Consider the following 53,244-nt stretch of genomic DNA (forward strand, 5'->3'; position numbering starts at 1 on the left):
TCGCGCCCGCCACGACCGTTACCGCCACGACCGCGCCCTCCACGACCGTGCTCATCCCCGCCTCGGCCGTGGCCGCCAGGACCGCCAGAAACGCGGCTTCCGGCGGTCTCGGCGGTCACGCCGGTCTCGGCGGCGAGCCGGGCGCGGACGCGGGCCCTGAGCCCGTCGTCGGGGGCGATCCGGCCGTAGGCCTCGCGCACCATCTTCAGATCGTCCATGGTCATGCCTCTCGGGGAAGGTCGAGGTGGGTGCGGTACATCGGATTGGTGTCGCCGAGCACGGCGCGCACCTTCTTCCTGGCGCGGTTCAGCCGGGATCCGACCGTCCCGTAGGGGATGTCCAGCGCGGCGGCGATCTCCTGGTGGGTCAGCCCGGCCAGCGCCACCAGCAGCAGCACGTCCCGGTCCCGCTCACTCAGCGAGGCGATCGCCCTGGCCAGCTCCGGGCGCAGCCGCTGCGCGGTCACGGCGGACAGCACCTGGTTCTCCGGGCTCTCGGCGGGGGGCTGCGGCGCCTGCCGGCCCATCGCCCGCAGCGCCCGCACCTCCACCCGCCGCTGCCTGCTGACGCGGTGGGTGGCGATCCCGTACAGCCACGCCCGCACCCCGCCCTGTTCGGCGTCGTACCGCGACCGGTTCCGGAACGCGGACAGGAACACGTCCGCCACCACGTCCTCGGCCGCGCCCGCCCCCAGCCGGGCGGCAACATATCGGTGGATCTCCGCGAAGTACGCCTCGAACACCACCGCGAACCGTTCCGGCTCGGCGAGCGAGAGCCGCACCTCGGCGGCCTCGTCCACCCCCGGCCCGGCGGTCATACAGGAGTCCTGGTCATCGGTCACCTCTCGGCAGGACGAAAGCGGTCACCGGGTATAGCCCGCACCCCGCGACCGCTTTCACGCCCGCCACCGCACGACCGTCCCCGCCACCTGCACGCGACCAGCATGCCACCACGTCCGCCCAGGTCAGAGCGGCGGAAGGAGGACGGTCAGTCGTTCTTGAGCCGGCCACGACGGTGTGATCATCCCCGGAGGTCACGGCCCGATGCAGGACCTGGCCGTCGACGCCGACGTCGCCCGAATTCTCACGGCCCTGCTGCGGACCCCACGAAGGTGGTGGCCTCGCTGTGCCACGGCCCGGCCGCCTTCTTGTCCGCGTTCGCCGCCCGCGCCTGACCGGCCGTCCCCGCGTTCCGCGGACCGGAAGGGCGCCGGTAACGTGCGGTCCATGACAGCGTGTGGTCCTCCCCGCATCCCCGCAGGCCTCGCGGCCGTCCGCCCGGCGACGTGACCGGCGCCCGCCCCCGGGGGTTCTTCGCCGGCCGCACGATCACCGGCCTCGCGCGTGACCTGGACGCGGGCGTCCTGTCCGCCGCCGAACTGGTCGAGCACGCCCTGGACGCGATCGTCGCGCTCGACCAGGCGCTCAACGCCTTCGTGACCGTCGACGCGGGCGGAGCGCGCCTGGCCGCCCGCCGGGCGGACGCCGAACGCGCGGCCGGCACCCACCGGGGGCCGCTGCACGGGATCCCCGTCGCGGTGAAGGACATCATCGACACCGCGGGCCTGGCGACCCGGATGGGCTCCGCGCACTTCGCCGACCACGTCCCCGCCCAGGACGCCACCTGCGTGCGGCGGCTGCGCGAAGCCGGCGCGATCATCGTGGGCAAGACCACCACCCACGAGTTCGCGTACGGCCCCACCGGCGACCGGTCGCACAACGGGCCCTCACGCAACCCGCACGACCCCGCGCGGATGACCGGCGGGTCCAGCGGCGGCAGCGCGGCGGCCGTGGCGGCGGGCATGGTCCCCCTCGCGGTCGGCACCGACACCGGCGGTTCGGTGCGCATCCCGGCGGCGCTCTGCGGCGTCGTCGGCTTCAAGCCCGCGTTCGGCGCGGTGCCGGTGGACGGGGTCTTCCCGCTCGCGTCCTCACTCGACCACGTGGGGGTGCTCGCCGGCACGGCCGAGGACTGCGCCCTGGCCTTCCACGTCCTGTCCGGCCGCCCGCAGGGCCCCGCCGCCGCCGAGGCGGACGACGAGGGGGACGCGGGCGCGCCCCGGGTCGGCTGGCTGGCCTCCGACGCGGCCACCCTCGCCGACCCGATGGTCAGCGGCCTGGTCAGGGCCGCGTTCCCCGGCAGCGACGAGATCCCGTTCTCCGGTGTCTCCGAGCTGTTCGGGACCTACGCCGCGATCCAGGGCAGCGAGGCGTACGCCGTGCACGCCGACCGGGTCGCGCGGGCCCCCGAGCTGTTCGACCCCGAGGTGCTGCGACGGCTGCGCCACGCCAGCGCGGTGCCCGGCTGGCGGTACGTCCGCGCGCTGGAGGCCCGCGCGTCCTTCCGGCGGCACGCCGCCGGGCTCCTCGGCCGGTACGACCTGCTGGCGCTGCCGTCCGTCGCCGTCGCGGCCCCGCCGATCGACGCGCGCGACCTCGACCTCGGCGGCGTCCAGGTCAAGGTCCGCGACGTCCTGCTCGCCCTCACCAGCCCCTGGAACCTCGCCGGCCTGCCCGCGCTGAGCGTCCCCGCCGGGACGGTCGGCGGCCTGCCGGTGGGCGCCCAGCTCGTCTGCGCCCCCGGGCGTGAGAGGACGCTCTTCGCCTACGCCGACCGCCTGCGGGCCCGCCTCGGCTGAGGGTCAGACGCTCTCGGTCGTACCGGGCCCTCCGAGTTGTGCGAGCTTGTCCGGGTTCGCGATGAGGTAGACGGTCTGCACGAGACCGCCGGACAGCAGCAGCGAGATCACCGTGATGGGCTTCCCGTCGAGGGTCACGATGGCCGCGGGGCCGCCGTTCACCTCGGCCGTCCGCACCTCGTAGACCATCGTGCCGGGGAGGCCGAGCGAGGCCAGGAAACGGAGCACCCCGCTCTCGGAGGCGGCGGCGTCGAGGAACCGCGCGACCTTGCCCGCCCCCTCGATGACGCGGACCGGCGCCCTGGCCTTGCCGCCGCCGTCGGCGACCAGCCGGACGTTCTGGGCGAGCAGCTCCAGCAGCCCGTCCACGTCCCCGCCGGAGCACGCGCCGATGAAGCGCTCGGTCACCTTCCGGCGTTCGGCCCGGTCCACGTCGAAGCGGGGCCTGCGCTCGTGCACGTGGTCGCGCGCCCGCCGGGCGAGCTGCCGCGTCGCGGGCTCCGCGCGGCCGATCACCTCGCCGATCTCGACGTACGACATGCCGAACGCCTCGCGCAGGACGAAGACCGCCCGCTCCAGCGGGGACAGGGTCTCAAGGACGACCAGCAGGGCGAGGTCGACGGAGTCGGCCAGCTCGACGTGCTCGGCGAGGCCGGGTTCGGTGCTGATCGGCTCGGGCAGCCACGGCCCGACGTACGCCTCGCGGCGGGCCTTCACCTTCCTCAGGCGGTCGATGGCCAGCCGGCTGGTCACCCTGATCAGGTAGGCCCTCGGGTCCTCGACGCGGGAGGCGTCGACCTCCGACCAGCGCAGCCACGCCTCCTGCACCACGTCCTCGGCGTCGGCGGCGCTCCCGAGGATCCGGTAGGCGACGCCGGCCAGGACCCGGCGGCTCTCCTCGAAGATTTCTACGGACATGTTCCACCAGACGGTTCGGCACCCCTCCGACGTGACATGGCGGTCCCCCTGACTTCCGGAGGGGCGCCCGTGCGGTGATCGCCGCCACCGGCGCCCGGGGTCATATCTGGTTTCCACGCGGTGGCCAGATTCCTATAGACTGTCGGCGCATCGCAAGGGGCTATGGCGCAGCTGGTAGCGCGCCTCCATGGCATGGAGGAGGTCTGGGGTTCGAATCCCCATAGCTCCACAGAACGGCCCAGACCGGGAATCCGACCGGGGGAGGCCGGGCACGATCGTGGAACGTAGAACGCCGAAGGTGCTGGTCCGGCGGGCGCTGCCGACCGAGCCGGGCGTGCGGGCCTCGGCGTCGCTGTTCGTGACCGAGGCCGAGAGCCAGGGGATTCGTGCCGGTCGCCGCATGCTCGGCGTCGGTCCAGAACCCGCAAGCGAGCACATCGCCTCGGCCCTGCGCGTGGAACCCGGCACGGACGTGCTGGCGCGGCGCAAGCTCCTGACGGCCGATGACGTGCCCGTCCGCGTCGCCACCAGCTTCTTCCGCCTCGACCTGTTCGGCGGGACCCCATTGTGCGCCCCCGACTTCGTCCGGCCCAGCCTGCAGGCCGGCATCGCGGCCCTCGGCTTCCGCTTCGGCCACGCCGAGGAGGTCCTGCTCGCGCGCCGGCCGACGGCGTTCGAGGCCGAGACGCTGTGGCTCGACCCGGGGGAGTGGGTCGTCCAGATCGTGCGGGCGGGGTACGCCGCCGACGACACCCCGGTCCACGTCCTGGAGACCGTCTGCGCCGCGTCGCGGCACGTGTTCCCGATCAGCCAGGTGACCGGCGCCGACGAGTTCTGACCGCCGCAGGGACGGCCGCGACCAAGGCCCGGCACGGCCGGGCGGGTGGGGGTACCGGGATCAGGCAGGCGCGTGACGAGGCCGCCGGGGTCGGCGGTCCGCTCGGCGTATCCGGCTCCCACCAGCTCGGCGACGATCTTCGAGGCGCCCTGCTGGGTCATGCCCAGCCGCGCGGCCAGCTCGCTGATCGGGGGCTCGGCGCCGATGAGGTGCTGGAAGACGTACCCGTGCGAGAACCGCAGGCCGGTGAAGCCGGCGGTCTCCAGGTCGCGCTGGACGGGCGAGGCGGCGCCGAACCCGACGAACAGCGCGAGGGTGCCGAGGTCGAGATCGGCCGGCTCCACGTCGGTGCGGGCGGCCCGCCGCTACCACGACGCCGTCTCGCGGGGTGTCACCGGAGACGCGCTCGCGGAGTTCTTCACCCCCGATCTCGTGCACCACGAGCTGCCGAACGCGCTGATCCCCGGCGGCCTGGTCCGCGACCTGGAAGGGATACTGAAGGCGGCCGACCGGGGCCGCCGCGTGATCGAACGCCAGAGCTTCGAGGTGCTCAGGGTGGTGGCCGAGGGCGACCGTGTCGCGCTGGAGGTGTCGTGGTCGGGCGTGCTCGCCGTGCCGCTCGGCGACCTGCCGGCCGGGCACACGCTCCGCGCCCATGTGGCGACCTTCCTCGACGTCCGGGACGGCCGGATCGCCGGGCAGCGCAACTACGACTGCTACGACCCGATGAAAGCGGTGTGAGACGGCGGTCGCCGGACCTCGGGGAAGCTTGGAAACGGGTCGACCGGAGGCCCGCCGCTTGGGACACTGTCCCGCATGCTGTGGACGTTCACCTCGGTCCTCGACGAGTTCCCCGGCGCCGCCGACGCGTGGCTGCGCCGCGACCCCGTGCGCAACACGGTCGCGCTGACCGTGCTCGGCCGCCTGCGGCACGGGCTGTGGAACGAGGGCCTGATGCTCGGCTGGCTCACCGAAGGCGACGAGGTGCGGGGAGCGGTCCTGCACACCCCGCCGTACTCGCTGGTCCTGGCCGACATCCCGCTCAGATCGGTGCCCTCGCTCGCCGAGGGGCTGCGCGGCCGTGAGATCACCGGCGTGAGCGGGCCGGTGGCGCAGGCCGGCGCCTACGTCGCGACGTCCGGCCGCCGGGAGCTGAGCCGCATCTCGCAACGCCTGTACCGGCTGGGCGAGCTCCGGCCGCCGTCCCTCAGCGGCACCGTCCGCGTCGCCGGGGACGACGACATCGAGCCGGCGGCCGAGTGGATCCGCGCCTTCATGGCCGAGGCCGAGCCCGGTCACGCCGAGGACGACCCGCTGCCCCAGGTCAAGCACCGCGTCGGGCAGGGCGAGTTCGTGCTGCTGGAGGACGAGGGACGGCCGGTCGCGCTGGCCGGGTTCTCACTCCCGATCATCGGGATGTCGCGCATCGGCCCGGTCTACACCCCGCCGGAGTCCCGAGGGCGCGGGTACGGCTCCTCGGTGACCTACGGGGCGACCCGCGCGGCCCAGGACGCGGGCGCCGACCTGGTCCTGCTGTTCACCGACCTCGCCAACCCGACGTCGAACTCCATCTACCAGACCCTCGGCTACCGCCCGGTGGCCGACTACGCCTCCATCGCCCTGGCTTGACACCGGGGTGGTGGCCGGCTGGAGAACCGCTGGGAAACACGTCGTTCAGCCGATGGCTCATTCCCGGTCAAGACCATCCGTAAAGGGCCGGATCCGGTAGGCGATACCTCACGCATCGGGTTCGCCGGGTCGCCGTCGCGTGACCGTGCGCGTGCGCGGGCGGTCCCCGGCAGCGGCGCCTCCGGCCGGGCCGCAGCAGGCCTCCTTCCCCTCTGCCAGCGGGGATCCGGCCGGCGGTGAGGTGTGATCACCGGGGGTGACGGCCGCCGCCGGTGAGACGTGGCAATTGCCGGTCCGCCCCCGGCCGTGATCCGCAATTGCGTTTAAAAGCGACAAGATCCATATTTGGCCCCCTATATTGCTAACTCCGGCCCTGACTGGCCTTGACTTAGTGTGTAATATCCCTCTATCTATGAGAGTCGGATAACAGGTTCCAGTGGTGGGTGGACGGGATGACAGCGAGAGGCTCGCGCCAGGCACACCGCGCCGCGCAGGCCGGCGCGTTCGACCGCATCGGTGAGCGTTATGACGAGGCGTTCCCCTACAAGGGCGGGCAGATAGCGTCCGCAGAGTGGCTGCTCCGCAAGCTCCGCCCGGGCGCCCGGGTGCTCGACGTCGGCTGTGGCACCGGCCTGCCGACCGCCAGGCAGTTCGTCGACGCCGGGTGCGAGGTGACGGGCATCGACATCTCGCCGGTCATGCTCGACATCGCGAAACGCAACGTCCCCGAGGCCGATCTACGCCGGATCGACGCCGTGGAGCTGGACGTCGGCCTCGGCCGGTTCGACGCGATCGTGGCCTACTTCTCGCTGTCGATGCTCCGGCGGGACGAGATCATGACGACGCTGCTCACCCTGCACGAGCTGCTCGTCCCCGGTGGCTGGCTGGCCCTCGGCATGGTCGAGATCGACGTGGACAACGCCCCGGTCCGCGTCCTGGACACCCCGGTGCGGATGACCGGGTACGCCCGGTACACCCTGCGGGCGGTGGTCCAGGAGGCCGGGTTCAGCGTGCGTGAGCAGATGGACCTGGCCTACGTGCCCGCGACCGAGGACGAGCCCCTGGAGATGCAGCTGTTCCTCAACTGCCGCAGGAACACCTTCTGACCCGTGCCCGCGCCCGGCCGTGCGCCGGTGGGCGGGTCGGCGGAGCCCGCGACATGTGCGGCGGGCATGATGGAGATGATTGACGGGCAGGGAGCGAGACGCTTAAGTTCCGGATACCGACTGGTCGGTTTGAACGGAGTGGGGCGTATGCGGGTACAAGACCGGATCGTCGTCGTGACCGGGGCGGCCAGCGGCATCGGGCGGGCCATGGCGCGGCGGTTCGCGGCCGAGGGTGCGGCCGGGGTCGTCGTCGCCGACCTGGACGAGGCGGGCGCCACCCAGGTCGCCAAGGACATCGGCGACCAGGCCATCGCCGTGCGGGCGGACGTCTCCTCGCAGGACGAGGTGCGCGCCCTGATCGACACCGCCGAGGAGGCGTTCGGGCCCGTCGGCCTGTTCTGCTCCAACGCCGGGGTGATCACCGGCCAGGGCCTGGACGCCGGCGACCTCGAATGGACCAGGACGATCGCGGTGAACGTCCTGGCCCACGTGTACGCCGCGCGCGTGCTGGTGCCGAGGATGGTCGAGCGGGGCGGCGGCTACCTGCTGCACACGTGCTCGGCCGCCGGGCTGATCAGCTGCCCGGGGGACGCGCCCTACTCGGTCACCAAGGCGGCGGCCATCTCCTTCGCCGAGTGGCTGTCGATCCACTACCGGACCAAGGGCATCGGCGTGAGCGTGCTGTGCCCGCAGGGCGTGCGGACCGGGATGCTCAGCGGGGACGTCGACGCCCAGCACCTCACCGCCCGCGCCGTCGTCGCCTCCGGCCCGATCCTCACCCCGGAGGCGGTGGCCGAGTCCGTGGTCGAGGGCCTCGACGCCGAGCGGTTCTACATCCTGCCGCACCCCGAGGTCGCCGAGTACGTCCGGCGCAAGTTCGACGACCCCGACCGGTGGCTGTCCGGCATGGCCAGGTTCGTCGATTCGCTGGAGGCATGAGATCCGTGGTCAGCACGCACACCGCCAGGAGGGCCTGGCGCCGGCTCGAGCCCGTCCACGGCATGATCTACTTCGTGCCCGAGGCGGTCAAGCAGTTCACGGCGCTCGGCGTGTCCGACCGGCAGATGGGCTACTTCGCCTCGCGCGCCGCCGCCCTGGGCCGGGCGAGCGCCGAGGTGGTCATCGCGACGTTCTACAACTTCAACCCCGAGCTGGTACGGCGGGCGCTCCCGGCCGTCTGGGAGATCACGACCCCCGAGCAGCTCCTGGACGCGCGCCTGCGGGCGGCGGGCGACGCGCTCCAGCGCGCGGGCCTGGACCGGCACCCCGACCTCGCCGAGACCGTCACCCTGGCCAGAAGGGCGGCCGAGGCGGCCTGCGAGCACCTGGAGGGGCGCCCGCTGTTCGCGGCGCACACCACGCTGCCCTGGCCCACCGAACCCCACCTCGTGCTGTGGCACGCCCAGACGCTGCTGCGGGAGTTCCGCGGTGACGGCCACGTCGCGGCGCTCACCTTCGAGGGGGTCAACGGCCGCGAGGCCCTGGTCCTGCACGCGGCCAGCGGGGAGGTGCCCGCCGTGTTCCTCAAGGCCAGCCGGGGCTGGAGCCCGGCACAGTGGCGGGAGACCGAGGACGACCTGCGCGGGCGCGGCCTGCTCGGCGAGGGCCTGACCCTCACCGAGCGCGGCCAGGCCCTGCGCCGGGGCATCGAGGAGCGCACCGACACCCTCGCGCTGCCCGCCTACGACGTCCTGGGAGAGGACGACTGCGCCCGCCTCGCCGAGATCGCCCGCTCCTTCGGCAGGGGCGTCGTCGACAGCGGCCTGCTGAACGTGGGCTGACCTCCGCTCACCGGGCCCGCCGGGGCGCTCACGGCCACCCGGCGGGCGCGGGGGCGGGTCACGTGGCGGAAACGGTTAGCAGTCGCTTGGGTGACGGGTCAGGCCACCGGCGCCCGCTCTCCGTCGTAGGGGGTGATGCCGAGGGAGGCCTCCTATGAAGACCCGAGTCCTGGCCTGTGTCCTGATCGCGCTCGCCCTGATCCTCGCCGCCTGCGGCGGGTCGTCGAACGACACCTCCGGAGCCCGGGAGCCGGCCTACCCGCCCGCTCCCGCCAACGGGAACGAGAACGAGAACGGGCGCGCCGCGAACCCGACCGCGGTCGCCCCCCGGTCGGAACCCGAGCCGAGCGCGCGGGCGAGCTCCACCTCCCAGGGCGTGCCCGCCGAGACGGTGAGCACCTTCGCCCTCGACGTGGACACCGCCTCCTACGGGTACGCGCGCGGCCAGCTCAAGGAGGGGCGGCTGCCCGAAGCGGACCGGGTGCGGCCCGAGGAGTTCGTCAACGCCTTCCAGCAGGGGTACGCCGAACCCTCGGGCGACGGCTTCGCGGTGCAGATCGACGGGGCCAGGGGGGCGGCCGACGAGACCGCGCTGCTGCGCGTCGGCCTGCAGACCAGGACGGCCGAGGCCGCCGCGCGCCGTCCCGCCAACCTCACCTTCGTCGTGGACGTGTCCGGCTCGATGGCCGACCCCGGCCGGATCGACCTCGTGCGCGACGCCCTGAACACGCTGGTGGACCAGCTCGGCCCCGGCGACCAGGTGTCGATCGTCTCCTTCAGCGACGAGGCGCGGGTGCGCCTGCCGATGACGCCCGCGAGCCGGCGCGGCGACCTGCATCGCGCGATCGACGCGCTCGGGGTCGAGGGCTCGACGAACCTGGAGTCCGGCCTGGTCACCGGGTACGACCAGGCGGCGCGGGCCTTCCGGCCCGTCGCGACCAACCGCGTCATCCTGCTCTCCGACGGTCTGGCCAACACCGGCGACACCTCCTGGCAGGGCATCCTCGACCGGGTCGAGGAGCAGGCGGGCCGCCAGATCACGCTGCTGTGCGTCGGCGTCGGGCGGGATTACGGGGACGCGCTGATGGAGCAGCTCGCCGACAACGGCGACGGCGCCGCGGTCTACGTCAGCTCCACCGAGGAGGCGCGCAAGATCTTCGTCGAGCGGCTGCCCGCCAACCTCGACCTGCGGGCCCGCGACGCCAAGGCGCAGGTCGTGTTCAACCCGGCCACCGTCGCCTCCTACCGGCTCCTCGGATACGAGAACCGGGCGCTCGCCGAGAAGGACTTCCGCGACGACTCCAAGGACGGCGGCGAGGTCGGGCCGGGCCACGCGGTCACCGCGCTCTACGCCGTGCGGCTGCGCCCGGGGACCTCGGGGCAGCTCGCCATGGCGAGCGTCCGCTGGCAGGACCCCGACAGCCGCGAACCCGCCGAGGTGAGCCGCGCCGTGGAGGTGTCGGAACTGTCCGGCGCGCTGTGGGAGGCGTCCTCGCCGAGGCTGCAGGTGGACGCCGTGGTCGCCGCCTTCGCCGAGCGGCTCCGGCATTCGGACAACGAGCTGTTCGCCGAGGACCTCGACGGCCTGGCCGGGCACGCCGAGCGCCTGGCGAAGGCGACCGAGGACCCCATGGTCACCGAACTGGCCGACCTGATCCACAAGGCCGGCTCCCTGCGGTGACCACCCGCCGGGGGCGGGCCGGGCGGTCCGCCGAAAAGTTCGTCCCCGGCGCGATCTCCGATAGACTGGAGGGGTACCGAGGCGGCCCGGCCGGCCGTCCCCGGTGCCACCAGGGGCTATGGCGCAGCTGGTAGCGCGCCTCCATGGCATGGAGGAGGTCTGGGGTTCGAATCCCCATAGCTCCACGCGATTCCGAACGGCCCCGCACTCTGTGGTGCGGGGCCGTTCGCCGTCCAGCGCCGCTCCGCCCCTCAAGGTCTCTCTGACCCCAGGGCCTCGTCCTCTTGACCCGGAGTCCTGTCTTCCACCGGCCGAGGGCCGGTCAGGGGTGAGGGCGCAGGACCGGGCGCAGGGCGTCCAGGACGGAGGCGTCCTCGATGGTGGAGGGGACCGGGCCCTCGGTGCCGTCGGCGATGCCGCGCATGGTCTTGCGGAGGATCTTCCCCGAGCGCGTCTTGGGCAGGCCCGGCACGATGTCCACCCGCCGCAGGCTCGCCACCGCGCCCACCTGGTCGCGGACCAGGCGCACCAGCTCGTCGCGCAGCACGGCGTGGTCGGTGCCGACGCCGCTCTTGAGCACCACCAGCCCGCGCGGCACCTGCCCCTTCAGCTCGTCGGCCACGCCGATCACCGCGCACTCGGCGACGGCGGGATGGCCGGCCAGCACGGCCTCCATGGACCCGGTGGACAGGCGGTGCCCGGCGACGTTGATGACGTCGTCGGTGCGGCCCATGACGAACAGGTAGCCGTCCTCGTCGACGTGGCCGCCGTCGCCGGTCAGGTAGTGGCCGGGGTAGGCCGACAGGTAGGAGGCCACGTAGCGCTCGTCGTCCTGCCAGAGGGTGGGCAGCGTGCCCGGGGGCAGCGGCAGCCGCAGGCAGATCGCGCCCTCCTCGCCCGGCGCGCACTCCCGGCCGTCGGGGTCGAGCACCCGCACGTCGTACCCGGGCACCGGGACCGTGGGGGAGCCGGGCTTGATGGGCATGGGCGCCAGGCCGCGCAGGTTGGCGGCGACCGGCCAGCCGGTCTCGGTCTGCCACCAGTTGTCCACCACGGGGACGCCCAGCTTGTCGGTGGCCCAGTGGTAGGTGTCGGGGTCGAGCCGCTCGCCCGCCAGGAACAGCGTCCTGAGCGAGGAGATGTCGTACTTCGCCAGGAGCGACGCCGAGGGGTCCTCCTTCTTGATCGCCCGGAACGCGGTCGGCGCGGTGAACAGCGTGTTCACGCCGTGGTCGGCGATCACCCGCCAGAAGGCCCCGGCGTCCGGCGTGCCGACCGGTTTGCCCTCGTAGAGGACGGAGGTGGCGCCGAGGAGCAGGGGGCCGTACACGATGTAGGAGTGGCCGACCACCCAGCCGACGTCGGAGGCCGCCCAGAACACCTCCCCGGGCGCGACGTCGAACACGTTGCGCATGCTCCACAGCAGGGCGACGGCGTGGCCCCCGTTGTCACGCACGACGCCCTTCGGCTTGCCGGTGGTGCCGCTGGTGTACAGGATGTACAGCGGGTCGGTGGCGGCGACCGGCACGCAGCCGGCCGGTTCCGCGGCGGCCATCGCCTCGGCCCAGTCGAGGTCGCGACCGGGCACCATCGTGGCCGGGGCCTGCTCCCGCTGCAGGATCACGCACCGCGCCGGCTTGTGCCCGGCGAGGTCGAGCGCGCCGTCCAGCATCGGCTTGTACTCGACGACGCGGCCCGGCTCGATGCCGCAGGAGGCGGACACGACGACCACCGGGCGGGCGTCGTCGATGCGCATGGCCAGTTCGCGGGGGGCGAACCCGCCGAACACCACCGAGTGGACCGCGCCCAGGCGGGCGCAGGCGAGCATGGCGACGACCGCCTCGGGCACCATCGGCATGTACACGACCACCCGGTCGCCCCTGCCGACGCCGAGCCCCTTGAGCACGCCGGCGAAGCGTGCCACCTCGGCGAGCAGCCCGGCGTAGGTGTAGGTGCGCGTCGTGCCGGTGACGGGACTGTCGTGGATCAGGGCGGCCTGGTCACCGCGCCCGGCGGCGACGTGCCGGTCGAGGGCGTTGTGGCAGGTGTTGAGCTCACCGCCGGCGTACCACCGGTAGAACGGCGCGTTCCCCGCGTCCAGCACGGTCGCGGGGTCGCGGTCCCAGGTGACGGCGCCGGCGGCCTCGCCCCAGAAGCCGCCGGGATCGGTGACGCCGCGCGCGTAGACGTCCTCGTATGACATGGTCGCCCCACCTGCCGATCGTTCGACGAACCGCCATCATGACGCAGCGGAGCGGGGGAACGACAGGGCTCGCGGGCGGGGGATCGGGTCGCGCGAGGCACCGGCCGGGTCGCGCGAGGTCCCCGGCCGGAGCGGGCGCGGTCCTCAGCCGGTTCGCTGGGGCCGGGCGACGACCAGGCCGCTGCTCGCGGTCGTCCCGTACTGCTCGATGGTGACCCGCACCGGCACGTCGCCGCAGGCCAGCACCTCCTCGGGGTGCGCGCGGACGATCGCGGGGTCTCTGAGCTCCACGTACCGGTTGAAGGACGCGTACAGCTTCGCGGGGGTGACGGGGGCGGGCTGCACGAGCAGCATGGCCGCCTGCCGCATGGCCTCCATCAGGGCCATCCCGGGAACGTGGTCGACCGTGTGGTCGAACAGCACCGGGTGGGCGGGGTCCACCCGGAGCAGCCACGCGTCGTCCAGGCCGGCCGGGCCGAGCACGACGTCCTCGGGACGGTCGCGGCCGACGAGCGCGGGGGCCACCGGTTCGGGGAGGGGGGCGGGCGGGCCGCCGGGCCGGGCGGCGGCGCGCAACCGGTCGTAGGCGGCCCGGGACACGCAGTCGAAGGCCCCCTCGCCCATGCCCACGAGTCGCCCGTCCCGGTAGAGGTCGACGTGGGCGCGCAGCCCCGCGAGGTTCCTGCCCCGGTGGCGCACCTGGCTGCGGGTGAACCGGAGCACCAGGTTGGTGGGGCCGGTTCCGATGGTCAGGTCGCCGAGGTCGGCCTCGTAGGAGAGCTCCCACAACAGGAACTGGTGGTCGAGCGGGCAGCCCAGCTCGGCGTGGCTCACGACCAGCCCGGCCTGGCGGATGGTCTCGGCGATGAGCAGCGGATCGTGGCGCCCGCCGACCGGCCGGTGGAAACTGTGCGTCCTCGGCCACTGGGCCGCGAGGATGGTGGTCTTCTCGTCGAAGGGCCGCCAGCCGGTGATCATCACCTCGGAGACCGCCGCGCGGTGGACAAGGTGGCGGGAGACCGGCTGCTCGAACAGCGCGGGTCCGGCGGTCACATCGAGTTCTTGGTGCATGGTCATGGTCGTTACCTCTTTGCAGTACCTGCCTGCTAGGCGGCCCAAGGGGATAGAATACCGACCGAGCGGTTTCTTTTAGGAGGAGCTTCGTACGTCATGGCGAAACAGGCGCGTGCGGTCGCGACCCGGCAGCGGGTCCTGGAGGGTGCGGCGGAGGTCTTCGAGGAGTACGGCTACGCCGCGACGACCATGGCCCAGATCCTGGAGCGCTGCGGGGTGACGAAGGGGGCGCTGTACTTCCACTTCGGTTCGAAGGAGAAGCTGGCGAGGGCGATCCTGGACGCCGACGAGAAGCTCCTGGCGACCCTGGTGTCCGGAGACCGCTCACCTCTCCAGGTCGTCATCGACGCCAGCCACGGCTTCGCCAGGGAGCTTCAGACGAACGTCATCGCCAGGGCGAGCGTGCGGTTGGCGATCGAGCACGGCACCTTTTCAAGGGTTGAGTTCACCACCCACGTGATGTGGCAGGAAGGGACCAGGGAACTCCTGGCCCGGGCGCGGCGGCAGGGCGACCTGCTGCCGGATATCGACATCGACGCGGTGGCCGAGACCGTGGTCGCGGCGTTCACGGGGGCTCAGATCGTGTCGCAGGCGGTGTCCGGCCGGCGTGATCTGCGGCAAAGGCTCACGAACTTCTGGAAACTGGTGTTGCCGGGGATCGTGCCGGGTGATCAGATCAGGCGGTTCGATCCCGCGGGCGGCTAGACCAGGGTGTAGCCGCCGTCCACCGGCAGGGTCACGCCGGTCACGAAGGACGCGCGGTCGCTCAGCAGCCACGCGGCGGCTTCGGCGATCTCCTCGGGTTCGGCGGTCCGGCCCTGCGGGGTGGCCGCGTGCAGGAGGTCCTCGATTCCCGGCCGCAGGGCGAACCAGGCCTCGATCATCTCCGACCTGGTCGTTCCCGGGGCGATGGCGTTGACCCGGATGCCGTGCGCGGCGTACTCGGCGGCGGCGGCCCGGGTCAGGCCGACGACCGCGTGCTTCGATATGACGTAGGGCGCCGCCACGGGGGTCGCGACCAGGCCGCCGACGCTGCTGGTGTTCACGATCGCGCCGCCGCCGCCGGACAGCATCTGGGCGATCTCGCGGCGCGTGCAGTTCCAGACGCCGCGCAGGTTGACGTCGACGATCGCGTCGAAGACCGTGTCGTCCATCAGGTGCATGGGCGACTGCTCGGCCCCGAGGCCCGCGTTGTTGAAGGCCACGTCGAGCCGCCCGAAGTTCTGGACGGCGGTGGAGACGGCCCGGTCGACGTCGGCGGGCCGGGTCACGTCGGTGACCGCGTAGGCGGCCTCGAACCCCTTTCCCGTCAATTCATCGACCAAGTCGCTCAATTCCCGTTCCCGTCGTGACGCGAGTACCACTGCGGCGCCTTCGCGGGTGAATACCCGCGCCGCCGCGGCTCCGATGCCGCTGCTTGCCCCGGTGATAAGGGCAACCTTTCCTGCTAATGTACCCCACATGTCCTTATTGTCGCCGCGTCCGCTGCTGTCTGCAATGGCATGGAATGTGTAAATCATGTGAATTCTGGAATGGCATCGAATATATTGGGATATAGCTTTTTATGGGGTTATGTACTGGCGCGATAACGGTGCACGAGGGCCACCGCCATGGCGCCCTCGCCCACCCCGGACGCCACCCGCTTGACCGAGCGGGCGCGCACGTCGCCCGCCGCGAAGACCCCGGGCACGCTGGTCTCCAGCAGGTAGGGCTCGCGTTCCAGGTCCCAGCTCGCCGGCGGCACGTCGGTCCCGGTCAGGACGAACCCGTGGTCGTCACGTTCCACGGCGCCGTCCAGCCAGGCGGTCCTCGGCCGGGCGCCGATGAAGGTGAACACGAAGCCGGCCGGCTCCTCGGTGGTCTCCCCGGTCGCCACGTCGGCCAGGGTGATGGTCTCCAGGCGGTCGACGCCGGACAGCGCCACGACCCGGGTGCCGGTGCGCACCTCGATCGAGGGCGTCCTGCGGATCTCGTCCACGAGGTACTGCGACATCCCCGCCTCCAGGGAACCGGCCCTGATCAGCATGGTGACCCTGCTGGCGAACCGGGCGAAGTGCATGGCCGCCTGCCCCGCCGAGTTGGCGCCCCCGATGACGTAAACGTGCTGGGCGACGCACGACTGGCTCTCGGTCGTGGCGGCGCCGTAGTAGAGCCCCGCGCCGGCGAAACGGTCGGCGCCGGGGACGTCGAGGCGGTTGTAGGAGACGCCCATGGACAACAGGACGATCTCCGCGCTGATCTCGCCGCCGTCGGCCAGCGTGATGATCCGCGCCGGGTCGGCCCGGCGCAGGCCCGTCACCTCCACGGGGTACAGCAGCTCCGCCCCGAAGCGGCGGACCTGCGAGACCGCCCGCCGGGCCAGATCGCGCCCGGAGAGCCCCGCGGGGAAGCCCAGGTAGTTCTCGATCAGGCTGGAGGTGCCCGCCTGCCCGCCGGGGACGTCGGAGTCGACCAGCAGGGTGGACAGCCCCTCCGAGGCGGAGTACACACCGGCCGCCAGCCCCGCGGGGCCCGCGCCGATGATGACGGTCTCGTAGTGCGGGCGGGAGGCCGTCGCGGACAGGCCGAGGCGCTCGGCGAGCCGCGCGCTGGTCGGCGCCGACAGGTGGTCCCCCTCGGGGAACAGCACCAGCGGCAGGGAGTCCCCGAGGCCCTCGGCCAAAAGCCGCGCCTCGGGGTCGGTGCCGACGTCCAGGAACCGGAACGGCTGCTCGTTGCGGGTGAGGAAGTCGCGCACCGCGTGGGTCGCCGGGGAGACCGGGAACCCGACGACCTTGATGCCCTGGTAGGCGGGCCGGTAGGCGGCCAGCCAGTCGGACAGCAGGTCGTCGAGCACCGGGAACAGGCGCTCCTCGGGCGGGTCCCACGGCTTCATCAGGTAGTGGTGCAGGCGGACGCGGTTGATGGCGGTGATCGCCGCGTCGGTGTCGGCGTAGGCGGTGAGGAGCACGCGCCGGGCGTCGGGGAACCGTGCCCCGGCCTCCAGCAGGAACTCCACCCCGGTCATCTCCGGCATCCGCTGGTCGGCCATGAACAGCGCCGGCTCGTCACCTCGGTCGTCGAGCGCGTCCAGGATGTCCAGCGCCTCCTTGCCCGACGAGGCGCCGAGCACGCGGTAGCGGCCGGAGTAGGCGGTGCGCAGGTCACGCCGCACCGCCCTCAGGACCTGCGGGTCGTCGTCGACGGTGAGGATCACCGGGCGGCCGGTCTCGTCGGTCACTGGTCGATGACCTCCTCGTCCAGGTAGCACCACGCCCAGCTCTCGCCGGGCTCCGCGGAACCGGCGACCGGATGGCCGGTGGCGCGGTGGTGCTTGGTGGCGTGCCGGCCTCGGGAGGAGTCACAGCATCCGACGTGCCCGCAGCTCAGGCACTCTCGGAGGTGGACCCATCGCTGGCCCAGCGCGAGGCACTCCTGGCACCCCTCGGATGTGGCCACCACCTGGCGGATCTGGGCGACGTGCGAGCATTGGGCCACGGCGGCCTCCATGTTCGGGAACTACACAGGCCAAGTGATCCACACGATAGGCACGACGCGCCGGATGCGGATGCGGACCTGATTTAGTCCGGCGAATCCAGGCCGCCCCGAACCCCTGGCACGGCACACCCGACAAAGTGTCGCCGGGTCCTTTGACCGCCCGCGCGGCCGGTGCCACGCTCCCTTTCACCCGGCGTGAGAGGAGCCGATCCATGGGCGACACGAGCGTGCTCGCGGGGGAGTTGCGGGCGCATCCGCTCTTCCACGGGCTCAAGGACGACGAGTACGGCTGGCTGTCGGCGGCGGCGCGATCCCGCGAGCTCGACGACGGCGAGGTGCTGTTCACCGAGGGGACCCCGGCGAGGTTCTTCGTCGTGCTCCTGGAAGGGGAGCTGCTCATATCCAAGGTCGTGGACGACAGGGAGGAGGTGCTCGCCCGGCACTCCACCCGGCCCGGCGCCGAGACCCGCGCCTCTCTGGCCCACACCTTCACCGGCGAGCTGTGCGTGCTGGCCGGCGACGCCTACCTCGCGACCGCCACCTCGGTCGGCCACAGCCGCGTCGCGCTGTACGAGCGCGACTCCTTCCTGCAGATGCTGGTGCGCACGCCGAGGGTGTCGGAGCTGGTCATCCCCGTGCTCGCCCTGCGCGCGCAGGACATGATCGTGAGCGCGGGCCGCCGGTCCACGCTGGCCTCGCTCGGGACGCTCGCGGCGGGCATCGCCCACGAGCTCAACAACCCCGTCGCGGCCGTCACCCGCGCCATCGGCGAGCTCGACGACGCCGTGGCCGAGCTGGAGGAGGCGGCCGGCGCCTGGGGCCGAACGGGGACAGAATCGGAGCGCGCGGCCGTCCACGCCGCCCAGCGCGACTGGCTGGCCCGCCCGCGCGGCTCGGGCCCCGGCGACGCGCTCGGCATGAGCCGGCTGGAGGAGAGCCTGCAGGACTGGGCCGAGGACCACGGGCTCGACGACGGGGCCTGCCTGGCCGAGCTGCTGGCCGAGCGGGGCGCGGACGTGGCCTGGCTCACCGACCTCGCGGGGCGGCTGCGCGAGGACCACCTGCCCGCCGCCCTGCGCTACCTGTCGGAGAGCCTGCGGGTCCGCTCGTCGGCCGTCGACGTGCGCGAGGCGGGGACGCGGGTCTCGGCGATCGTGCGCAACACCAAGGAGTACACCAACCTCGACCGGGCGCCGGAGTCCGACGTCGACGTCCGCGAGGGCCTGGAGGCCACCCTGGCGATGCTCCGCCCTCAGCTCGCCGGCATCACCGTCGTGCGCGACTACGCCACGCCGCTGCCCCGCATCCCCGGCTACCCGACCGAGCTCAACCAGGTGTGGACCAATTTGATCGACAACGCGGCGGGCGCGATGGCGGGCGGCGGGCGGCTGCGGATCAGCGCGCGCGGCGAGGGCACCTGCGTCGTGGTCGAGATCGCCGACACCGGCCCAGGGATCGACCCCGCGGTGCTGCCGCGCGTGTTCGAGCCGTTCTTCACGACCAAGGACATCGGCTCGGGCACCGGGCTCGGCCTGCACCTCACCCACCGCATCGTGACCAGGCGCCACCGCGGGTCGATCACGGTGCGCTCGTGCCCGGGGGACACCCGCTTCCTGGTGCGGCTGCCCGGGCGGGCGGCGGATGAGCCGGCGCCGGACGCGGATCCGCGAGCGGTTCCCGTCGCGGCCGGTAGCGGATCTCCGCCCAGGTGAGCAGGGTGAGGACGGCGGCGAGGGCGGCGGTCACGGTGAGCGCGGACAGGCCGCCCGACTCCGCGCCGAGCGCCAGCGCGCTGAACGCGGCCGTGACGCGGGCGGTCAGCAGCCGCCCGCTGAGCGGGCGCCGGATCACCAGGTGCGCGGCCGTGGTCGCGAGCAGGAAGGCGGCGGCCCCGCCGGACAGGGCGAGGCCCGCGCCGGCGGGCAGATGCGCGTCGGAGGCGTGCTCGATGAGGACCTCAGAGCCGACGGCGGTGGAGGCCAGCCCGGCGAAGATGAGCAGGTGGCCGTAGCCGTAGGCGAACCCGCGCACGAGCGTCGAGCGCCCGCTGGTCAGCGCGTCGATGATGACACGGTGGTCGACGTGCTCGAAGTAGACCCACCACAGGCACGCGGCGATCACGAACGCGAAGAACGCGACGGGGAACGCGGCCGGGGTCCAGCCGGTGCCCCGCGCCCCCCAGGCGACCGCGAGCACCGACTCGCCGAGCACGATGAGGGTGAAAAGGCCGAGCCGTTCGGGCAGGTGGGAGGCGTGCGCGGGCGGCGCGGACACCGTCAGGTAGGCGAGGAACGGCGTGGCGATCTCGACCGCCAGCGCCAGCCCCCACAGGCCGAGGTGCCAGGGCGCGGGGACGGCCACCGAGACCAGCCACAGCACCCCGCCGCCGCCGAACCCCGCCACGTAGATGCCGCAGAGCTGGCGGAGCGCCGCGTTCTCCGGCGCGGAGCGGCGGGCGTACGCGTACAGGCCGACCAGGATGGCCTGGAGCCCGGCGTTGGCCAGCGCGAAGCCCCGCGGACCGCCGAGACCGGCCCCGGTCGAGGGGCCGGTCGCGACGCCGATCGTCCCGGCGAGCGTCAGGGAGCCGAACATGCCGGCCAGCAGGGCGATCCTGAAGACCGTCGCGTCGCTCTCGAACAGGTCGGCGTAGTAGGCGAAGCTCATCCACACCCACCACACCGGGACGAAGAGCGCGAGGAACACCAGGAACCCGTGCGCGGTCAGGTCGCCGCGCAGCATGCGGGCCAGTTCGGAGACCGCGACGACGAAGACCAGGTCGAAGAACAACTCCAGCCACGACGCGTGCGTCTCCATGGTGGCGCCCGAGAGATGCCTGAGCCTGGGTGTGCGGGCGGTGCTCACAGACCTCCTACGGGAGAACGAGCCCGCCGGGCCGGCGGGCTCGGCGGGCTTCCTACAGGACCAGTTCGGCGGGTACGTGCCCGGCGGGCATGTCGATCACACGCAGGACCGCTCCGGCCACGTCCTCGGGACGGAGCATCGAGGACGACGGGGCCCAGGAACGCGCCCAGTCGGCCATCGGCGTGTCGACGAGCCCCGGGCAGATCGCGCACGCGGCCACGCCCTCCCCGCGCAGCTCCTGGTGCAGGGCCGCGGTGAAGCCGACGACGCCGAACTTCGCCGCGCAGTACAGGGAGAACCCCGGGTCGGCCCGCTTGCCCGAGACCGAGGCGATGTTGGCGATCACCGGCCGCCCTCCGCGCGAGGCCTTGCGCAGGTACGGCAGGGCCGCCTGGCAGAACAGGATCGTGGCGCGCAGGTCGACGTCCAGCACCTCGGCCACGGTGGCCTCGCTGTAGGAGTCCAGCGGCCCGGCCGCCAGCACGCCCGCGCTGTTGACCAGCACGTCGAGCCGGCCCCAGCGCTGGATGTGCGAGGCGACCGCGGTCTGGGCGGCGCCTGGGTCGGCGACGTCGGCGACGACGGTGTGGGTGCCCGACCCGAGCCGGCCCCCGGCCCTGGCGAGCCTCGCGGGGTCGCGGCCGAGCACCGTCACCGCGTACCCGCGCGCGGCCAGCGCCGCGGCGACGGCCAGGCCGATGCCGCTGGAGCCTCCGGTGACCAGGGCCGCCTGCGTTGGTGAGCTCATCGGTGCCTATCCCTCCACGATGTCGGGGACGATCGAGGCCATGGCCCGCTCGGCGAGCGCGCCGATGGTGAGCGCCGGGTTGGTGCACGCGGCGCTGCCGCCGGGCACCAGGGCGCCGTCGACGACGTACAGCCCGGGGTAGCCGTTGACCCTGCCGTACTCGTCGGTCGCCATGCCGAGGGGGACGCCGCCGCAGGGGTGGCCGGTGGTGCCGGGGTCGATGGCCTCGACCTTGCCGGTGCCGAGGCGTTCGAACGTCGAGCGGGCGCCGTCGGCGATGACGGTGACCTCGGGGTCGCCGGAGGGCCAGGTGAGGCTCACCGAGTCGGTGCGGCCGTCGTAGCCGAACGTGCCCTTGGGCGGGCCGAGGCCCATGCCGATGAGGCCCATGAAGCCCTCGGGCATGCCGGCCTGCGGCACGGGCATGGCGGCCATCGCGATGGGCGCCACCGGGTTGTCCAGGTCCTCCAGTACGGCGCCGGCCGGGCCGCCCTCGCTCGGCCCGGTCGGCGGCAGGCCGCTCCGGATGATCACCAGATCGCCGTTGGCGCCCCATCGGGTGCCGACGGACTCGGCCAGCTTGGGAAGCGCGCCGGTCTCGCGGGCGCGCACCAGCAGCTTGCTGGTGCCCACCGAGCCGGCGGCGAGGAAGAGGTGGCGGGTGTGGAACTCGCGCCGCGCCAGCACCCTGCCGTTGTCGTCGATCTCGTTGAAGGCCACCACGTAGCCGGTGCCGTTCTCGCGCACGTCGGTGACGACGTGCAGCGGCAGCACCTCGACGTGGCCGGTGGCCTCCGCCCGCGCCAGGTAGGTGCGGTCGAGGCTGCGCTTGGCGCCGCTGTTGGAGCCGTACCAGATCTCGCCGGCGATCAGCGAGGGGGGAATGGTGCCGGCGAGCTCGGCGCGGATGACGTCCCAGTCGAGGCCGAGCTCGAACAGCCGGGCCGGGATGCCGGCGGCGCCGGCCTCCTCCAGCAGGACCCGCTGGCCCCGGTAGTGCTCGTGGGCCAGCACGTCGGCGGGCATCTCGGCCACGCCCACGGCCTCGCGGACCTTGGGCCACCACACGTCGTCCAGCTCGTCGTAGTCGAGCCAGGCGGGGAACGCGCGGGCGAACAGGTCGCGCCTCGGCTGGTACAGGACGGTGTTGTACACCAGCGAGCCGCCGCCCACGCCGACGCCGGTGAGCACGTCGACGCCGTTGCCCTTGACGCGTTCGAGCACCCCCGCGTACACGTCGATCGGCAGGCCCTCCTGGGCGGGGGCCACGGTGACCGGGCTGAGCCACGCGGCCCGCCCGTCGGGGGCGCCGTAGGTGGCGAAGGTGTCGTGGGCGTCGGTGACCGGCCAGCGGCGCCCGCGCTCCAGGACGACGGTCTGGACGCCGGCCTCTCCGAGCCGCAGGGCGGCGACGGCGCCGCCGAACCCGCTGCCGACGACGAGTGCCTCAGTTTCGATCATTGTCGCCTCCCGCGATGAGCAGGGTCACTTCGTGGTCTGCGCCCAGGACCTCTTCGGCGAGGTCACGGGGGGTCTTGCCGTCGTGCCCGACCAGGTCGAGCGGCGCGCCCGCCTGGACGAGGAGCCGCGCGCATTCGGCGTAGCCGTGCCACAGCGAGTCGTGCAGCGGGCTGTAGCCGTTGGTCGCGCCCTGGAACCCGAGGTCGATGCCGGGGCGGGTGACGAGCAGCCGGGTGATCTCGACGTGCCCGTTGTAGACCGCCTTGTGCAGCGGGACGGCGCCGAAGGTGGGCTCGACGGCGTTGACGTCGGCCCCGGCGGACAGGAGCGCCTCGACGATCTCGGTGTGCCCGTCGCGGCACGCCACCAGCAGGGCGGTGTGCGCGTCGTTGAACCCGTTGACTAGCGGCCAGCGCAGGTCGACGGGGAACCCGGAGCCGAGCAGCGCGCGCACGGCGGCCACGTCGCCCGAGGTGACGGCGTTCATCAGCGCGTGTCCGTGCGCCGCCGCCTCGTCGGCCTCCTCGCGGGCGCGGAGCAGCTTGTCGGACTCGACGAGCCGTTCCTTGCCGAAGGTGTTGACGTTGAGCTCGTAGTCGAAGTGCTCCTTCAGCGAGAAGCCGTAGTGCGTGGACAGGTTCAGGCCCGCGCCGTGGCCGAGCAGCACGTCGACGATCTCGGGCCACTTGAACCACAGGGCGTCCATGAGCGGGGTGTGGCCGGTGGTCGCGGCCACCGCGTCCACGAAGGCGCCGGCGTCGAGCAGGGCGCGGACCACCTCGGCGCTGCCGCCCTGGCAGGCCTTGTGCACGGCGGTCGCGCCGGCGCCGGTGTCGGTGGTGAGGACGTCGGCGCCCGCGGCGAGCAGTGCTCGCACCGCGGGCGCGTCGGCCAGGCCTGCGGCGATCATCAGAACGGTGAGTCCGGTGTCGGGGTCGCGTTCGGAGGGATCGGCGCCGGCCTGGAGGAGGGCGTGGATCTCGTCCATGGCACCGCGGCGTACCGCGGCGGTCAGCTCGCCTTTCATGTGCCACCTTTCGGTAAGGCATCCGTTGAGGTGGACAGTAGGGCCGGCCGCTCCCGGTCGCCATAAGGGCGCCTTTTTCGCCGGGCACTTTGTCAGTTGGGCGATCGCCCGGAGCGCCCCGAGGATAAACCGATATTTCGGGAATACCACGCGACTTGACTTAAATGACGGTTTTTAGGGGCGAAGTCGAGAAGTCGCGACATGTCCTTTGACGCTCCCCGATTTACGCTGCGATGCTCAATTCCAAGATCCTCTCCGGCAAAGGAGATTCCATGATCCATCAGTACATCCTGGCGGCCCCCAAGCCGGGCATGACCCCCGAGGAGTTCCAGGACTACTGGGTGCACGTCCACGCGGTGAAGTTCGCCGCCAAGATCCCGCAGATCCGGCGCTACCTCATCGACTCGCGGGTGCCCTTCGACGGCGACCTCGGCCGGCCGTCGCTCCCGCACCAGGGGATCGCGGAGATCTGGCTCGCCAACGAGGAGGAGCAGCTCGCCTCCCTGCAGACCGAGGAGTTCCTCCAGGGGGCCAGGCTCGACGAGCCCAACTGGGCCGCCTTCTGGATGACCATCGTCCTGGACACCGACGCGCACGAGATCGTCCCGGGACCGCCGCTCACCGACACCTCCCCGTCCTGGGTCAAGATGACGACGCTGATCAAGCGCAGGCCCGGCCTGTCGCTCGGCGACCACCGCCGTCAGACCCTGGGGAACTACGCCCCCGAGGTCAGCGGGCTGCCCGGGCTGCGCCGCCACGTGCACGCCCACACCAGGGACGGCTACTACACCTTCGGCGAGGCGGCCTTCGACAGCGTCGAGCAGATCTGGTTCGACGACCTCGACGCCCTCCGCGAGGCGCTGGCCTCGCCCTACTACGCAGAAAGGGTGCGGCCGGCGCTCGACGCCGTCGCCGACCCCGCGCACGTGTTCTCGCTGACGGCCAGGGAGGACTGGATCATCGGCCCGCAGGAGAAGCCATGAGCAAGAAGATCCTTGTCGTTCTCTCCGAGCACGGTTACTGGGGCGAGGAACTGCTCGGCCCGCTGACGCAGTTCGACCAGCGGGGCTACGAGGTCGTCTTCGCCACCCCCACCGGCAAGCGCCCCTACGCGCTGCCGCCCAGCATGGACTCCGACTACGTCGACCCGCCGCTCGGCCGGGGCGTCACCTCGCCCGAGGTCGCCAAACTGACCCGCGAGCTGGACGAGTCGGGCCGGCTCGCCCAGCCCCTCGACATCTCCGGGTGGCTGCCCGAGCGCCCCTACACCGCCGACCCCGGCTACCTGCGCGGGCTGGAGGCCTACCACCGCGCGGTGGCCTCGGTCGAGACGCAGATCGAGGCCTACGACGCGATCCTGATCGTCGGCGGCAGCGGGCCGATCGTCGACCTGGCCAACAATGAGCGCGTGCACGCGCTGATCCTGTCCTTCCTGCGGGCCGGCAAGCCGGTCGCCGCCGAGTGCTACGGCGTGGCCTGTCTGGCCTTCGCCCGCGACTGGGAGGACCGCAAGAGCATCATCTGGGGCAAACACGTCACCGGCCACTGCAAGGAGTACGACTACAAGGACGGTACCGGCTTCCTCGGCACCGACTTCAACATGGGCCCGCCGCCGTACCCGCTGGAGTACATCCTGCGCGACGCCACCGGACCCGAGGGCCGCTACCACGGCAACTTCGGCAAGGAGACCTCGGTCATCGTCGACTACCCGTTCATCACGGGCCGCTCGACGCCCGACTCCTTCCTCACCGGACAGAAGATCGTCGAGGCACTCGAAGACGGCCTGCGCCGTTTCGGCTGGTGAGCAGGACGTGACCAGACGCGGCAACGAGGCGATCATCGAGCAGTTCCTCGCCGACGGCATCACGCACATGTTCGGGAACCCGGGCACGGTCGAGCAGGGTTTCCTCGACGCGCTGGAGAAGTACGACGACTTCCGCTACATCCTGACCCTGCAGGAGACGGTGGCGGTGGGCGTCGCCGACGGGTACGCCCGCGCCACCGGCGGCCCGGCGCTGGTCCAGCTGCACAGCGGGGTCGGCCTCGGCAACGGCATCGGCATGCTCTACCAGGCCAAGCGCGGCCACACGCCGCTGGTGGTCATCGCCGGCGAGTCCGGCGTCCGCTACGAGGCCATGGACGCCCAGATGGCGGCCGACCTGGTGGCCATGGCGCGGCCGGTCACCAAGCACGCCACCCGGGTCACCGACCCCTCGTCGGTGCTGCGCGTGCTGCGCCGCGCCGTCAAGATCGCCATGACGCCGCCGCGCGGCCCCGTGTTCGTGGCGCTCCCGCTGGACGTGCTCGACCGGCCCAACGACGAGCCGGCCCAGCCGTCCGTGATCCCGCACACCGCCTGCGCGCCGGTCCCCGAACTGGTCAGGTCGGCGGCGGCGCTGCTCGCGGGCGCCGAGAGCCCGCTGATCCTGATGGGCGACGGCATCGCCGCCTCCGGCGCCCAGGAGGAACTGACCCGCGTCGCCGAACTGCTCGGCGCCGACGTGTGGGGGGTGGAGCTGTCGGAGATGTGCATGGACGGCCGCCACCCCCTGTTCCGCGGCCAGCTCGGCCACATGTTCGGCGAGGTCAGCCGGGCCGTGGTGGAGAAGGCCGACGCGGTCCTGGTCGTCGGCACCTACCTGTTCCCCGAGGTCTTCCCCGACCTGGTCACGCCCTTCAGGCCGGACGCCCGCATCGTGCACATCGACCTGAACGCGTACGAGATCGCCAAGAACCACCCGGTGACGCTCGGCCTGATGGCCGACCCCAAGGCCACGCTGGCCGCGCTCGAAGGCGAGCTGGCCCGGTCGATGAGCCCCGGGGACCGGGACGCCGCCGCCCTGCGGCTACGGCGCGGCGCCGAACGGACCGGCGGCGGCACCGGCGACGACTCGCTGCTCGCCGCCTTCGCCCAGCGGCTCGCCGAGCGCGCGCCCGAGGACCTGATGGTCTTCGACGAGGGCCTGACCGCCGCCGGGGTCCTCGGCACCTACCTGCCGCCCCGGCTGCCCGGGCACTGGTTCCAGACCCGCGGCGGCTCGCTCGGCGTCGGGATCCCCGGCGCCATCGGCATCAAGCTCGCGCACCCGGGCAAGACCGTCGTCGCGTTCACCGGCGACGGCGGGAGCATGTACACCATCCAGGCGCTGGCCACCGCGGTGCGCGAGGGCGTCGGCGCCAAGTTCGTCGTCTGCAACAACCGCAGCTACCGGCTGCTCGACCTCAACATCGAGCAGTACTGGCGCGAACGGGACATCCCCCTGCACGCCTTCCCCCGCTCGTTCAACCTGGCCCACCCCGACCTCGGCTTCGTCGACATCGCCAAAGGCATGGGCGTCGAGGCGATGCGCGTCGAGAAGCACGGCCAGGTCGACGAGGCGGTCGAGCGGATGCTGCTGGACGACAGGCCCTTCCTCATCGACCTCGACACGGAGTAGCCCGTGGTCAACGCGCGCGTCGCGATCCTCATGGAGAGCGACTTCTACGAGCCCGAGATCTTCTACTACCAGCGCAGGTTCGCCGAGGAGGGCGTGACCCTCGACTTCCTGACCCGGCTCTGGGGCCAGGAGTCCATCACCTTCACCGGCCACGAGTACCGGGCGCCCTTCGCCGTCTCCAAGAGCCTGGAGCACGTCGACCCGGCCGGCTACGACGCGGTCATCGTGCCCTCGGGCATGGTGTCGGACCGGCTGCGCTACACCGAGGACGTCAACCGGCTCGCCCCCGCCACCGACTTCCTGCGCCGCGCCTTCGAACACCCCGCTGTCATCAAGGGGATCATCTGCCACGGCATGTGGCTGGCCTCCTCCATCCCGTACACCGTGCGGGGCCGCAAGATCGTCTGCCACAACAACCTGGTCGGCGACGTGCGGAACATGGGCGCCGAATACGTCGACGAGGACGTGGTCGTCGACGGCGACCTGGTGACCGGCCGGTCCGGCCAGCACTGCCACCTGTTCGCCAGGACCCTCGTCGAACTGCTCGCCCGCAAGGACCTCGCCCCGAACGGCCTGCTCTCCCAGATGGACCCGTCCTCGCAGAAGGACCTGGTCGCACAGAAGGGTGGAACCCCGTGAACTTCACCTTCTCCGACACGATCGCCGGTCAGGTCACCGCCTACGACAGGCAGGCCAAGACCGCCACCGTGTCCACCGCTGACGGCCGCCAGTTCGCCGTGTCGGTGGACGGCGAGCCGAGCGCCGAGCTGATGCGCAACCTCGGCGAGCCGTACACCGACGCCTCCGGGCAAATCGACGCGATGCTCACGCCCGGCCGGTTCCTGTTCGCCTACGGGGTCTTCTACCCCAAGGGCGAGGGCCAGATCTTCGACGCCAAGCGGATCATCTTCCTCGGCAGGCGCCCGGGCGACTTCCGCTTCGAGGAGTCCGGCTGGTGGATCCACCAGCTCGAGGAGATCGCCGCCTTCTACCGCAAGGCGCAGTTCGGCGACGGGCCGGTCGACTTCTCCGAGTACCGCACGCTGCTGCGGCTGGGCGGCGAGAAGACCGGCAGCCACGTGCAGGAGACCGACACGATCTCCCGGCTGGTGTACGGCATGGCGTCGGCGTACATGCTGACCGGTGACGACACCTACCTGGAGGTCGCCGAGCGGGGCACCGAGTACCTGCGGTCGCACCTGCGCTTCGTCGACACCGACGAGGACATCGTGTACTGGTACCACGGCCTGCGCAAGGACGGCGACATCGAGCGCAAGCTGTTCACCTCGGAGTTCTCCGACGACTACGACGCCATCCCGATGTACGAGCAGATCTACGCGCTCGCCGGCCCGATCCAGACCTACCGGGTCACCGGCGACCCGAGGATCAAGAGCGACGCGGACGCCACCCTGCGGCTGTTCGACCGGTTCTTCCTGGACCGCGAGGGCGGCGGCTACTTCTCGCACATCGACCCGATCCTGTTCAGCGCCGACCACGAGTCCCTGGGCGAGAACCGGGCCAGGAAGAACTGGAACTCGGTCGGCGACCACGCCCCCGCGTACCTCATCAACCTGTACCTGGCCACCGGCGACCCCGCCTACGCCAAGTTCCTGGAGTACACCTTCGACACCATCGTGGAGCACTTCCCCGACGACAAGAACAGCCCGTTCGTCCAGGAGCGCTTCCACCGGGACTGGTCGCACGACACCACGCACGGCTGGCAGCAGAACCGCGCCGTGGTCGGGCACAACCTCAAGATCGCGTGGAACCTCATGCGGATGAACTCGCTCAAGCCCAAAGCCGAGTACTCCGAACTGGCCGCGCACATCGGCGACATCATGCCCCCGATCGGCAGCGACCGGCAGCGCGGCGGCTGGTACGACGTCGTGGAGCGGGCCCGCCGCGAGGGCGAGGACCGCTACCGGTTCGTCTGGCACGACCGCAAGGCCTGGTGGCAGCAGGAGCAGGCGATCCTGGCCTACCTGATCCTCTTCGGCACCACCGGTCAGGAGCGCTTCCGCGACGAGGCGCGCGGCGCTGAGTCGTTCTACAACGCCTTCTTCCTCGACCACGACGAGGGGGCGGTGTACTTCAACGTGCTGGCCAGCGGCCTGCCGTACCTGCTCGGCACCGAGCGGTTCAAGGGCAGCCACTCGATGAGCATGTACCACTCGTCCGAGCTGTGCTACCTGTCCGCCGTCTACAACAACCTGCTCATCAACGGCAAGTCGCTGGACCTGTACTTCAAGCCCGACCCGGACGGCTTCGCCGGCCGCACCCTGCACGTCTCGCCCGACCTGCTGCCCCCCGGCTCCATCAGGATCGCCTCGGTGGAGATCGACGGCGAGCCGTACCAGGACTACGACGCCGAGGCCCTCACCGTCCACCTCCCCGAGGCGACCGGCCGGGTCAAGGTCAAGGTCAAAGTGGAGGCCACGCGATGAGCGTCAACGTCACCACGCGGAGCGCCGACGGGATCACCCTGGTGCGCCTCGACGGGGAGATCACCAGCAACAGCGCGCCCGGGGTGCAGGACCGCATCCTCCCGCTGGCCGGCGACACCGGGAGGCTGCTCATCGACTTCACCGGCGTGCCGTACGTGTCCAGCGCCGGGCTGCGGATGCTGCTGCTCCTCTACCGGCGGGCCCAGGCCGCCGACGCCAAGATCGTCCTGGTCGGCCTGTCGGAGGAGGTCAGATTCGTGATGTCGGCCACCGGGTTCCTCGACTTCTTCGAGATCGGCGACGACGCCGAGACCGCGATGGGCGGCGTACGGCCATGACCGCCGAACGCATCGACTCCTTCCCGACGCGGCAGATCGACGGGTACCGCGTCAGCCACGGCAGGCCCTTCCCCTACGGCGCGCACGTGGTGCCCGGCGGGGTCACCTTCTCGGTGTTCTCCGACCGCGCCACCTCCATGACGCTGGTGCTGTTCGAGCGCGGCGCGGACAAGCCGATGGAGGAGCTGCGGTTCCCCCCCGAGTACCGGATCGGGAGCGTCTTCGCGATGACCGTCTTCGGGCTCGACCCGGAGAACCTGGAGTACGGCTTCCGCGCCGACGGCCCGTACGACCCGGCCAAGGGCGACAGGTTCGACGCCGCCGGCATCCTCACCGACCCGCACGCCCGGCTGCTGTCCGGGCGCGACACCTGGGGGGTGCCGCCCGACTGGAGCAACCCCTACCAGTACCGGGCCGTGATCGCCCTGGAGGACTTCGACTGGGAGGACGACGCCCCGCTCGGCACCCCCACCGAGGAACTCGTCATCTACGAGACGCACGTCCGCGGCTTCACCCGGCACCCCTCCTCGGGGGTGTCGGCCCCGGGGACCTACGCCGGGCTCCGGGAGAAGATCCCCTACCTGCGGGAGCTCGGGGTCAACTGCGTCGAACTGATGCCGATCTTCGAGTTCGACGAGTTCGACAACTCGCGCGTCAACCCCGGCACCGGGGAGCGCCTGTACAACTACTGGGGCTACAACACCATCGGGTTCCTCGCCCCCAAGGCCGGGTACGCGGCCACCGGGCGGTACGGCATGCAGGCCGACGAGTTCAAGGCCCTGGTCAAGGACCTGCACAAGGCGGGCATCGAGGTCATCCTCGACGTGGTGTTCAACCACACCGCCGAAGGCAACGAGCAGGGGCCGACGATCTCCTTCAAGGGCCTGGACAACGCCACCTACTACATGCTCACCCCCGAGGGGTACTACTACAACTTCAGCGGCACCGGGAACACCGTCAACTGCAACCACCCCGTGGTGCGCGACTTCGTGCTCGCCTGCCTGCGCTACTGGGTGTCGGAGTACCACGTCGACGGGTTCCGCTTCGACCTGGCCGCGATCCTCGACCGCGGCCCCGACGGCAGCCCGCTGCCCAACCCGCCGCTGCTGGAACAGCTCGCCTACGACCCCATCCTGCGGCACAGCAAGCTCATCGCCGAGGCGTGGGACGCCGGAGGCCTGTACCAGGTCGGCCACTTCCCCAACTACGGCCGCTGGGCGGAGTGGAACGGCAAGTACCGCGACGTCGTGCGCAGGTTCGTCAAAGGAGACGAGGGCACCGTCGGGGAACTTGCCGCAAGGATCGTGGGCTCGCCCGACCTGTACGGCGGGCGCGGCCCCACCGCGTCGGTCAACTTCATCACCGCGCACGACGGCTTCACCCTCAACGACCTGGTGTCCTACAACGACAAGCGCAACGACGCCAACGGCGAGGGCAACGCCGACGGCGCCAACGACAACAACAGCTGGAACTGCGGCGCCGAGGGGCCGACCGACGACCCCGAGGTCAACGCGCTGCGGACGCGGCAGATGAAGAACGCCCTGGCCATCCTGCTCACCAGCCAGGGCGTCCCCATGCTGCTCGCCGGCGACGAGGTCGGCCGCACCCAGCTCGGCAACAACAACACCTACTGCCAGGACAACGAGCTGTCGTGGTTCGACTGGGACCTGGTCACGGCCAACGCCGAACTGCTCAGGTTCGCCCAGAGCATGATCGCGTTCCGGCGGGACCACCCGATCCTGCGGGAGGCCAGGCACCCGCTCGGCGTCGACTCCGCCGGGGTCGGCCTGCCGGACGTGAGCTGGCACGGCGTGCGGCCGTGGGAACCGGACTGGTCGCCGGGCAGCAGGCTGCTCGCGGTGATGCGCTGCGGGCGCGACGCCTCCGGCGGCAGGGACCACGTGTACGTGGCGATGAACTCCCACTGGGAGGGCCACGACCTGGAGCTGCCCGAACTCTCCGGCGGCGCCGTGTGGCGGGTCTTCGCCGACACCGCCGACCCCGGCGGCACCGCCGAGCGGCGGGTCGGCGGGCGGCGCCACCACATCGGGCCGCGCTCGGTCGTGATCCTCACCGGCTCCACCGCCTAGACCGGCGCGCACGACCCCACCGGCTCCGGTGAACGGACCGGTTCCCACGACCAGGAGGCCCCCGTGGCATTCACCGCAACCCTCAGTACGAACGCGGACATCGCGACCATCCGCCTCGCCGGCGAGCTCGACGCCTCGACGGCGCCCGAGTTCCACGAGGCCATCGACGACGCCGCCGCGACCGGCGCCGGGCGCGTGGTCATCCAGGCCGCCGAGCTGACCTACATCGCGAGCGCGGGCCTGCGGGCCCTGGTGTTCGCGCGGCAGAAGCTGGGCGAGGACATCGTCATCGAGATCACCGGCGCGACCGAGCCGGTCATCCGGGTCATCCGGATGGCCGGGCTCGACCACAGCTTCGAGATGACCGGTTAGCGAGGAACCGTGCCCCGGATCCCCGCGTCACTCGAAGCGCTCGACGAGGTGGCGGGTTACGTCCTGGCGCTCGCCGAGCGCGCGGGACTGCCCGCCCCCCGCGCCCACCGGCTGCGGCTGGCGGCCGACGAGCTGGCGACCAACATCGTCGTCCACGGCTACCGGGAGACCGGGGGCGTGCTCGCCGTGGAGGGGGGTGTTGAGGACGAGGCCGTCTGGATCAGGTTCGAGGACGAGGCGCGGCCGTTCGATCCCCGGGCCGGGCTCCAGCGGCCCGACCAGGACATCCCGGTCGCGCAGCGCCGCATCGGCGGCCTCGGCGTGTTCCTCGCGCTGACCGCCCTGGACGGTTTCACCTACGAACGGGTGGCCGGACGCAACATCAGCACGCTGCGGATCCTCAGGGATGGAGCGACATGACGCAGACCGGCGTACTAGTCCTGGACGACAGCCCCACACTGCCCCCGCGGCTGCGGCAGGCGCTCGAAGAGGCGGGGACCACCGTCCAGATCCGCTCGCCGGCCGACGTGCTCGCGGCCGAACGGATGCCCCCGCTGGACGTCCTGCTGGTCTCGGCCGAGGTGCCGCCCAACATCGTCCGCGCCGTCGCCAGGCGGCTGGACGACGAGGGGCGCCACCCCGAGATGCTCGCGTACACCGAGACCGACTTCGGGGCCCTCGAACGGCACATCCGGGGCGGGCTGGACTACCTGGTCCCGCCGTTCCTCACCTCACTGGTCCGCACCCGGCTGCGAAGCTGCTACGTCCGCGCCGAGCTGGGGCGCACGCTCCGCCACATCGAGACCCAGGCCGACCTGCACCGCTACGAGCGGGAGCTGGAGATCGGCAGGGAGATCCAGCTCGGCTTCCTGCCGGACTCCCTGCCGACGCCCGACGGCTGGGGGATCGACGTGCGGTACCGCCCGGCGCGCACGGTCGCCGGCGACTTCTACGACGTGTTCGAGCTGGTCAACCGCCGCCGGCTCGGGCTGGTGGTGGCCGACGTGTGCGACAAGGGCGTGGGCGCCGCGCTGTTCATGGCGCTGATCCGCAGCCTGCTGCGGCACACCGCCGAGCAGAGCGGCACCCAGAGCCTGATGGCCGTCGACCTGATGGCCGGCGAGGACGGCCGCACGGTGCCGGTGGTCGGCGCCACCCCGCTGCTCAACGCGGTCGTCGGCACCAACGACTACCTCACGCGCAACCACCTGCGGCAGGGCTACTTCGCGACCATGTTCTTCGCGGTGCTGGACCCGCTGACCGGCAGCCTGGTCTACGTCAACGGCGGCCACAACCCGCCCGTGCTGGTCAGGGCCGGCGGCGGCGCGCCGGTGGTCCTGGAACCGACGGGCCCCGCGGTCGGGGTGCTCCGCGACTCGGCGTTCTCGCTCGGGCACGCCCACCTCGACCCCGGCGACGTGCTCTTCATCTACACCGACGGCGTGACCGAGGCACGCGCGCCGGACCGGAAGTTCTTCGGGGAGGAACGGATGCTGGACCTAGTGTGCGGCGGTGCCCGTACGGGCGCCGACCTGCTCCAGCGAGTGGACAGCGCGCTGAACGGCTTCGTCGGCACGGCGGAGCAGTCGGACGACATCACGATGATGACGGTTCACCGGGTGGCGTCCTGATGGCCCGGATCATCACGATGCACTCCTACCGGGGGGGCATCGGGAAGTCCAGCATGGCGGCCAACATGGCGCTGCTGCTGGCGGCCGAGGGGCGGCGGGTCGCGCTCGTGGACGCCGACATCCAGTCACCCGCCGTGGACACCATGTTCGGCTTCCCCGGCGGCCCCGCCAAGTGCTCGCTCGTCGACTACCTGGTCGGCCGGTGCGAAATCGAGGACGCCGTCCGGGTCGTGCCCGGCAACGGGCTGTTCATCGTGCCCGCCAGGACGGGCCTGCCGGCCATCCACGAGATCACGGCCAACGGGTACGACGTGGGGCTGCTGAACGAGGGGTTCAACCGGCTCATCGACCGCCTGGACCTGGACGTCCTGCTCCTGGACACCCACACGGGCATCAACACCGAGACGGTGATGGCCGTGGCCAGCTCCGACGCGCTGGTCATCGTGACCCGCGCGGACCGGCTCGACCTCGCGGGCGCCGCGGAGAGCGTCGCGCTGGCCGACCGGGTCGGCTGCGTGCGGCGGGCCCTCGTGGTGAACATGGTGCCCGACGCGACCTCGGACGACGACCTGGTGCTGAAGGCGGAGACCGCCTACGGCTCCCCGGTCACCGCCGTCCTGCCGTACGTGCCGGAGATGGCCGAGCTGGCCGGCGAGCAGCTCTTCGTCACCGCCCACCCCGGGCACGCGCTGGTCACCGGCTACCAGAGGATCAACTCCGCCGTGCTCGACGGTGCGGCATGAGGCCCCCCGTGCGGGGGATCGCGCTGGTCGGCGGCAAGGGGATCAGGGCACGGCCGCTGACCCTCACCACCCCCGACTACCTGCGCAGCAAGGCCGCCATGCGCCTGGTGGGGCGCAGCCTGGTCGAATGGGCGGTGGAGCTGCTGCGCGCCCAGGGCGTGACCGACTTCAGGGTGGCGGCCAACGGCAGCGAGAACCGGTGCCAGACCAAGGCCATCCTCGGCGACGGCGCGCGGCTAGGCGTCTCGGTCCACTACTCGCGGCCCCGGTTCGACCCCGCCAACACCGGCTCGGGCCACGCGACCCTGCGCTGCCTGGACCACTGGGACCTCAACGGCCTCGCGCTGGTCTTCCCCACCGACTCGGTCTTCGACTTCGACCTGGCCGCGATGGTCCGGCGGCACCGGGAGACCGGCGCCTCGGTCACCGTCGCGACCGTGCCGCGCTCGCCCGCCGAGGCGGCGGGCAAGTACGGTGTGCTGGTCAGCGGCGGGGACGGCATCGTCACCCGGTTCGCCGAGAAGCCGTCCATGGAGTCGGCGGAACGGCTCGCGCGCGGCGGCGCCCTGGAGACCAACGCCGGGATGTACCTCATCGACTGCCAGGCGCTGCGGATGGCGGCCCGGCGGCCGGCCCTGGCCGAGCTGGGCCTGCGCCGGCTCGACTGGGGAGGCGACCTGCTGCCGTACCTGATCTCGGCGGGCTCGCGGGTGGCCTCCCACCCGATCGCCAGGTTCGGCGACCTCGGCACCCCCGAGGACTTCCTGCGCACCATGCGGGAGGTCCTGCGCGACGAGTACCCGGCCATCAGCGCGCGGATGTGGCCGGCCACCGGCCAGGGCGGCGGCGTGCGCATCCACGAGAGCAGCCTGGACCTCAAGGACGAGGTGTCGGGCCGCTCGCTCGCCGAGAAGATCCGCGACGGCGTCGTGCGCATCGGGCCCGGCGTGCGGATCGGCAGGGACGTGGAGATCGGGCCCGGCGTCGTGCTGGCCCACTCCGACGTGGCCGACGGTGTGGACATCGGGGAGGGGGCCCGGTTGCACGGGGTCGCCTGCGGCGAGCACAGCATCGTGGGCCCGCGTGCCCGGCTGAGCGACTCGGTCATCGGGACGGCGGTGGAGATCCGGGCGGGAGCGGTGCTCGAGGAGTTCTGCGCGCTCGGAGACGAGGTCAGCGTGCACGCGGGCGTCCACCTGCGCGGGGTCAGCGTGTTCCCCCGGCTGGACGTGTGGAGCGACGCGCGGGTGCCCGACGGCGCCTGCCTGGTCAAACCCTCCGACGTGCTCAGGTGGTCGCACCGCGTGGCTTGACAACGCAACTTGACTGAGTCTTGATGCTTGGCTGTTTACCGACGATGAACGCGGAGTAACCTGACCAGAACCAATCACGGGCATAGCACTCTGATCCGGGACACGGGAGAGATGAAATCGTGAATTTCATTCTCAGGAGTGAGGAATCGCTCTCCGGTCGTCCCGGTTTCTTCCCCCGCAGGCTGGGCGACTCCGACCTGCGCCGGCTCGGGGACGGCCGTCACGAGCGGCTCTGGCAGGTCCTCGGCGCGCACACCACGGCACTCGGCACCGCCTTCGCGGTGTGGGCGCCGAACGCCCGGGAGGTCCGGGTCGTCGGCGACTTCAACGACTGGCGCGGCGCCGGCCACGCCATGACCCACCGCGGCGTCTCGGGGGTCTGGGATCTGTTCGTCCCCGGCGTGGGCGACGGCTGCCGCTACAAGTACGAGATCCTCGGGCTCGACGGCCAGTGGCGCCACAAGGCCGACCCGCTGGCCGCCGCGTGCGAGCGCCCGCCCGCCACCGCGTCGATCGTGTTCACCTCCGCCCACCGCTGGGGCGACGCGCGGTGGCTCACCCGCCGCCCCGGGTCGCCGCACAAGAGGCCGATGAGCCTGTACGAGGTCCATCTCGGGTCGTGGCGGCCGGGCCTCGGCTACCGCGAGCTGGCCGAGGAGCTGCCCCGGTACGTCGCCGACCTCGGCTTCACCCACGTCGAGCTGATGCCCGTGGCCGAGTGGGCCGCCGACCAGCACCTCAGCACCGCCTTCTACGCCCCGAGCGCGCGCTACGGAGGGCCCGACGACTTCCGCCACCTGGTCGACCGCCTCCACCAGGCGGGGATCGGCGTCGTCCTCGACTGGACGCCCCGGCGCTTCGGCCCGGAGGAGTGGGGGCTCACCCGTTTCGACGGGTCGTCCCTGTACGAGGGGGAGGAGCCGTCGGCGTTCGACCACTCCCGGCCGGAGGTGCGCGGCTTCCTGCTGGCCAACGCGATCTTCTGGTGTTCGGAGTACCACGTCGACGGCCTGCGCGTCGGCGGGGTGGCCTCCATGCTCCGCGGGCCGGGCGGCGACGCGTTCCCGGCCGGCGCGGTACTCGACGACTTCGGGCCCTTCCCCGTGGACGGCGATCCCGGCGCGATGGCGCCGCCGCCGGACGACTCGCCGGGCGCGACCCTGCTGCGCGAGGTGAACGCCGCCGTCGCCCGGCTCCACCCGGGTGTGGTGACCGTCGCGGAGGAGTCGGGCGTGTGGGACGGCACGGCGCCGCTCACCGCCCCGGGGAGCCTCGGCTTCGGCCTGAAGTGGAACACCGGATGGACCCACGACTGCCTCGGCTACCTGGCACGGGACCCGGTCTACCGCAGGTACCACCACGGGGAGATCACCTTCCCCATGGTCTACGCCTACTCCGAGCACCACGTCCTGCCGGTCTCCCACGCCACCGGGCCCCTGTCGCGCGACATGCCGGGGGACCGCTGGCGGCGCCGCGCCACCGTACGGGCCTTCCTCGGCTTCATGTGGGCGCACCCCGGCAAGCAGCTGCTGTTCATGGGACAGGAGTTCGCGCAGGAGGAGGAGTGGTCCCCCGAGCGCGGGCTGCGCTGGGACCTGGCCGACGACGAGGTCCGCGACCTGGTGCGCGATCTCAACTCGATCTACGCGGGCCTGCCCGCGCTGTGGCGGCTGGACTCCTCGCCCGAGGGGTTCCGGTGGATCGCCCCCGACGCGGCCGAGGAGAACGTCCTGGCCTTCCTTCGTTACGACCCCGACGGGCGGCCGATGGCGTGCGTGTGCAACTTCTCCCCGGTGGTGCGGCGGGACTTCAGGATCGGCCTGCCCTTCGCGGGACGGTGGTCGGAGGTGCTGAACACCGACGCCCTGCCGTACGGCGGCAGCGGGGTCGGCAACCTCGGCGGGGTGGAGGCGGTGGAGCTGCCCTGGCACTGCTGCGCGGCGAGCGCCTCCATGGTGCTGCCGCCCCTGGCGACGATCTGGTTCCGTCCCGCACCGCCGGACCGTCCCGCACCGGCCGTCCCCATCTGACAAAGTCGGCCGGGAGCCATTCAAAAAAACCGCACGGGCGGTATGGTTTTCTTGGCACCCAGCGGGGTGTGCGCCTCTTCTCGAACTCTCGAGGCGCGGACTGGAGGGGGTCGCCGGTGGGCGTCAGCTCGTTCTCCTCCGAACAGGAGAAAGTCTCATCGGAGTTCTTCGCCCGTTTCTGCGGCATGGTGTTCTCGTCGCTGAAACGGCGCGACCAGCGGCGCTGGGCCAGGCTCTACCTGCGAGGGCTGCTGTCCATCGAGGGGCGCAAGACGATGCGCGGCATCGCCTCCCTGGAGAGCGGCCCGGCGGTGGAGCAGAGCCTGCAGCAGTTCATCAGCCAGTCGCCCTGGGGGTGGATCACCGTCCGGCGCACCCTGGCCGGCTTCGTCGAGCAGGCCATCCGGCCGATCGCGCTCGTCGTGGAACCGCTGGTGATCCCCAAGTCGGGGGACCACACCGTCGGCGTGGAACGCAGGTTCGTCAGGAAACTCGGCCGGCTGGCCAACTGCCAGCAGGTCGTCGGCGTCTGGCTGGCGTCCGAGCAGGCGGCCTGCCCGATCGACTGGCGGCTCATCCTGCCGGAGTCCTGGACCGGCGACCCCGGCCGGCGCCGGCGGGCGGGCATCCCCGACGACGAGGTCAGCCTCAGCGTCGAAGAGTGCGCCGCCGAGGTCGTCGCGGCCATCACCGGCGCCTGGGGGCTGCGGCAGCGCCCGGTCGTCGTGGACGCCCGGGAGATCGACATCGGCCGCATGATCTTCGAGTTCTCGGCCCGGGGGATCCCGTTCGTGCTGCGGGTGCCCGAGTCGATCCCGGTCAGCCCCTCCGACCCGAGGATCCCCCTCGGCACGGGCCGGCGCATCCAGGCGGGCCAGCTCATCGACGCGCTGCGCGACGTGAGCCGCATCGTCGAGTCCCCGAAGAGCGCGGGGGCCGCCCAGCGGCCCGGCAACGACCGCGCCGGCTACGCCGTGAGCGCCCGGGTCCACACGCCCTACCGCTCCTCGACGGCCGAGCCCGGCGAGCCCGCCCTCACCCTGCTCGGCGCCTGGACCGTACCCGAACAGCGCTCCGCCTCGGTGTGGCTGACCAACATCAACCAGGCGCCCCCCGGAATGCTGCTGCGCATCGCGCGGACCGCCGAACGGGTGGCGTGGGAGCGCGCGGGAGTGACCCACCACCTCGGGCTGCGCGACTTCGAGGGGCGATCCTTCCGGGGATGGCACCACCACGTCACGCTGGTGTCGGTCGCGCACGCCTTCTGGACCCTGCTGTCGGAGGGCGGCAACCAGTTCCTGTACCCGACGACCCCGGCCGCCGCCGTCCCCGGCGGCAGGGCCGGCCGCACGGCCTGAGCCGGTCAGGCCCTGAAGGTGTGCCGGTAGGCGAGGGGAGGGACGCCCACGGTCGCGTGCAGGTGCTGGCGCAGCGAGACGGCCGTCCCGAACCCCGACAGGGCGGCCACCTGGTCCACCGGCAGGTCGGTGGTCTCCAGGAGGTGGCGGGCGCGCTCGACCCGCTGCCGGACCAGCCACCTGGCCGGGCTCACGCCGGTCTCCTCCCGGAACCGCCGGGTGAAGGTGCGCACGCTCATGCGGGCGTGCCGGGCCTGCGCGGCCAGGTCCAGTCGCTCGCCCAGCCGTTCGAGCATCCAGGCCCTGGTGGGGGCGGTACCGGCGCCCTCGGGCACCGGCATGGGACGCTCGATGTACTGTGCCTGGCCGCCCTCCCGCCACGGCGGGGTCACGCAGCGCCGCGCCACCCGGTTGGCGACCTCGCCGCCGTGGTCGCGGCGCACGACGTGCAGGCACAGGTCCAGGCCGGCGGCGACGCCCGCCGAGGTGAGCAGGTCGCCGTCGTCGATGAACAGCACGTCGGGGTCGAGCCTGACCCGGGGGAACAGCGACGTGAACCGGGCGGCGTGCCTCCAGTGGGTCGTCGCCGGCCGGCCGTCGAGCAGGCCCGCCGACGCCAGCACGAACGCGCCGGTGCAGATCGACATCAGCCGGGAACGGCCGGCCGCCTCCCGCAGGGCGGTGCGGACCTCGCCGGCGAGCGTGCCGTCCCGGAGCGGGGACCCGTCGTGGATCCCCGTCACCACCACCGTGTCCGCCGTGCGCAGGGCAGACAGGTCGTGGTCGGGCAGCACGCTGAACCCGCCTGACCCGCGCACGGGACGCCCGCCGGGCGTGCAGGTCACCACCTCGTACAGGCGCCGGCCCGCCGCGTCCTCCGCGACCCAGAAGACCTGGCCGGGGATGCCGAGGTCGAGGGTGGCGAAGTCGTCCAGCGCCAGGACCGCGATGCGATGCATGGCCGGATTCTTGCACATATTGGCTATCAAGCCACTCGCCGCGAATAGCTGGGAGAACGCATGATTGTCCGCATGACGCTGACGACGGACGTGAGACGGGGATGGCGGCCGCACCGCGCGTGGGTGGTGGCGGGCGTCGCCTTCGTCGCGATTGTGGGGGCCGCGGGCTTCCGGGCCACACCCGGGGTCCTGATCACCCCCCTGGAAGAGGAGTTCGGCTGGTCGCGGGGCACGATCTCGCTCGCCGTCTCGGTGAACCTCATGCTGTACGGGCTCACCGCGCCCTTCGCCGCGGCCCTGATGGACCGGCTGGGCATGCGCCGCGTCGTGGCCGCCGCGCTTCTGCTGGTCGCCCTCGGCAGCGGGCTCACCGTGTTCATGACCTCGAGCTGGCAGCTCGTCGCCTGCTGGGGCGTCCTGGTCGGGCTCGGCACCGGGTCGATGGCCCTGGTCTTCGTCGCCACGGTCACCGACCGGTGGTTCGTCCGCCACAGGGGCGTGGTGACCGGCGTGCTCACCGCCGGGGGCGCGGCGGGCCAGCTCGTCTTCCTGCCCGTGCTGGCCTGGATCGCCGAAGGGCCGGGGTGGCGGACGGCCGCGCTGGTCGTCGCCTGCGGCGCGCTGGCCGTCGTGCCGCTGGTCTGGCTGCTGCTGCGCGACCGGCCAGAAGAGGTCGGCCTCACCGCCCTCGGGGCCGAGCCGGGGACCGTACGCGAGGTGCCCGTCGCGCGCCCGGGAGGGGCGGCGGCGCGGGCGCTGGCCGTGCTGAGGTCGGCGGCGCGCACCCGCTCGTTCTGGTTCCTCGCGCTCGGCTTCGCCATCTGCGGGGCCAGCACCAACGGTCTGGTCGGCACGCACTTCATCCCCGCCGCCCACGACCACGGCATGCCCGAGACCACCGCCGCCGGGCTCCTGGCCCTCATCGGCATCTTCGACGTCACCGGGACGATCTTCTCCGGCTGGCTCAGCGACCGGGTGGACCCGAGGCTGCTGCTGGGCGCGTACTACGCGTTGCGCGGCGCCTCCCTGCTGGTCCTGCCCACCCTGTTCGCGTCGACGGCCCAGCCCAGCATGCTGATCTTCATCATCTTCTACGGCCTCGACTGGGTGGCCACCGTCCCGCCGACCGTCGCCCTGTGCCGCACGATCTACGGCCCGGACGGCGCGGTGGTGTTCGGCTGGGTGTTCGCCTCCCACCAGATCGGCGCGGCGATCGCGGCCGTGGCCGCCGGCGTGACCCGCGACCACCTCGGCCACTACGACGCCGCCTGGTACGGGGCGGGGCTGCTGTGCGGGCTCGCCGCGATCATGTCGCTCCGGGTCGCCAGGAAGGGCGGGACGCCTCCGGTGAGCCCTCCCCGCGCCGAACCGGTCGCCACGACCTCGCTTCCCTGATCCGTCCTCCCCGGCTCGGGCGGGTTCCGACACGCGTCCCAAAGGCGGACATTTCACGCGAGGGTGGTGCCGGCCTGAGATCCTTGGAGGGTGAACCGGCCAGACCAAAGAGTGCTTCCTCTCGTCGTCCGCATCGAGCGGGCCACTCCGCCCGAGCGCACCGACGCCCTGGAGGCGGCGGCTCTGGCGGTGCTCACCCTGCTCACCGACGAGCGGGCGATGAGCGGCGAATGGGCCGAGGCCGTGCGGGCGTGGGAGTCCATCGGCATCAGGAAGGTCGTCCGCCGGGCCAGGGGCACCGAATGGCGCCGCGTGGAGGAACTGCCCGGGATCACCGTCACGGCCCGCACGGCCGAGGTGCGCGTCCACCCGCCGATCCCGCTCGACGCCTGGCCCAAGGAACTGTCCCGGCTCCAGGTCTCCGGCACCGACCTCACGGACACGGCGCCCCCGGAGCCGCCCGTGCCCGGCGCGGCGGTGCTGTGGTTCAACCCGGCGCTGGAGATGTCCGCGGGCAAGGCCATGGCGCAGGCCGGGCACGCGGCCCAGCTCGCCTGGTGGGGCACCGACGAACAGGAACGGGCCGTGTGGCACGCGAGCGGGCTGCCCATCGCCGTGCGCACGGCCGGGCCGCATCGCTGGGCCGCTCTGGTGGACAGCGGGCTCCCGGTCGTGCGCGACGCGGGCTTCACCGAGATCGAACCCGGCTCCCGCACGGTCGTCGCCGACGCGTCATGGCTGCGCGCGGGCGGTCACCGCCCGGCCGGCTGGGGGCCGCTCCGCAATCCCTCCCGCTAGCTCCGCGGTCGCGTTTCACGAGGTCAGGTGGGGTGAGGGCGGTCATCGGGCGGGCACTCGTTCCCGAAGTGTGATCGGGAACAGGGGCGAGAATTCCGGATTTGCCGTACGCTCCGATCGTGCCAAATGGGGTGGGTGGGAACTACGGGACCAAGGCCGTCCCAACGTATGTAATGGCGGACGCGGAGACCGCGCCGCTACCGAAGATAGTGATCGAGGAGCCTCCGCCGCCGCCGCCCGTCAAGCGTCCCCTGTTCGCGCGCTTGGGCGACGTGCCGATGCGCGTCATCTACCGTGGCGTGGTCGGGGGAGTGGCCGCGCTCGCCGTCGCGGCCGCCGCCGTCGTGTTCTTCGTGACCGGCTGGGACAGGGGGACGCCCACGGCCGCCGGGCCCTCGGACGTCGAGTCCCTGGTCACGCCGCCCGCGCCGGGCTCCGCCTCGGCGGCGGCCCCTCTGGAACCCGTGCCGTCGGGATCGGTGCCGTCCGGCTCCGTGCCCTCGGGCTCCCCGGAAGCCACCTCGTCCGCGTCCGTCTCCGCGTCCGTCTCTGTCTCTGCGCCGGCGCCCGTTTCGGCGCAGGGCACGGCCTCGCCGGTGGCCTCGCCGACGCCGGGCAAGAGCGCGCTCGACCTGGCCAAGGCCGACCCCCGCGTGCCCAGGCTGCCGGCCGAGCGGAAGCTGCGGGCCTTCCGCGGGCACGGCACCCCGACGAAAGGGCGCGTGAAGGACAAGCGCTCCGGGATCACGTTCGCCCGCTTCACCAAGACCTGGAAGCGCGTCACGTCCTCGCCGTTCGCCACCCGGCGCGTGCTTCCCGGCGCCAAGGGCGCGAAGCACCGCGGCCTGCTGGCGACGTGTCCTGTGCCGATCGCGGTCCAGGATCAGATCAGGGACACCGCCTTCCTCGCCGCCCGCTGGACCCTCAACTACCACCCGGCCGGCTCGAAGATCAGCTGGACGGCCTCGCAGCCGATCAAGGCGGGCAAGCGCGAGGGCTGGCTGCTCGGGTACCGCGTGCACTACAAGGTGGGCGGTAAGAACCACCAGTCGACGGCCGCCGTCGCACTCGTGGAGGTCCCCTCCGGCAAGCCGGCCCTGGTGTTCATCACCATCCCCGACGCGCAGAAGAAGCGCTGGTCCGACATCACCACCCTGATCACCAGCCTCCGGCCGATCTGACCTTCCGCCGGTCCCGACGACCCCGAAGCCGCGCTCCGGTCCGCCGCTCCCCTAGGCTCGTGGTCCATGACCGAGATCATCCTTGCCTCCGCCTCGCCCGCCCGGCTCGCGGTCCTGCGCGAAGCCGGCCTCGACCCCGAGGTCATCGTCAGCGGCGTCGACGAGGAGGCCGTGACCGCCGAGTCCCCCGCCGAGCTCTGCCTGGTCCTCGCGCGCGCCAAGGCGGCGGCCGTCGCGGAGATGGTCGCCCAGGGCCTCGTCATCGGCTGCGACTCCGTCCTGGAGCTGGACGGGCAGGCGTACGGCAAGCCCAAGTCGGCGGAGGAGGCGACCGGGCGCTGGCGGTCCATGCGCGGCCGCACGGGCCGGCTCCTGACCGGGCACTGCGTCATCGACACCGCGACCGGGGCCGAGGCGGCACAGGTCGCCTCGACGACGGTGCGCTTCGGCACGCCGAGCGACGAGGAGATCGCGGCCTACGTCGCGAGCGGCGAACCCCTGCGCGTCGCGGGCGCCTTCACCCTGGACGGCCGGGGCGGCTGGTTCATGGACGGCATCGAGGGGGACCACACCAACGTGATCGGCATCTCGCTGCCCCTGCTCCGGCGCCTGTTCGCCGACCTGGGCGTGTCCGTGACCTCCATCTGGAAACAAGGATCTTTCCATTGATCTTGCGACTATCCGGACGACAGGCGCTAACCTGCCGGGCATGAACAGCATCGGGCAGCCCATCCGGCGTGGAGTCGGTGGCTTCGCCGACGGGATCAAGTACTTCTTCCAAGGGCTCGGCTGGGTGGCACGCAACCCCGGCCAGTGGCTCTTCGGGCTCATCCCCGCGCTCATCGCGCTGGTCCTCTACGTCGTCACCCTCGTCCTGCTCGGCACCTACGCGGGCGACCTCGCGGCCTGGGCCACACCGTTCGCCGACGGCTGGAGCGCGGGCACGCAGAACGCCCTGCGGGTCCTGCTCGGCCTGGTCATCTTCGCGCTCGGCCTGGTGCTCTCGGTCATCACGTTCACCGCCGCCACGCTGGTGATCGGGGAGCCGTTCTACGAGAAGCTCTCCGAGCGGGTCGAGGAGGACATGGGCGGGGTGTACAAGGGCGCCGACGTGCCTTTGTGGCGGTCGATCGCCCGATCCGTCCGGGACAGCCTGATCACCCTGGCGTACGTGCTGATGTTCACGATCCCGCTGTTCGCCCTCGGGTTCGTCCCGGTGGTCGGGCAGACCGTGGTGCCGGTGCTCGGGGCGGCCGTGTCGGGTTTCTTCCTGACCGTCGAACTCACCACGATCGCGATGGAACGCCGGGGTCTCGCGCGCAAGCAGCGCTTCGCCCTGCTGCGGGCGGACAAGTCACCGGCGCTCGGCTTCGGGGTCGTGGTCTTCGTGATCTTCCTGATCCCCTTCGGCGCGGTCGTCGCCATGCCCGCTGCCGTGGCCGGCGCCACCATCATGGTCCGCGGCCGCCTGACCCCCCACCACACGACCACGCCCTGACCGTGCGTTCCCGTGGCGCGCGACTCGTTCAGGCCGGGACGGCGGACCAGGTGACGGCCGGAGGGCGTACGGCCGCGCACACGGGGAGGCCCTTCGCGTCGGTGAGCCCCAGCCGCGCGAGGAGCACCCCTGAGCGCATGGCGGCCTCGACCACGTCCGGAGTCAGGGCGTCGAGCATCAGCTTCGCCCGGCGGAACATCTCGAACCCGCCTTCGTCCCCCACGATGCCCCACGAAAGGTAGACGAACCGGCCACCGGGGCGACCCTGGACGTACGGCCCGGTGATGTCGACGCCGTCCGGGCCGGGGGTGGCGCCGCACTCGAGCGTCCACACCGCCGAAGGCGCGTCACCCGCCTGCGGCTCGAGGATCTCCTCCGGCCGTCCGCGCTTCTGCACCCCCACGTGCACGCCGCCGTTCTGGTGGGTATCCCACGTACGACCTGGCAGATCAAAGCCTTCGATCCGAATCCGCATGTCACCATCCTGGTCCGCTTCTGAGTGTTCCGCACTCCGCCTGGGCCGTTGTCCACAGGAGGATGGTGCCGGGCGGGCCTTCTGGGCCGTTGTCCACAGGAGGATGGTGCCGGGCGGGCCTTCTGGGCCGTTGTCCACAGGAGGGTGGTGCCGGGCGGGCCTTCGTCCACAGAACGTCGCTCGGCGGACACGTCAGGTCACCCGGTCCGTGATGCTGGCGCCCATGACACCCCCACCGATCCTCCTCACCTCTCCTGACGACATCCTCGGAGCGGTCCCCTATCTGCTGGGTTTCCACCCCGCCGACAGCCTCGTCATCATCGCCTTCGCCGGCAGGGGCGTGCGCGGCAGGCTGCGGGTCACCACGCGGTGGGACCTGCCCTTCCCGGACGGGTCCCTCGCCCGGCTGGTGCCGTTGCTCCGGCGCGAGAACGTCACCCACACGATCCTGGCCGGGTTCGGGGACGGCGCGATCGTCACCCCCGCCGTCGACGAGGTGATCCGGCTGCTCGCCGGCACCGGCATCACGGTGGTGGAGGCGCTGCGCGCCGAAGGCTCCCGCTACTGGTCGTACGTGTGCGGGCAGGTCGCGTGCTGCCCGCCCGAGGGGCGGTCGTACGATCCGGTGTCGGGACAGGTCGCGGCCCAGGCGACCATCGGCGGGCTGGTGGCGCTGCCCGACCGCGAGAGCCTGGAACGGTCGGTGGCGCCGATCGGGGGGCCGGAGCGCGCGGCGATGCGCGAGGCGACCCGGCTGGTCACCGCCCAGGTCCGCGCGCGGCTCCTCGCCACGCCCGACCCGTCGGAGGTCCCCGGCGCGCTCGTCTCCGAAGGGCTGGCCCGGGTGCGCCATGCCATCGAGGCGTTCGCCCGGCGTGGCCGCCTCCCCGACCACGAGGCCGCGCTGCTCGGCGTCGATCTCGCGGTGGTCCGCGTCCGCGACGAGGCGTGGACGCTCATGGACGACCGCACGCAGGACACGCACGTCGCCCTATGGGCCGATCTCACCCGGCGGCTGGAGCAACCGTTCGTGCCTCCCGTCGCGTCCCTGCTCGGCGCCGCGGCCTGGCGGCGCGGCGACTGCGCGCTCGCGGGCATCGCGGTCGAACGCGCGCTGGCGGCCGACCCGTCCTACTCCATGGCGAACCTGCTGGCCCAGGGGCTCCAGCAGTTGATCAGCCCCGAGATCCTGCGCCACCGCATGCCGACCCCCGGGGAACTGGACGCCAGCATGGGCCGGGCGACCATGGAATGGCTCCATCCCATGCTCGGCCTCCTCGACGACCGGACCGCCCCGGCCCCGTAGCTGTCCCCCCGGCCCGCTACTCCTGGGCGGGGCTGTTCTTCCGCCGCTCGTTATAAGCGCGCATCCTGCCGGGATAGCCGGTGAGCTGGACGTCGTACACGGGGAGGGCGAGGTTGCGCGCCACCTTGATGATGACCGCGGGCGAGCCGACCCGCCGCCGGGTCCACTCGCCGTCGTGGGCGACGGCGACCGCCGTGGTGTCGGTGGCGAAGGTCTCCGGCTCGACGTAGAACTCGACACCGACGCGGGACTTCGCGAAGGCGATCAACGCCTCGATGTCGCCGTCATTGGCTTCCCGGTCGAATCTGACGATCTTCGGGCCACGCAGCCGACGAATTCCGTAGCGATCCCGCCATCCCATATCCCTTGTATACCCGGACCGGCCGACAAATGGGCGCCTCGGGGCCACATCGGGGTCGGGTCGGGGTTGTTCCGGATAGACCGCACCCGTCATGACTCCAAGAATGAGAGGGCGACCATTCTGAAGGAAAGGTACGACCACCATGGCAGGGGTAGTGAGACCTTTGGCGACACCGTCCGCTGGAGGGTGGGGGCCGGCACCACACCCTCAGCTCCGAGTGACCAACCAGGACCGCGACCACGTGGTCGAGCACGTCACCAACGCGTACGCGGAAGGCCGTCTGGACAAGGACGAGTTCGACGAGCGGGTCCATCTCGCGATGACGGCCCGCACGCACGGCGACCTCGCGCCGATCATGTACGACCTGTTCCCGGCACGGCCCGCGGCCCCCGCGCCCCGGCCGATGACGAGGGATCCCCGCTACGCGTCCGCGGTCACGGGCGGGGACAGGCTCGGCGCCGTGGCGGCTCACCTGCTCCCGCTGTGCGGCCTGTCCATCATCGGTCCGCTCATCATGCTGCTGACCGGGGGGAAGACCTCGCCCTACATCCGGCGCCACGCGGTGGAGTCGCTCAACTTCCACCTGACCGTGCTCGGCGCGACCATCCTGCTGCCGTTCACCATCATCGGGATCGTCCTTGTGCCGTTCATCTGGATCGCGGCCTTCGTGCTCGGCATCGTCGGGGCCGTGGCCGCCGTCAGCGAGTCGCCGTTCCGCTACCCCCTGACCGTCCGCGTCATCAAGTGACCTCCCGCCCCTCTCAACGCGTGAGATGTAGGTCATCGGGCGAGGACGTCGTACTTCACGGTCATCGCCCCGGCGTCGAGGTTCCCGATGGCGTCGAAGGCGGCACGTGAGAGGTCCAGGCAGCGACCGCCGACGTAGGGGCCGCGGTCGTTGATGCGGACGGTCACGCTCTTGCCGTTACCCGGGTTGGTCACGCGGACGCGGCTCCCGAGCGGGAGGGTCTTGTGGGCGGCGGTCATGGCGTTCGGGTTGAAACGCTCACCGCTGGCCGTCATCTGGCCTTCGTCGTAGAACGACGCCCCGCAGGTGCCGGACGCCAGGACCCGGACCTTGGCGGCGGGTTTCTTGACGGCCTTCTTGGCCTTGGCGGTCTTCTTCGGCGCGGGGGCGCCGTCGGCACCCGCTGCCACGGAAGCCGAGGCCTCCGGCGCGGGCGTGGAGGTGCCGCCGTCTCCGGACCGGCCGGCCGAGGGGGTGGCCTCGGGGGAGGGCCGGGTAGCGGCGAGGGGGGCCGTCCCGTCGGAGGCGGGCGCCGAAGGCACCGGAAGGACCTGTCGCGGCGACGCGGCCGTGCGGGGAGCCGGCCCTGCCGTCCCCGCCGCGAAGGGGTCGGCCGGCAGCGCCGAGCCGGTCTGGTCCGTGGCGGGAGCGGTGGCGGACGTACGACCGTCCGGGCCGAGCCCGGCGGCGGTGGTGGTGAGCGGGGATTCACCGCTGTCCACGGCGATCCAGATACCGGCCGCCGCGGCCACGAGCACCACTGAAGCGGTGACGAGGGAGAACCAGTTGCGCCGCGCGGTGAGGCGCACTCGCGAGCCGAGCGTCCTGCGCCGGTGGGTGGGGGGATCGTTCAGGTCCAAGAAGAACCACGTCCTAGGTAGGGGGAGGACATGGACGGCGGGCGCTCACGAGCGACCGAAGAGACACGACCGAAGCGCCTACGGACCGTCCTATCTACGCACTTGGCATAAAGGAGTCGTTAAGTAATTTCCGGTACCATATGGGACAAACACGATGCAAAGTACTCAAAGCCCACGTAAAGTGACGTAAGTCACTAACAGCTTGATCACAACCCACCACAAAAAGTGATCACGAGAGCCCCTCGCCCCCCACCCGCGCGCCCGCGACAAGGCGCGGGGTGGGCTGGAAAGGGAGTCCGTGCGGGCGCGGGGTGGGCTGGGCGCGGGGTTTGCGCGGGCTCGCGGCAAGGCGCGGGGTGGGTTGGGAGAGGAGTTCGCGCGGACTCGCGGTACCTGCCGTCGTGGGTAGGTTCGCCGAACCGGGCCCGCCCTCCGCCGCCGCCGACCACAGTGTCCGTGGAGGGTGCACGTCGCAGGAGGGGAGGGAGGGGGAGGGGGCGGGAAGTTGATGAGAAGTTAAAGGCGGCGGCCACTTGGGCGCGCTTCTAGAGCTGAGATCGGCTTACCCGATGGCCGTCAGCGGGGTGGGGGCCGCCAAGGGGCTAGAAGACTAGAAGAGGAGTTCTCTCACGGAGTCGACGGTGTCGGCGTCTTCGGGGCGCTTGTCGGGGCGGTAGCGCAGCACACGGGCGAATCGCAGCGCCATACCCCCCGGGTAGCGCGGCGATCGCTGGACGCCGTCGAAGGCGACCTCGACGACGATCTCCGGACGCACCCTGACCACCCACTCGTCGCTCGGCCCATCGGCCAGCGCGAGGAACCGCTCGGTCTGCCAGGTCAGCAGCTCGTCCGTGAGGCCCTTGAACGTCTTGCCCAGCATGACGAAGTCGCCCGACTCCGGATCCCTGGCGCCGAGGTGCAGGTTCGACAGCTTGCCCTCGCGCCGCCCGTGCCCCCACTCGGCGGCCAGGACGACCAGGTCGAGCGTGTGACGGGGCTTCACCTTGACCCAGCCCGCGCCCCGCCTGCCCGCCGCGTACAGCGTGCCGGGCGACTTCACCACCACGCCCTCGTGCCCTCGGCGCAGGACGTCCGCGAAGAACGCCATGCCCTCCTCGGGATCGGCGGTCACCAGACGCGGGGTCAGCAGTTCCTCGGGCACGGCTCGCACCAGCGCCGCGTGCCGTTCGCTGTCGGGAAGTTCGAGCAGGTCCTGGCCGCCGACGCGCAGCGCGTCGAAGAAGAACACGCTCAACGGGGTCGTCTCGCGGAGCGTGGCCGTATCGATCTTGCTGGACACCCGGGAGGCGGTCACCTGGAACGGCTCCGGCCGTCCGTCCGCCCGCAGGGCGATCACCTCACCGTCGAGCACGATGTCATCGACCGGGAGCGCGAGCACGGCCTCGACCAGTTCGGGTACCTGGGCAGTGATGTCGTCGAGTGTCCGGGTGAACACCTTGACCTCCGGGCCCGAGCGGTGCGCCTGCACGCGTACCCCGTCGAGCTTCCACTCCAGCGCCACGGCCTCCCCGCCGAGCCTGTCCAGCGCGGCCTTCACGTTCGGGGCGCTCTGGGCCAGCATGGGGGAGACGGGCCGGCCCACCTCCAGGCGGAAGGACCGCAGCGCCTCCACGCCCCCGGTCAGCGCGGCGGCGCCCACCGCCGGCAGCCATCCCCGCAGCATGAGGGCGCGCCGTACCTCGGCCGCGGGAGTCCCGGCCGCCTTCGCGACCGCCTCGATCATGACCCCGTTCAGGGCGCCCTGCCGTAGTTCGCCGCCCAGCAGGCGGAGCAGGAACGACTGTTCCTGGCGGGTCACCGCGCGGAACAGCTCCTCGACCAGGTCCTTCCTCGCCGCCTGGGAACCCGGTCCGGCCTGGGCCTTGATACGGCTGAGCAGGTCATCGACGTGCGTGAGGGTCGCGCTGGCGATCTGGCGGGGCTCGGGAAGGTCCTGAAGGGTGCGCCAGCCGACGCCGATCTGCCGCTGGGGAAGCTCCCCCGAAAGGTACGCGACCGCGATCTCGGCCTCGTCGGGGGCGACCCTGCTCAGCAGCTCGGCCAGGTGACGGATCTTGGCGAGGCGAGCCGAGTCCGCCGCGACGGCGGCCGAGGTGCGTGCGAGATCGATGAGCAACACAACTCTCATCGTGCCAGTTCAGCCACCGCCCCGCTCCCACAGGTAGCGATATGCACGAGATATCCGACGAAGCCCTCCACCGAGCGAGAAACCCCCCAGCCCTAGACAACGGACCACGGACCGAATCCGAGACGGCACTTCGTGGTCGTGGGGTCGGAGCCGGGGCGCCTGCCGTGTTTCACCGGGCCGGTGTCAGTCAGGTGGACACCGTGGTGGAGGAGGCGTGGCGCCCCGGCGCCGATGGACGCGCGATGGATCGCCCGGCGCGGAGGGTCGTCGACCGCTCGCCTGGCCGTCGAGCCGGGTGGTCAGCTCACGCCGAGGAGGTCGACCACGAAGATCAGCGTCTCACCCGGCTTGATGGCGTTGCCCGCGCCGCGGTTGCCGTAGCCGAGCTGGGGCGGGATCGTGAGGCGGCGGCGTCCGCCGACGCGCATCCCGGCGACGCCCTGGTCCCAGCCGGCGATGACGCGGCCGGCACCGAGGGGGAACTGGAACGAGTCGCCGCGGTTCCACGACGCGTCGAACTCCTCGCCGGTCGAGAACGCGACGCCGACGTAGTGCACGTTCACCATGTGCCCGGACTTGGCCTCCTCACCGTCTCCCACGGTGATGTCTACGATCTCGAGATCCGCCGGCGCGTCGCCCTCCGGAAAGTCGATCTCGGGCTTCTCGAGTGCCACGTGTGCTCCTTGACTAGGGTGTGCGCCCCGTAGTGGATTGAGGCGCGCCTGGACCGTACCGACCGCCTTCCGGCCGACCGCACGACTCTACGGGGTCCACGCCCCAACCGGACTCCCAGGTAGCCCCTCCACCCCCCACCCACCCCCCCAACACCCCGAGCCGCCACGCCCCGAAACCGCCGCCTCGTGCGGCGGCTGGCCGGTGGGCGTTTGCGTGAGTTGCTGGACTTCTTGGGGTGGGCGTTCGCTGGCTGTATCGCTCAGGTGGTGGTTTGTCGGGGGAGCCGGCGCCCCGGGGTGGGGCGCCGGCGTTGGGTTACGAGTTCGGAGGTACGTCCTCGCTGGTGGGGGTGGCGGGGGCGGGGGTTGCGGCCGGATCGGTGGATCCGGTTGGGGTGGGGGACTCGGCCGTGGTCGTTGTGGCCTTGGGGGTTCTTGTCGTGGTGCGCCTCGTCCGAGTCGGCTTGGGAGCCGCAGGCGTCTTGGTGGCGGTGGCGGTGTCGGAAGTGGCCGCCTCTGTGGGTGCCGCCGTCGGCGTACCGGCTGCGGTGCCCTCGGTCGCCGGGTTCTCCGTCACGGGGGAGCCGGTCGTGGAGGAGTCGATCGGGGTGCTCTCTGCCGTGGAAGAGCCGGTCGCAGGGGAGTCGGCGGGAGGGGCCTCGGCCAGGGATGCTTCAGCGGGTACCGCTTCGGCGGGCGCGGGCTTGGGCTTTGCGGTCGACGTCCTGACGCGCTTCGCCGGGGTGGACGGGGTCGCGCGCTTCGTCGAGGTGGAGGAAGAGGCGGAGGAAGTGGTGCGCCTGGTCGAGGTGGACGTCCTGGCGGGCTTGCTTTGAGCGGGCGGCGTGACCGCTTCGGCCTCCGGGGTCACAGCCGAGGCCGGGACTTCCGGTGTGAAGGTCTCCGAGACGGGAGTCTCCGACACCGGGGCTTCCGAGACGGGGGATTCGGAGAGCGGAGTCTCTGAGACCGAGGCTGAGGCCGTGGTTGCGGAGGCGGTGGGCTGAGGGCCGGGTGACGGGGTGGGGGTTTCCGGTGTGACGGGGTCGGTCACCGGGGGCTTGGCCTTGGTGGCTCGGGGCTTTCTGGGTGCTCGGGTGGGCGCGGCGGAGGCGGGCTTGCCGGCCGCAGCCCGTACGGCTGACAGCGGGATGGCGACGGTGGCCTCCTCCATGGCCTCGGCCTGGGTGGTGGCCGGACGCACAGAGCTGGCGGGTGACGGCATGGTGCTCGGCTGCTCGAGAGACGGCATGGTCTCAGCCGAAGAGGCCGCGCTCGCTGCGGGCTCGTAACCAGGCCTCTCCAGATCGGTCACGGTGTCGCCGGAGTCGGCGGCGGGCCTGTCCAGATCCGACACGGTGTAACCCGGCCCGGAGGTGTCCAGGTGCGACGCGGTGTATCCGGGGCCCGAGGTGTTCTGATCCGATGTGGTTTGTCCCGGGCCTGAGGTGTCCGGATCCGGAGTGTCGTCCGAGCCGGAGGCGCCTGCGTAGTCGGAGGAGGTGCCGGACGGAGCGGAGGGGGTGCCGGACGGAGCGGAGGGGGTGCCGGACGGAGCGGAGGGGGTGCCGGACGGAGCGGAGGGGGTGCCGGACGGAGCGGAGGGGGTGCCGGACGGAGCGGAGGGGGTGCCGGACG

General features: G+C 72.0%; 50 protein-coding genes, 2 tRNA genes and 2 pseudogenes (1 of these 54 cut by a window edge). 35 read left to right on the forward strand and 19 right to left on the reverse strand.

Annotated elements, in window-relative coordinates; genetic code table 11:
* Nucleotides 1-218: the beginning of a CU044_5270 family protein gene (locus NYZ98_RS17915; RefSeq protein ID WP_262843945.1), read on the reverse strand. Its footprint begins 1,054 nt before the window's first position; the window shows 218 of its 1,272 coding nt (coding positions 1-218); it begins with the start codon at nucleotides 216-218; its stop codon lies beyond the left edge, outside the window.
* A 2-nt stretch (nucleotides 219-220) separates the two neighbouring features.
* A complete protein-coding gene (locus NYZ98_RS17920) occupies nucleotides 221-817 on the reverse strand; it encodes an RNA polymerase sigma factor (protein WP_262843946.1) in 597 nt (198 codons plus the stop codon).
* 468 nt (nucleotides 818-1,285) lie between these two features.
* Between NYZ98_RS17920 and NYZ98_RS17925 the strand changes: the two genes are divergently transcribed.
* A complete protein-coding gene (locus NYZ98_RS17925; protein ID WP_262843947.1) occupies nucleotides 1,286-2,638 on the forward strand; it encodes an amidase in 1,353 nt (450 codons plus the stop codon).
* 3 nt (nucleotides 2,639-2,641) lie between these two features.
* Here NYZ98_RS17925 and sigJ read toward each other — a convergent pair whose 3' ends face one another.
* Entirely contained in the window at nucleotides 2,642-3,556 is a 915-nt protein-coding gene (gene sigJ / locus NYZ98_RS17930; protein WP_262843948.1) for an RNA polymerase sigma factor SigJ, read from the reverse strand.
* Between the two features lie 156 nt (nucleotides 3,557-3,712).
* Between sigJ and NYZ98_RS17935 the strand changes: the two genes are divergently transcribed.
* Nucleotides 3,713-3,785 (forward strand) — tRNA-Ala (locus tag NYZ98_RS17935).
* A 48-nt stretch (nucleotides 3,786-3,833) separates the two neighbouring features.
* Nucleotides 3,834-4,394: a GntR family transcriptional regulator gene (locus tag NYZ98_RS17940; RefSeq protein WP_262843949.1), complete on the forward strand. Its 561-nt coding sequence runs from the start codon at nucleotides 3,834-3,836 to the stop codon at nucleotides 4,392-4,394.
* A 143-nt stretch (nucleotides 4,395-4,537) separates the two neighbouring features.
* On the opposite strand, the pseudogene NYZ98_RS41535 reads toward NYZ98_RS17940, so the two are convergent.
* Nucleotides 4,538-4,636, reverse strand: a pseudogene (locus NYZ98_RS41535) (hypothetical protein); the annotation flags it as partial.
* Here NYZ98_RS41535 and NYZ98_RS17945 point away from each other — a divergent pair.
* The 7 genes from NYZ98_RS17945 to NYZ98_RS17975 all read left to right on the forward strand — a co-directional run bounded on the left by NYZ98_RS17945 (nucleotide 4,599) and on the right by NYZ98_RS17975 (nucleotide 10,776).
* Entirely contained in the window at nucleotides 4,599-5,135 is a 537-nt protein-coding gene (locus tag NYZ98_RS17945) for a nuclear transport factor 2 family protein (protein ID WP_380707577.1), read from the forward strand. The pseudogene NYZ98_RS41535 and the gene NYZ98_RS17945 overlap by 38 nt on opposite strands.
* A 75-nt stretch (nucleotides 5,136-5,210) precedes the next feature.
* Nucleotides 5,211-6,023: a GNAT family N-acetyltransferase gene (locus NYZ98_RS17950; RefSeq protein WP_262843951.1), complete on the forward strand. Its 813-nt coding sequence runs from the start codon at nucleotides 5,211-5,213 to the stop codon at nucleotides 6,021-6,023.
* Between the two features lie 452 nt (nucleotides 6,024-6,475).
* On the forward strand, nucleotides 6,476-7,129 hold the full coding sequence (locus tag NYZ98_RS17955; RefSeq protein ID WP_262843952.1) for a class I SAM-dependent DNA methyltransferase: 654 nt from the start codon (nucleotides 6,476-6,478) through the stop codon (nucleotides 7,127-7,129).
* Between the two features lie 147 nt (nucleotides 7,130-7,276).
* Entirely contained in the window at nucleotides 7,277-8,068 is a 792-nt protein-coding gene (locus NYZ98_RS17960) for an SDR family oxidoreductase (RefSeq protein ID WP_262843953.1), read from the forward strand.
* The gene (locus tag NYZ98_RS17965) at nucleotides 8,065-8,910 is read left to right on the forward strand and encodes an SCO6745 family protein (protein ID WP_262843954.1); all 846 of its coding nucleotides are present in this window, start codon (nucleotides 8,065-8,067) and stop codon (nucleotides 8,908-8,910) included. The genes NYZ98_RS17960 and NYZ98_RS17965 overlap by 4 nt, the downstream gene beginning before the upstream one ends.
* A 154-nt stretch (nucleotides 8,911-9,064) precedes the next feature.
* On the forward strand, nucleotides 9,065-10,591 hold the full coding sequence (locus tag NYZ98_RS17970) for a vWA domain-containing protein (RefSeq protein ID WP_262843955.1): 1,527 nt from the start codon (nucleotides 9,065-9,067) through the stop codon (nucleotides 10,589-10,591).
* Between the two features lie 112 nt (nucleotides 10,592-10,703).
* Nucleotides 10,704-10,776, forward strand: a tRNA-Ala gene (locus NYZ98_RS17975).
* A 137-nt stretch (nucleotides 10,777-10,913) separates the two neighbouring features.
* On the opposite strand, the gene NYZ98_RS17980 is transcribed toward NYZ98_RS17975, so the two are convergent.
* Both NYZ98_RS17980 and NYZ98_RS17985 read right to left on the reverse strand, forming a co-directional pair.
* The gene (locus NYZ98_RS17980) at nucleotides 10,914-12,794 is read right to left on the reverse strand and encodes a propionyl-CoA synthetase (protein WP_262843956.1); all 1,881 of its coding nucleotides are present in this window, start codon (nucleotides 12,792-12,794) and stop codon (nucleotides 10,914-10,916) included.
* Nucleotides 12,795-12,938: 144 nt separating this feature from the next.
* Nucleotides 12,939-13,871: a ScbA/BarX family gamma-butyrolactone biosynthesis protein gene (locus NYZ98_RS17985; protein ID WP_262843957.1), complete on the reverse strand. Its 933-nt coding sequence runs from the start codon at nucleotides 13,869-13,871 to the stop codon at nucleotides 12,939-12,941.
* A 93-nt stretch (nucleotides 13,872-13,964) separates the two neighbouring features.
* Between NYZ98_RS17985 and NYZ98_RS17990 the strand changes: the two genes are divergently transcribed.
* A complete protein-coding gene (locus NYZ98_RS17990; RefSeq protein WP_262843958.1) occupies nucleotides 13,965-14,573 on the forward strand; it encodes a ScbR family autoregulator-binding transcription factor in 609 nt (202 codons plus the stop codon).
* Here the strand turns inward: NYZ98_RS17990 and NYZ98_RS17995 are convergent.
* Nucleotides 14,570-15,331, reverse strand: a complete 762-nt coding sequence (locus NYZ98_RS17995; protein WP_262843959.1) for a glucose 1-dehydrogenase — start codon at nucleotides 15,329-15,331, stop codon at nucleotides 14,570-14,572. The two genes, NYZ98_RS17990 and NYZ98_RS17995, sit on opposite strands and share 4 nt — an antisense overlap.
* Between NYZ98_RS17995 and NYZ98_RS41540 the strand changes: the two genes are divergently transcribed.
* The gene (locus NYZ98_RS41540; protein WP_380707542.1) at nucleotides 15,319-15,426 is read left to right on the forward strand and encodes a glutathione S-transferase N-terminal domain-containing protein; all 108 of its coding nucleotides are present in this window, start codon (nucleotides 15,319-15,321) and stop codon (nucleotides 15,424-15,426) included. The two genes, NYZ98_RS17995 and NYZ98_RS41540, sit on opposite strands and share 13 nt — an antisense overlap.
* Before the next feature lie 12 nt (nucleotides 15,427-15,438).
* Here NYZ98_RS41540 and NYZ98_RS18000 read toward each other — a convergent pair whose 3' ends face one another.
* Together NYZ98_RS18000 and NYZ98_RS18005 are read right to left on the reverse strand one after the other, a co-directional pair.
* Nucleotides 15,439-17,088, reverse strand: coding sequence for an FAD-dependent oxidoreductase (locus NYZ98_RS18000; protein WP_262843960.1), 1,650 nt, complete (start codon nucleotides 17,086-17,088; stop codon nucleotides 15,439-15,441).
* Nucleotides 17,085-17,357, reverse strand: a complete 273-nt coding sequence (locus tag NYZ98_RS18005) for a UBP-type zinc finger domain-containing protein (RefSeq protein WP_262843961.1) — start codon at nucleotides 17,355-17,357, stop codon at nucleotides 17,085-17,087. The genes NYZ98_RS18000 and NYZ98_RS18005 overlap by 4 nt, the downstream gene beginning before the upstream one ends.
* Before the next feature lie 200 nt (nucleotides 17,358-17,557).
* On the opposite strand from NYZ98_RS18005, the gene NYZ98_RS18010 reads away from it, so the two are divergent.
* Nucleotides 17,558-19,057 (forward strand): sensor histidine kinase, encoded by a 1,500-nt coding sequence (locus NYZ98_RS18010; protein WP_262843962.1) that lies wholly within the window; start codon nucleotides 17,558-17,560, stop codon nucleotides 19,055-19,057.
* A gap of 10 nt (nucleotides 19,058-19,067) precedes the next feature.
* Here the strand turns inward: NYZ98_RS18010 and NYZ98_RS18015 are convergent.
* From NYZ98_RS18015 to NYZ98_RS18030, 4 genes and pseudogenes are all read right to left on the reverse strand, one after another.
* Nucleotides 19,068-20,162 (reverse strand): annotated as a pseudogene (locus tag NYZ98_RS18015) (low temperature requirement protein A); the annotation flags it as partial.
* A gap of 100 nt (nucleotides 20,163-20,262) precedes the next feature.
* Complete coding sequence (locus tag NYZ98_RS18020) at nucleotides 20,263-20,958, reverse strand: SDR family oxidoreductase (RefSeq protein WP_262843963.1); 696 nt, start codon at nucleotides 20,956-20,958, stop codon at nucleotides 20,263-20,265.
* Between the two features lie 6 nt (nucleotides 20,959-20,964).
* On the reverse strand, nucleotides 20,965-22,419 hold the full coding sequence (locus tag NYZ98_RS18025) for a GMC oxidoreductase (protein ID WP_262843964.1): 1,455 nt from the start codon (nucleotides 22,417-22,419) through the stop codon (nucleotides 20,965-20,967).
* The gene (locus NYZ98_RS18030) at nucleotides 22,406-23,446 is read right to left on the reverse strand and encodes an ankyrin repeat domain-containing protein (RefSeq protein WP_262843965.1); all 1,041 of its coding nucleotides are present in this window, start codon (nucleotides 23,444-23,446) and stop codon (nucleotides 22,406-22,408) included. Before NYZ98_RS18030 ends, NYZ98_RS18025 begins: the two co-directional genes overlap by 14 nt.
* Before the next feature lie 272 nt (nucleotides 23,447-23,718).
* Here NYZ98_RS18030 and NYZ98_RS18035 point away from each other — a divergent pair, with 272 nt between their 5' ends.
* The 14 genes from NYZ98_RS18035 (at nucleotide 23,719) to NYZ98_RS18100 (ending at nucleotide 39,202) form a co-directional block, all read left to right on the forward strand.
* The gene (locus tag NYZ98_RS18035; protein ID WP_262843966.1) at nucleotides 23,719-24,429 is read left to right on the forward strand and encodes an EthD domain-containing protein; all 711 of its coding nucleotides are present in this window, start codon (nucleotides 23,719-23,721) and stop codon (nucleotides 24,427-24,429) included.
* A complete protein-coding gene (locus tag NYZ98_RS18040) occupies nucleotides 24,426-25,250 on the forward strand; it encodes a type 1 glutamine amidotransferase domain-containing protein (protein WP_262843967.1) in 825 nt (274 codons plus the stop codon). Before NYZ98_RS18035 ends, NYZ98_RS18040 begins: the two co-directional genes overlap by 4 nt.
* Nucleotides 25,251-25,257: 7 nt before the next feature.
* Nucleotides 25,258-26,883, forward strand: coding sequence for a thiamine pyrophosphate-binding protein (locus NYZ98_RS18045; protein ID WP_262843968.1), 1,626 nt, complete (start codon nucleotides 25,258-25,260; stop codon nucleotides 26,881-26,883).
* Nucleotides 26,884-26,886: 3 nt separating this feature from the next.
* Nucleotides 26,887-27,522 (forward strand): DJ-1/PfpI family protein, encoded by a 636-nt coding sequence (locus NYZ98_RS18050; protein WP_262843969.1) that lies wholly within the window; start codon nucleotides 26,887-26,889, stop codon nucleotides 27,520-27,522.
* The gene (locus tag NYZ98_RS18055) at nucleotides 27,519-29,327 is read left to right on the forward strand and encodes an AGE family epimerase/isomerase (RefSeq protein ID WP_262843970.1); all 1,809 of its coding nucleotides are present in this window, start codon (nucleotides 27,519-27,521) and stop codon (nucleotides 29,325-29,327) included. The genes NYZ98_RS18050 and NYZ98_RS18055 overlap by 4 nt, the downstream gene beginning before the upstream one ends.
* Nucleotides 29,324-29,665, forward strand: a complete 342-nt coding sequence (locus NYZ98_RS18060; protein ID WP_262843971.1) for an STAS domain-containing protein — start codon at nucleotides 29,324-29,326, stop codon at nucleotides 29,663-29,665. Before NYZ98_RS18055 ends, NYZ98_RS18060 begins: the two co-directional genes overlap by 4 nt.
* Nucleotides 29,662-31,755 carry a glycogen debranching protein GlgX gene (glgX, locus tag NYZ98_RS18065; protein WP_262843972.1) on the forward strand — a complete coding sequence of 698 codons (2,094 nt, stop codon included), beginning with the start codon at nucleotides 29,662-29,664 and terminating at the stop codon, nucleotides 31,753-31,755. The genes NYZ98_RS18060 and glgX overlap by 4 nt, the downstream gene beginning before the upstream one ends.
* A gap of 63 nt (nucleotides 31,756-31,818) precedes the next feature.
* On the forward strand, nucleotides 31,819-32,127 hold the full coding sequence (locus NYZ98_RS18070) for an STAS domain-containing protein (RefSeq protein ID WP_262843973.1): 309 nt from the start codon (nucleotides 31,819-31,821) through the stop codon (nucleotides 32,125-32,127).
* A gap of 9 nt (nucleotides 32,128-32,136) precedes the next feature.
* Nucleotides 32,137-32,547 carry an ATP-binding protein gene (locus NYZ98_RS18075; protein ID WP_262843974.1) on the forward strand — a complete coding sequence of 137 codons (411 nt, stop codon included), beginning with the start codon at nucleotides 32,137-32,139 and terminating at the stop codon, nucleotides 32,545-32,547.
* Nucleotides 32,544-33,758: a PP2C family protein-serine/threonine phosphatase gene (locus NYZ98_RS18080; RefSeq protein ID WP_262843975.1), complete on the forward strand. Its 1,215-nt coding sequence runs from the start codon at nucleotides 32,544-32,546 to the stop codon at nucleotides 33,756-33,758. The genes NYZ98_RS18075 and NYZ98_RS18080 overlap by 4 nt, the downstream gene beginning before the upstream one ends.
* Complete coding sequence (locus NYZ98_RS18085; RefSeq protein WP_262843976.1) at nucleotides 33,758-34,501, forward strand: MinD/ParA family ATP-binding protein; 744 nt, start codon at nucleotides 33,758-33,760, stop codon at nucleotides 34,499-34,501. Before NYZ98_RS18080 ends, NYZ98_RS18085 begins: the two co-directional genes overlap by 1 nt.
* On the forward strand, nucleotides 34,498-35,814 hold the full coding sequence (locus NYZ98_RS18090) for a nucleotidyltransferase family protein (protein ID WP_262843977.1): 1,317 nt from the start codon (nucleotides 34,498-34,500) through the stop codon (nucleotides 35,812-35,814). The genes NYZ98_RS18085 and NYZ98_RS18090 overlap by 4 nt, the downstream gene beginning before the upstream one ends.
* A gap of 119 nt (nucleotides 35,815-35,933) precedes the next feature.
* Entirely contained in the window at nucleotides 35,934-37,844 is a 1,911-nt protein-coding gene (gene glgB / locus NYZ98_RS18095; protein WP_262843978.1) for a 1,4-alpha-glucan branching enzyme, read from the forward strand.
* Nucleotides 37,845-37,960: 116 nt separating this feature from the next.
* A complete protein-coding gene (locus tag NYZ98_RS18100; RefSeq protein WP_262843979.1) occupies nucleotides 37,961-39,202 on the forward strand; it encodes an IS701 family transposase in 1,242 nt (413 codons plus the stop codon).
* Between the two features lie 5 nt (nucleotides 39,203-39,207).
* Here NYZ98_RS18100 and NYZ98_RS18105 read toward each other — a convergent pair whose 3' ends face one another.
* Nucleotides 39,208-40,161, reverse strand: a complete 954-nt coding sequence (locus NYZ98_RS18105; RefSeq protein WP_262843980.1) for a GlxA family transcriptional regulator — start codon at nucleotides 40,159-40,161, stop codon at nucleotides 39,208-39,210.
* A 72-nt stretch (nucleotides 40,162-40,233) separates the two neighbouring features.
* Here NYZ98_RS18105 and NYZ98_RS18110 point away from each other — a divergent pair, with 72 nt between their 5' ends.
* The 5 genes from NYZ98_RS18110 to NYZ98_RS18130 all read left to right on the forward strand — a co-directional run bounded on the left by NYZ98_RS18110 (nucleotide 40,234) and on the right by NYZ98_RS18130 (nucleotide 45,033).
* Complete coding sequence (locus NYZ98_RS18110) at nucleotides 40,234-41,556, forward strand: MFS transporter (protein WP_262843981.1); 1,323 nt, start codon at nucleotides 40,234-40,236, stop codon at nucleotides 41,554-41,556.
* Nucleotides 41,557-41,667: 111 nt separating this feature from the next.
* Entirely contained in the window at nucleotides 41,668-42,354 is a 687-nt protein-coding gene (locus NYZ98_RS18115; RefSeq protein WP_262843982.1) for an aminoacyl-tRNA hydrolase, read from the forward strand.
* 173 nt (nucleotides 42,355-42,527) lie between these two features.
* Nucleotides 42,528-43,535: a hypothetical protein gene (locus tag NYZ98_RS18120; RefSeq protein WP_262843983.1), complete on the forward strand. Its 1,008-nt coding sequence runs from the start codon at nucleotides 42,528-42,530 to the stop codon at nucleotides 43,533-43,535.
* A gap of 66 nt (nucleotides 43,536-43,601) precedes the next feature.
* Nucleotides 43,602-44,204 carry a Maf family protein gene (locus tag NYZ98_RS18125; protein ID WP_262843984.1) on the forward strand — a complete coding sequence of 201 codons (603 nt, stop codon included), beginning with the start codon at nucleotides 43,602-43,604 and terminating at the stop codon, nucleotides 44,202-44,204.
* Nucleotides 44,205-44,244: 40 nt separating this feature from the next.
* The gene (locus NYZ98_RS18130; protein WP_262843985.1) at nucleotides 44,245-45,033 is read left to right on the forward strand and encodes an EI24 domain-containing protein; all 789 of its coding nucleotides are present in this window, start codon (nucleotides 44,245-44,247) and stop codon (nucleotides 45,031-45,033) included.
* Between the two features lie 28 nt (nucleotides 45,034-45,061).
* Here the strand turns inward: NYZ98_RS18130 and NYZ98_RS18135 are convergent, their stop codons facing one another.
* Nucleotides 45,062-45,508 carry a DUF5990 family protein gene (locus NYZ98_RS18135; RefSeq protein WP_262843986.1) on the reverse strand — a complete coding sequence of 149 codons (447 nt, stop codon included), beginning with the start codon at nucleotides 45,506-45,508 and terminating at the stop codon, nucleotides 45,062-45,064.
* 223 nt (nucleotides 45,509-45,731) lie between these two features.
* Here NYZ98_RS18135 and NYZ98_RS18140 point away from each other — a divergent pair, with 223 nt between their 5' ends.
* Nucleotides 45,732-46,814, forward strand: a complete 1,083-nt coding sequence (locus tag NYZ98_RS18140) for a DUF4192 domain-containing protein (RefSeq protein ID WP_262843987.1) — start codon at nucleotides 45,732-45,734, stop codon at nucleotides 46,812-46,814.
* A 16-nt stretch (nucleotides 46,815-46,830) separates the two neighbouring features.
* Here NYZ98_RS18140 and NYZ98_RS18145 read toward each other — a convergent pair whose 3' ends face one another.
* Nucleotides 46,831-47,175, reverse strand: coding sequence for a hypothetical protein (locus tag NYZ98_RS18145; protein WP_262843988.1), 345 nt, complete (start codon nucleotides 47,173-47,175; stop codon nucleotides 46,831-46,833).
* Between the two features lie 217 nt (nucleotides 47,176-47,392).
* Here NYZ98_RS18145 and NYZ98_RS18150 point away from each other — a divergent pair, with 217 nt between their 5' ends.
* Complete coding sequence (locus tag NYZ98_RS18150) at nucleotides 47,393-47,923, forward strand: DUF1707 and DUF4870 domain-containing protein (RefSeq protein ID WP_262843989.1); 531 nt, start codon at nucleotides 47,393-47,395, stop codon at nucleotides 47,921-47,923.
* 32 nt (nucleotides 47,924-47,955) lie between these two features.
* Here the strand turns inward: NYZ98_RS18150 and NYZ98_RS18155 are convergent, their stop codons facing one another.
* From NYZ98_RS18155 to NYZ98_RS18165, 3 genes are all read right to left on the reverse strand, one after another.
* Nucleotides 47,956-48,783: a septal ring lytic transglycosylase RlpA family protein gene (locus NYZ98_RS18155; protein ID WP_262843990.1), complete on the reverse strand. Its 828-nt coding sequence runs from the start codon at nucleotides 48,781-48,783 to the stop codon at nucleotides 47,956-47,958.
* Between the two features lie 610 nt (nucleotides 48,784-49,393).
* Complete coding sequence (locus tag NYZ98_RS18160) at nucleotides 49,394-50,923, reverse strand: ATP-dependent DNA ligase (protein ID WP_262843991.1); 1,530 nt, start codon at nucleotides 50,921-50,923, stop codon at nucleotides 49,394-49,396.
* Between the two features lie 308 nt (nucleotides 50,924-51,231).
* The gene (locus NYZ98_RS18165) at nucleotides 51,232-51,606 is read right to left on the reverse strand and encodes an FKBP-type peptidyl-prolyl cis-trans isomerase (protein WP_262843992.1); all 375 of its coding nucleotides are present in this window, start codon (nucleotides 51,604-51,606) and stop codon (nucleotides 51,232-51,234) included.
* A 311-nt stretch (nucleotides 51,607-51,917) separates the two neighbouring features.
* Here NYZ98_RS18165 and NYZ98_RS18170 point away from each other — a divergent pair, with 311 nt between their 5' ends.
* A complete protein-coding gene (locus tag NYZ98_RS18170) occupies nucleotides 51,918-52,442 on the forward strand; it encodes a hypothetical protein (RefSeq protein ID WP_262843993.1) in 525 nt (174 codons plus the stop codon).
* Nucleotides 52,443-53,244: the final 802 nt, after the last annotated feature.

Source organism: Sphaerisporangium corydalis, from assembly GCF_025506355.1.
Classification (GTDB): domain Bacteria; phylum Actinomycetota; class Actinomycetes; order Streptosporangiales; family Streptosporangiaceae; genus Sphaerisporangium; species Sphaerisporangium corydalis.

Bases quoted from the DNA above. Each gene is read 5' to 3' on its own strand.
- NYZ98_RS17920 (WP_262843946.1), bottom strand. From the start codon at position 817: ATGACCGCCGGGCCGGGGGTGGACGAGGCCGCCGAGGTGCGGCTCTCG.
- sigJ (WP_262843948.1), bottom strand. From the start codon at position 3,556: ATGTCCGTAGAAATCTTCGAGGAGAGCCGCCGGGTCCTGGCCGGCGTC.
- NYZ98_RS17945 (WP_380707577.1), top strand. From the start codon at position 4,599: ATGAGGTGCTGGAAGACGTACCCGTGCGAGAACCGCAGGCCGGTGAAG.
- NYZ98_RS17950 (WP_262843951.1), top strand. From the start codon at position 5,211: ATGCTGTGGACGTTCACCTCGGTCCTCGACGAGTTCCCCGGCGCCGCC.
- NYZ98_RS17955 (WP_262843952.1), top strand. From the start codon at position 6,476: ATGACAGCGAGAGGCTCGCGCCAGGCACACCGCGCCGCGCAGGCCGGC.
- NYZ98_RS17960 (WP_262843953.1), top strand. From the start codon at position 7,277: ATGCGGGTACAAGACCGGATCGTCGTCGTGACCGGGGCGGCCAGCGGC.
- NYZ98_RS17965 (WP_262843954.1), top strand. From the start codon at position 8,065: ATGAGATCCGTGGTCAGCACGCACACCGCCAGGAGGGCCTGGCGCCGG.
- NYZ98_RS17970 (WP_262843955.1), top strand. From the start codon at position 9,065: ATGAAGACCCGAGTCCTGGCCTGTGTCCTGATCGCGCTCGCCCTGATC.
- NYZ98_RS17980 (WP_262843956.1), bottom strand. From the start codon at position 12,794: ATGTCATACGAGGACGTCTACGCGCGCGGCGTCACCGATCCCGGCGGC.
- NYZ98_RS17985 (WP_262843957.1), bottom strand. From the start codon at position 13,871: ATGACCATGCACCAAGAACTCGATGTGACCGCCGGACCCGCGCTGTTC.
- NYZ98_RS17990 (WP_262843958.1), top strand. From the start codon at position 13,965: ATGGCGAAACAGGCGCGTGCGGTCGCGACCCGGCAGCGGGTCCTGGAG.
- NYZ98_RS41540 (WP_380707542.1), top strand. From the start codon at position 15,319: ATGTACCCCACATGTCCTTATTGTCGCCGCGTCCGCTGCTGTCTGCAA.
- NYZ98_RS17995 (WP_262843959.1), bottom strand. From the start codon at position 15,331: ATGTGGGGTACATTAGCAGGAAAGGTTGCCCTTATCACCGGGGCAAGC.
- NYZ98_RS18005 (WP_262843961.1), bottom strand. From the start codon at position 17,357: ATGGAGGCCGCCGTGGCCCAATGCTCGCACGTCGCCCAGATCCGCCAG.
- NYZ98_RS18010 (WP_262843962.1), top strand. From the start codon at position 17,558: ATGGGCGACACGAGCGTGCTCGCGGGGGAGTTGCGGGCGCATCCGCTC.
- NYZ98_RS18020 (WP_262843963.1), bottom strand. From the start codon at position 20,958: ATGAGCTCACCAACGCAGGCGGCCCTGGTCACCGGAGGCTCCAGCGGC.
- NYZ98_RS18025 (WP_262843964.1), bottom strand. From the start codon at position 22,419: ATGATCGAAACTGAGGCACTCGTCGTCGGCAGCGGGTTCGGCGGCGCC.
- NYZ98_RS18030 (WP_262843965.1), bottom strand. From the start codon at position 23,446: ATGAAAGGCGAGCTGACCGCCGCGGTACGCCGCGGTGCCATGGACGAG.
- NYZ98_RS18035 (WP_262843966.1), top strand. From the start codon at position 23,719: ATGATCCATCAGTACATCCTGGCGGCCCCCAAGCCGGGCATGACCCCC.
- NYZ98_RS18040 (WP_262843967.1), top strand. From the start codon at position 24,426: ATGAGCAAGAAGATCCTTGTCGTTCTCTCCGAGCACGGTTACTGGGGC.
- NYZ98_RS18060 (WP_262843971.1), top strand. From the start codon at position 29,324: ATGAGCGTCAACGTCACCACGCGGAGCGCCGACGGGATCACCCTGGTG.
- glgX (WP_262843972.1), top strand. From the start codon at position 29,662: ATGACCGCCGAACGCATCGACTCCTTCCCGACGCGGCAGATCGACGGG.
- NYZ98_RS18080 (WP_262843975.1), top strand. From the start codon at position 32,544: ATGACGCAGACCGGCGTACTAGTCCTGGACGACAGCCCCACACTGCCC.
- NYZ98_RS18085 (WP_262843976.1), top strand. From the start codon at position 33,758: ATGGCCCGGATCATCACGATGCACTCCTACCGGGGGGGCATCGGGAAG.
- NYZ98_RS18090 (WP_262843977.1), top strand. From the start codon at position 34,498: ATGAGGCCCCCCGTGCGGGGGATCGCGCTGGTCGGCGGCAAGGGGATC.
- NYZ98_RS18105 (WP_262843980.1), bottom strand. From the start codon at position 40,161: ATGCATCGCATCGCGGTCCTGGCGCTGGACGACTTCGCCACCCTCGAC.
- NYZ98_RS18110 (WP_262843981.1), top strand. From the start codon at position 40,234: ATGACGCTGACGACGGACGTGAGACGGGGATGGCGGCCGCACCGCGCG.
- NYZ98_RS18120 (WP_262843983.1), top strand. From the start codon at position 42,528: ATGGCGGACGCGGAGACCGCGCCGCTACCGAAGATAGTGATCGAGGAG.
- NYZ98_RS18125 (WP_262843984.1), top strand. From the start codon at position 43,602: ATGACCGAGATCATCCTTGCCTCCGCCTCGCCCGCCCGGCTCGCGGTC.
- NYZ98_RS18130 (WP_262843985.1), top strand. From the start codon at position 44,245: ATGAACAGCATCGGGCAGCCCATCCGGCGTGGAGTCGGTGGCTTCGCC.
- NYZ98_RS18135 (WP_262843986.1), bottom strand. From the start codon at position 45,508: ATGCGGATTCGGATCGAAGGCTTTGATCTGCCAGGTCGTACGTGGGAT.
- NYZ98_RS18140 (WP_262843987.1), top strand. From the start codon at position 45,732: ATGACACCCCCACCGATCCTCCTCACCTCTCCTGACGACATCCTCGGA.
- NYZ98_RS18145 (WP_262843988.1), bottom strand. From the start codon at position 47,175: ATGGGATGGCGGGATCGCTACGGAATTCGTCGGCTGCGTGGCCCGAAG.